This is a genomic window from Paraburkholderia sp. C35 (assembly GCF_003121405.1).
Classification (GTDB): domain Bacteria; phylum Pseudomonadota; class Gammaproteobacteria; order Burkholderiales; family Burkholderiaceae; genus Paraburkholderia.
Genome location: NZ_QBUY01000013.1, coordinates 1 through 56,504 on the forward strand (window position 1 = coordinate 1; position 56,504 = coordinate 56,504).

Below are 56,504 nucleotides of genomic sequence, written 5' to 3' on the forward strand. Positions count from 1 at the left end.
GCGAGTCGCTGCCGTTTGGGGCGCTACGGGTGATTGGAGTGGGGTAGGCGACTATTCGAAGCGATGGCAACGGGCGGTGACTGAGAGGTTGCCGTGTGAAGGATAGGAACCGTTGGGGGCCCGCAGGCAGAGCCCGAAGCGGGCGGTGTTAGCCCGCTTTCTTTTGCCTACTTTTCTTTGCGGCGGCAAAGAAAAGTAGGTGCCGCCCCGCACAGGGGCAACGCACGAAGCACCAGTAACAAGCCGCGGATGCCAGCGACCCAACCCCAGTCGCAAGACACCAAAAAAACCCTACTGCGCCTTGCGCAAATACACCACAAACGCATATTCAAAATCATTAGGCTCATTAGCCACATGCGTCTCACGCGAGACCTCTTCCCACACGCCGGAATCAGGCGCAGGAAACCAGGCATCGCCATCAAAATCGGCCTGAATCTCAGTAACGATCAGCTTGTCTGCGAGCCGCAGCCCTTCGTCATACAGTTGCGCGCCGCCGATCAGAAACACTTCAGCCGCCTCATCGCTCGCAGCGAGCGTCAACGCATCACGAAGACTGGTAACGGCGGAGCACCCATCAAACCGCCGCGCAGCATCCCTCGTCACGACGATATTTCGCCGCCCAGGCAAAGCTCGCCCAATCGATTCATGCGTCTTGCGCCCCATCACGATAGGCGCGCCCATCGTAGTGCGCTTGAAGAAAGCGAGGTCTTCGGGCAGCCGCCAGGGCAACTGGTTATCACGGCCGATCACGCCATTGCGGGCGCGAGCGACGATCAGGGTGAGCGTCGTCATACGAGTCAGTGAAGCGGGTAGAAAACGGAAGCCGATTCTACCCGAGCGCGCGCCGCGCGGAACAACCCGGCTACTCGTGCGCTTCGTGCTCGCCAAACGCAGCACCCTTACCGTCGCCTCTTTCTTCACCAGAAGGATCACGCAAGCCATGCGTGCCCATCAGCCGATACAAGGTCACGCGCGAAATCCCGAGGTCCGATGCAGCCTCGTTCAGCCGCCCGCGATGCCGCAACAGCGCCACTTCGATTGCGCGCTTCTCGGCGGCTTCGCGCGCTTGCGTGAGGCTCATCGTCTGCTGTTCGCTGAAGTGCGCGAGATCGAGATCGTCGGCGGAAATCAGCTTGTTCTCCGCCATCACGATCGCGCGCCGCACGCGGTTGATCAGCTCGCGCACGTTGCCCGGCCAGTGATAGTTGTACATCGCCTCGATCGCCGACGGCGTGAAGCCGCGAATCTTGCGCGCGTTGTCCGTCTTGAACTTGCCAAGGATGTGATGCGCCAGCAACTCGATATCCTTGCCGCGCGAACGCAGCGGCGGTTCGTCCACGCGCAGCACGCACAGGCGGTGAAACAGATCCTGCCTGAAGCGCCCGCCGCCCATCGCGCCTTCCAGATCGACGTGCGTCGCCGAAATGATGCGCACGTCCACGGGAATCGATTCGTGGCCGCCCAGCCGCTCGATCTTGCCTTCCTGCAGGAAGCGCAGCAGGCTCGCCTGGCTTTCCATCGGCAGATCGCCGATTTCGTCGAGAAACAGCGTGCCGCCATTGGCTGCCTCGACGCGCCCGATCTTGCGCTGGTTCGCGCCCGTGAACGCGCCGCGCTCGTAGCCGAACAGCTCCGACTGCAGCAGGTGATGCGGAATCGCGCCGCAGTTGATCGGTACGAACGGCGCCTTGCGGCGCGGCGAGCGCTCGTGGATCGCCAGCGCCGTCAGTTCCTTGCCCGTGCCCGACTCGCCCGAAATGAACACGCTCGCATCGGTGTTCGCGACCTTCCGGATCGTGCGGAACAACTGCTGCATCGCCTCGCAGGTGCCGACCATCTCGTCGTCGCTTGCGCCTGCCGTGTCGGGCGGCAAATCGGCGTCGCACAGATTCACCATGCCGTACGCGTGGCCGCCCAGATAGTCGATTGTCGCGTTCGCCACGGGAATCTTCACGTAGTCGAAGCAGTAATGGCGAATCAGCCGCCGCACGGCAGGGTCCGCGAGCCGCTCGGGATTCGCCAGCGCGATCCAGCCGACCTGCTGCTGCCGCAGACTCGCTTCGAGACCGGGCAGATCGCGCACGGCGAAGCTCGCCATATCGACGATGCCCGCGCACATCGATGCCGGCTTGATCAGCTTGCCGATCTCGTGTGCCGAACGCGCCACCAGCACGCGCCAGCCGCGGCTTTTCAGATGCTCGACGACGGCATCGTCGGGCGTGCGCGCGGCGTACAGCAGGACGCGCGCACCGGCCTCGGGCGCCGCGCCGCGCGAGGCATCGACGGCCACGGGGCGCGCCGCAGGTGTCTCGTTTCCGCGTGAGACGGCTAGACGCAACCCGGAGCCGGCGAGCGGGGTAACAGAGCTCAGATGAGAAGATTCGCGCACGATTCGCCTCGTATCGGTGTCACGTCAAAAGGTGTAGGGAAAGCGCACGCCGATCACGTAGTTCGGCGCGTCGGGCGTCATGCCGATCGATACCGAGCCGTTGATCGTCAGATGCTTGTTCACTACGTGATTCAGGCCAAAATTCATCACGGCTGCCGTGGTCTCGCTGCCCGGCACCTTCACGTAATCGCCGCCCGGCGCCTTGGTCTTCGACGCGGGTTGCAGCGCGAGCGTGTACGAAATGCTCGCGGAGTCCTTGTCGGAGAATGCGAGTGCGACGCCTGCGCCGATCTGCAGGATGTCGCCGAGCTTGACGGTGGCGGGCTGTGTCTGTCCTTGCACCGACGAGATATCCGCGAACGAACGCGCGATGTTGTAGGTGTAGGACATGCTGCCGAACAGCACGACGGGGTCGTAAGTCTTCAGCACCGACAGGCCCGCCGTCAGATTCCAGAAGCCCGTGCCCGTGGGCAGCTTGGACGGCGCGACGAGGTTCGTGTTGTCGGCGTCGAGCTGCACGACCTTGATGCCGAACGGCGAGGTGCCCGTCGGCGCTTTCACGCGCAGGCTGCCGACCACGTCGGGGATGCTGTTGGTCTCTTTCAGGATCTGGTAGTAGATCCCGAAGTTGACGTCGCCGATGGCGCTCGAATTGACGGACGCATCGGACAGCGTATTGGCCGCACCGCCCGCGCCACCGACGATGAACTGGCTATGCCGGTAGATGTACGGCACGTCCACGTCGACGCTGATGCGATCGGTCAGGCCATAGCGCGTATCGAGATCGGCCATCACCTGGTGCGACTTGGTCTGCCCCAGGTTGATGTTGCCGAGGAAGATCGCGTCCAGCGCGAGGAAACCCGACAACTGCAATTGTCGGCGATCGTAGTAGGTATCGCTGATACCCCAGTCGAGCGTCAGCTTGTGGTCGAAGAGCGGCGCGTGCTCGCGCTGCACGACGGCTTCTTCGGCCTGCGTGCGCACGGGTTCGGCTGCCTTCTGCGTCTGGCCGACGGCGCCTTCCGGCATGCCGGGGCCGCTCGCCTGCGCGTTCGGATTGCCTGTGCCCGTCGAACCCGTTGCCGTCGAGCTATCGGGTGCCGGCGGATTGACGGGCACGCCCGTCGCGGTGCCTGTCGCATTGCCCGGCGCGGGTGCGCCCGGCGTGACCTGCGCGAGCGGCGGCAAGGGCATCGGCAGGCCATCCGCGCCCGGCTGCTCGGCCACGTAATCGCTGCCGGCAGGCGCGCCATAGCCGGGCGCGCCGCGGCCCCGCTGCGACATTTCCAGACTTGTCACCTGCCGTTCGAGTGACTGGATCTGACGCTGCTGCTCGTCGACGACGCGCATCAGCGTGTTGAGCCGGTCTTCGAGAGACTGGTTGTTGATGGCTTGTGCGGAAACCCCCTGCGACAGCGCGAACAGCATCGCGGCAGCAGGAATAGCCGCAAGGCGAACTCGCGGCTTTCTGCCTGTTGTATCGATATTCATTGTTCTTCCCCCGGTGAATCCGGCAGCGCTCGGCTGTTGGTTCTTATGCTTCGCGCTGCCGCTTTCTGTACGACTATCTCCTCCTGGTGACGCCTGTCGACGGGTGGCGGCCCGCCTTATCTCCTTGCGTTGATCGCGTTTTGCAGGGCTTGTAGTACGCCGGCCTGGCGCAGCATCCCGGACGACATCGGTGCCGTCTGAAGCGAGAGCTGCAACTGGTTGGCGACTTGCTGGTTATTGCCCGCTATCTGCAGTAGTTGAGCAATCGCGCCGGCCTGTTGCGCGTTGCTGGGTGCGATGGTTTGTGAGGCGAGGCCGGCTGGCGTCTGCAAGGCGATCGTGACGCCGCCGTTGCCGAACGAAATGCCTGCCTTGATGTTGCCCGCGCCGTTCGATGCCGACGCGCTCTGCGCATTCGTGCCGCCTGTCAGGAGTTGCGGATTGTTGTTGAAGTCGATCGTCGCCGTGTTGAATCCGGCGTTGCGATCGCCCGCGACCTGCGTGATCTGCGACACGCCGTTGACCGAGATGCTTTGTCCGCCATTGACCTGCGCACCCGGGTTCGCACCCGTGTTGCCGCGGCCATCGGTGACGGAGGCGAGGGTGCTGACACTGGCCGTCAGCGCATTCGCCGCATTGGTGGCAACGGAGAGGGTGCCTTGCGCGAGCGCGTTAGCGCCGTTCGGCAACTGCCATTGCGAAAGAACGTTCAATACGAAACCGGAGATCATTTGTCCGCCCGCGCCTTTACCGGTCTGCTGGGCGAGCACATCATCCCCGACGCTTTGCCACTGGATCGCCACCGGCGCGACATCGCGCGGCGCGGAGGCGTCGGCGGCGTGAGCGCTGGTCGCGAGGCCGCCCGTCAGCGCGATGAGGGTCGCGGTCAACGTGAGGCGAGGCGGGTTGAGGGCGTGCTTCATGGGTGGTCAGAACAGGGCTGCCTTGATCAAGCCGTATTCGACAAAGGGAGTCGCTGCCGTGCCGTTGGCGAGCGCGCGCTCGCGCAGCTTCAAGGCCCGCGATTCGTTGTCCTGCAACAGCGGGGACTCCTCCCTGAAGGGTTTCCCGACGACTGCAAATACGAGCCCATTCCATGTCTTCGCGAAGTCTTCCTCGAGCAGGATGCGATTGCCGAGTGCGGGATCCGCGATGAAGATGCGACCGTCTTGCGCGTGCTTGACGATCACGAAATGCTCATAGCCGTCGAGGTTCATCAGAACCATGACGGGAATCTGGAGGTGATAAAGCGCGTCTGAGTTGACCCGGAAACCGCGGCCCCGCAGCCCGATCGTCTCGACGAACTTCTTCATGTCGAGCATCGAGAATCCGTTCTTCACCACGACTTCGGGCGTCGAGAAAACCATCATGCGGCGGATCAGCTCCGTCTCGGGAATCTCGATGCCGTAGCCATACTTGAGAAGGGTAGCGAGCGCCGCCGCACCGCAGCTGTAGTCGAACTGCTGGCTGACGATGTGGCGGTAACGCAGGTCCCTCATCGAGTGCACCGTCTTGGTAAGAGGAATACCTGCGAGGGTAGACGTGTCGACAGTCGCCTGTGCGTGCACTTGCCCACACAAACCGCATGTTGTGGACACAAGTACGGCAACGGCGTGTCGTAACGCCGGGAACCGGTCAAACCCGGACATGCTGGTCTCCTGCCAGGCTGCGCCGGCGGCCTTTATCGGCCGCCGGCGCATCCCGTATGGTTGCTTTTTTGTACTGCTTGCCAGGCTCGGTGACCTGGCTCAACGCCAGGCTTAGTGGCTGGTGTTCATCGAAGCGATGGCCAGGCCGTTGTGCTGCACGTTGCCAGCGCCACCGGCGATGTTCACGCCGATGTTGCCCGTTGCGCCGCTAAGCGCGTTGGCGCCCAGCATTGCCGTGCCTTCGAACGAACCGTGGAAGTCGACACCTGCCATTTGCGACGAATCATCCGTTGCCACCATCGCAGCGGCGCCATGGTTGCGCGAGACCGTCGACGTCGAAGCAGCCATGCTGTTGTTCTGCACGTTGCTGATACCCGACGCGACGTTCACGCCGACGTTGCCCGATGCGTACTGCAGCGAGCCGTCGCCAACCGAGGCGTTCACGTTGAAGTTGTTGATGTTCGCCTTGCCGCCCGACGACTGGTTGTTGAACACCTGGGCGTTGCCGAACACGTTGCCGGCATCGACGGAAGCGAGGGCCGCGTCGTTGCTTTGCGTGTTGTTGACGCCTTCGGCGATGTTCACGCCGATGTTGCCGCTCACGTGCTGTGCTGCGTTGGCGCCCGTGGTGGCCGTCAGGTTGCCCGCCTTCTGCGTGTTGATGTGCTGCGTGACCGAGCCGGTGACATCCACATCCGTCGACGCGACCGTCGAGCTGAAGCCCCATTGCGCGGAGATGCTGTCGTGCGTCTTCGACTTGTCGACTTCATAGCCGCTCGACTGCTCGCCGTAGGCCACATAGCCGGAACCCTGGCTGGCCTGGTAGCCCCACACCTTGCCCTGGCCCGAGCCTTCGACTGCGCCGAAAGCGCCGCCGATCTGCTCCTGATTGGCGTAGCTCGATTCCTTGTAGCCCGCCGACAGGCCGCCACCGATGCTGGCGCTGCCCGAAGCCGTGTTGGTCCACGGGTTGTAGTTCGACGAGACCGAATAGCCGACGCCTGCGTGGCCGCCTGCCGAGATGTGGGCGCCCGAGTTCTGGCTCTGATGGCTGAAGCTGCCGCCGATTTCGGCTGCCTGCGCGCTGTACTCATAGCCGCCACCCTGCACGGCGCTGCTCTGCTGGCCGTACTTGTAGCCGGCCGAAGCCTGATAGCCCTGTGCGCCATACGATTCCGACGAGTGCGACGTCGAGAGCGAGGCCCATGCGTTGCCGCCGCCGTTGATCGACTGGAAGCTGTTGTTGACGTGCGTCGTGATCGAGCCGGACGTGTACGACTGGGCGTTCGGGCTGAGCGACGCATTCGCCCAGGCTTTCTGCGTGTTGTTGACGACGGCGCCCGCGGTGCTGGAGACGCTCACGCAACCGAACAGCGTGACGAATCCCTCGATCCCGACGGCTTCGCCGACCAGCGTCGCGTTGAACAGGAACGGGTTCTTCAGCGGGCTCGCAAAGACGCTGGAGGAAGCGGCTGCGAGGACGGCGGCTGCAATAAGAGTGCGCTTCATGGTTTCGCTCCGATACTAGTTGTGGTCAGTTAGAAAAGAGTGCCCGCCGGGGGACGGAGCACAAAACTGTTCGCCGTGGCATTACCGGCTCCGGCAGTCTGGTTGATCTGCAGCACGCCAGTGACGTTCTTGAATGCGTCGCTGGATATGCTGGCCTCGCGGACGCCTTGTGGCGCAACCGTCCGGCCTTGACCGCCGTTGTTCGCGGCCGTCGCGGATAGCACCCCATCCGAGACGGTCTCGACCCCTGGCGCCGCAGTGCCGAGCTGCACACTGTTGCGCTGGAGATTCCCTGCGCCCGCAGACTGGTTCACCATCACCGCTCCGGACGAATTTGAAAACGCGTTGCCCTGGATCGTGGCGCGCGCGCTCGGCACGCGGGCCCGCGCGGTCGCACTCTGGGCGCTCGCGTTGTCGTTCGCGGCGGCGTCGCCGCTGGTGATCGTCAGCTGGTTGGTCTGGGCATTGTTGAGGCCCGCTGCCTGGTTCACCGTGATGGCGCCCGTCGTGTTGACGGCGGCGCCCGTGGCGATGCTCGCGTCGCCGCTCACGGTGCCCACCTGTTGCGCGTACGACGGTTGCATCGCGACGAGTGCGAGCGCTGCGAGGAGCGGGATCGAAAGCGGGATCGGGCGAAGTAGCGTGTTCATTTGCTCAGGCCTCCGAGCGCGCCGCCCAGCGCAGTCGACAGCGGCGCAAGCGCACCCGTCACGCTCGACGAGATGTTGCCGCCGATGCCGGGCGCCGGTTGTCCGATCGCACCCGCGCTGAGCGCGACGTTGTTGTTGGTGGTGTTGCCCGTCAGGATGCGCGTCACGGCCTGCAGACCGGCGCCGCCTGCGACGGCCTGATCGAGACCGGTGGAGCCGTGCGCGTTGGTCAGATCGGCGTCCGACGCGACTTGCGCCATGCTCGGGCTGAAGCTGTTGGCGGGGAAGGTCGACACACGCGAGCTGACGGGGTCCTGGTCCTTCGGCACGGGCGCATAGGCAATGCGCGGCGTGATCTGGCGTTCGACGATGATGTCGCCAGGGTTGGTGACCTGTGCGCAGGTCACGCTTGCAAAACCGGCTGCGCCCAGACCGGCGATGGCGGCAAGCCGCGTCGCGAGTCCCGCCGCGCGGATCGCGCGGCTGCACAGCATCCCCAATGAAGCGATCATTTTGTGTGTCCCCGAACCGTCCAGTTTGGAGTGCGAAACAGTTCGCACTGGTCTCTTCTGTCTGTGGTGTTCTGTTGCGGTGTTACTTTCTCTGGTAGTTCGCTACGTTACCTTGTGCTGCACGCGCGGCATCGATGGGTATCGGCAGCGGCGACGGCGGCGCGATTTCATCCCACAACGTCACGGCCGAGCCGCGCATCAATTGCGGTGTCGCGGCCACCATCACCATGCCTGCTGCGCCTCCGCGCTGACGCGACAGCACCTGATCGTCGAGTGCGAAGTCATTCATTGCTGCGCTGTCGGCGGGGACACTGAAAAACTGCCGACCGTTCGCATCCATTCCGTATGCAATATCCGAGCCAGTCGTTGCATCTGCAACGACGTCCGATGTGTCGTCGGCAGCGGGTGCGGCAATTTGCGCGGACGACAGAGTTGTCGCATCCGTGAATGCCTGCTGTGCATTCACACCTGCGGGCAATGTCGACAGCGCGAGCGCTACACACATGGCAACGCCGGCGGGCAGTCGTGAAATCTGGTTCGAGGCGATGCGGAAAACGAGTCGCATGATGTCTCTCCTTGGTGCGGGACATTTAGCGAAACGTGTGCCATCGGTCGCAATCCATTGATGCAATTGGATCAGGCGAATTGGATGAGACGCGTGTCGAGTCAAATCGGACGTAAACGTTTCAGGTCTGAAACCTCAGCCCGAAAAACACGCGGATTTCAAATCTATCCGTTAAGCACGGCGTAAGTGCAGCAGATAGTTAAAAAAGTATGGTGAATGCGCTTCCACCGTTTTAATCGCTCCCCAATGAGGCAGCTGATGTACCGCAAACCCTTGATGCAGAAGGCTCTACGATTTAATTCGCATATTTGTTTTCGGCGGCGCGCGCGTATAGTAAGCTCTCATCCACAGCACACGATTTTAAAAAGCCCAGTACTTGGGCCGTTTCAATACACGCGCCGTTTTTCGGGGATCAGCTGTCCGTACGGAATGGAATGGCCGTTCGGTTTTCGCTGTTTGCGAATCCCGTGCGAATAGGCGTGCCTGAAAAGCTAAATCCAGATCAGCACATGCCGTCATCCTTAACGTTCGTTGACGAGAGGATCTGAATAATGGAATCCGCCACGCGGCATCTGATTTACGTATCAAGAGATCCCAGCGCTGAGTTAAACACGCGTTTTCATGAGCGTGGGTGGCATGTCGAGGTCGTCGGGTCGGCCCGTGATGCACGCCGCGCTGTTCGTTCGGGGATGGCAGCGGGCGGTCTGCTCGATCTGTCGAGCTGTTTCCAGCAGCATGAAATCGCTGCGTTCGAATCGTGTCTGACCATGCCGAACGTCGGCTGGGTTGCGACCACCATGGCGGGCCAGTTGCAGGACGCCGCGTTGCGCCGTCTGGTGCGCGACTATTGTTTCGATTACGTTACCGTGCCTTACTCGGGCGACCGCATTGTCGATTCCGTCGGTCACGCCTACGGCATGGTGTCGCTCGGTGAACCGGCTTCGAACGATGCGTCGCAAGGCGGCGGCACGGAAGGCGAAATGGTCGGTTCGTGCGACGCGATGCTGGCGTTGTTCCGCTCTATCCGCAAGGTCGCGATGACGGACGCGCCCGTGTTCATCTCGGGCGAATCGGGCACGGGCAAGGAACTGACGGCCGTGGCGATTCACGAGCGCTCATCGCGCCGTAACGCGCCGTTTATTCCCATCAACTGCGGTGCAATTCCCCCGCATCTGCTGCAATCCGAACTGTTTGGCTACGAACGCGGCGCGTTCACGGGTGCTAACCAGCGCAAGATCGGGCGCGTCGAAGCGGCCAACGGCGGCACGCTGTTCCTCGATGAAATCGGCGACTTGCCGCTCGAAAGCCAGGCGAGCCTGCTGCGCTTCCTGCAGGAACGCAAGGTCGAGCGGCTCGGCGGCCACGGCTCGATCGAAGTGGACGTGCGGATCATCTCCGCCACCCACGTCGACATGAACACGGCGATGATCGAAGGGCGCGTCCGCTCTGACCTGTATCACCGTCTGTGCGTGCTGCAGATCGACGAGCCGCCGCTGCGCGCGCGCGGCAAGGATATCGAACTGCTCGCGCGGCACATGCTGGAACGTTTCAGGAAAGATGCGAGCCGTCGTCTGCGTGGCTTCGCGCCGGATGCCATTGCCGCGCTTCACAATTACAGCTGGCCGGGCAATGTGCGCGAGCTGATCAACCGCGTGCGCCGCGCGATCGTCATGTCGGAAGGGCGGGCCATCACCGCGCGTGATCTCGAACTGGCCGAGTATGTCGAGATCGTCCCCGTGTCGCTGGCGCAGGCGCGCGAAGCGGCCGAACGGCAGGCGATCGAACTGGCCTTGCTGCGCCATCGCGGGCGTCTTGGCGATGCCGCGCAGGAACTCGGCATTTCGCGTGTGACGCTTTACCGGCTGTTGTGCTCGCACGGCATGCGGCATATGGAAACCGAGCCGCTCGCGCCGCACGCGGAGATGCCGTCGACGATGCCGCATCTGTAACGCGAAAAACTGCAATGTCGAAAAGCCCGGTCGATTGGCCGGGCTTTTTGCTTTTGTGCGCCCCGATCGCCTGGTGGACGCGCTTCCGGACGATCGGATTATCGAGGCACTAACGGCCCGCCAACCTCGGGTCGTGCGGCGTGCTAGAATCGGGGTTTTCCGAAAAAAGCTCCGTCGCGCGCCAGCGCGCCCGACCGAAGGAACCCGCATGAAACAGTACCTCGACCTCGTCCGCACGATCCTCGATACCGGCACATGGCAGGAAAACCGCACCGGCATCCGCACGTTCAGCATGCCGGGGGCGATGTTGCGCTTCGATCTGCAGCAGGGATTCCCCGCCGTCACGACCAAGAAGCTCGCGTTCAAGTCGGCGATCGGCGAACTGATCGGCTTTTTGCGCGCATCGCGCAGCGCGGCCGATTTCCGCGCGCTCGGCTGCAAGGTGTGGGACGGCAACGCGAACGAAAACGCGCAGTGGCTCGCCAATCCTTACCGCCGCGGCATCGACGATCTCGGCGACGTGTACGGCGTGCAATGGCGCCAGTGGCCCGCGTACAAGGTGCTCGACGCGACGGCGAGTGCGCAGCTGGAAGACGCGGCGTCGCGCGGCTATGCGCCCGTCACCGAGTTCGAAGAGGATGGCGTTCGAAAGGTGCTGCTCTACAAGGCCATCGACCAGATCCGTCAGTGCCTCGACACGATCATGAAAAACCCGTCCGACCGGCGAATTTTGTTTCATGCGTGGAATCCGGCCGTGCTGGAGGAAATCGCGCTGCCGGCGTGCCATCTGCTGTACCAGTTCCTGCCGAACGTCGCGAAACGCGAGATATCGCTGTGCCTGTATATCCGCAGCAATGATGTCGGCCTCGGCACGCCGTTCAACCTGACGGAAGGCGCGGCGCTGCTGCATCTCGTCGGCCGCCTGACGGGCTATGCGCCGCGCTGGTTCACGTACTTCATCGGCGATGCGCACATCTACGAGAATCAGCTCGACATGTTGCAGCAGCAACTGACGCGCGATCCGTACGAGAGCCCGCAACTCGCAATTTCGGACCGCGTGCCCGACTACGCAAAGACGGGCGTGTACGCGCCGGAGTGGCTGGAGCAGATCGAGCCGGCGGATTTTTCGCTGGTCGGCTATCGACACCATGAGCCGCTGACCGCGCCGATGGCGATCTGATCCGCCGAAGGTTTTTAGGCCCGGATGTGAAAACGCCCACCGCGTCATGCGGTGGGCGTTTTCGTTTCAGGCGATGAACGGATGCTTATCCGCGATGATGCTCGTCGTGTCCGCCGCCCGTCGCGCGCTGCTGCTCCTGATGCTGTTGCGGCTGGGGTTGCGGATGCGGCTGCTGCGCCTGCGGGTGCGGATGGAACTCCTGCCGCGGCTGAGCTTGAGGCTGCGGCTGCGGATGGAATTCCTGACGCGCCTGCTGCTGCGGTTGCGGCCGGGGTTCCTGACGCACTTGCTGCGGCTGCGGCTGTGGGTGAAATTCCTGACGCGGCTGAGCGTGCGGCTGCGGCTGCGGATGGAATTCCTGACGCGCCTGTTGCTGCGGGTGCTGTTGCGGCTGCGGGCGCGCCTCGGCTCGCGGCGGCTGCTGATCCTGCGGCTGTGCGTGGGTCTCGGGGCGAGGCTGCGCCTGAGCCTGCTGCATCGGCGCGGGCGCGGGTTGACCGTGTTGCTCCGGCTCGCGTCCGGGCTGTCCTTGTGCAACACCGCCGCCGAATCCATTTGCCGGTCGCTGGGCTGGCTCGTGTTGCTGTTGCGCGATCTGGCCAGGCTGCGCCGACGGACCATGCTGCCCAGGTGCCTGTACGGCGCCCCATTGCTGCGGATTGCCGCGTTGCTGCGCCATCGGTTGATGCTGCTGGGTCCACGCAGGCTGATGTTGCTGACCTGCCGCGGCCGTTTCAGGACGTTGTGCACCGCCAGGCTGCTGCGGCATGCCATTCGATGGATGTTCGCCCGCGAACTGCGGCGGACGCGGCACGCCATTGCCCGCATTACCCGCTTGCATCGGCATGCCATGCGGCTGGCCGTTGGCTTGCGCTTGCGCGACGCCGCCAGGCCGCTGACCGTTCGGCGCACCCGCCATCTGTCCCGGCGCAAAACCATGTCCCGGCATTCCTTGTTGCGGACCATTCGGCTGCGGCGCGCCGCCGGGCCGTTGCGCACCGGGCGCGCCCGGACCGCCCGCCATCGTTGCACCCGGCGCGGCGCCGGGCATCTGCCCCGGCGTATGCGAGCGCACCACGCGCACGTTCGCGACAGGCGCATTGCCGCCGATCGTCTGCGAACCGAAATGCGCCGGCACCGACGTCCGCACGATCGGCTCGCCCGCACCCGGCACCCGTCCGCCATGGCCTTGGGCGAAGTTCTGCGCAAGCCGGTCATGGAACGCGGCGGGAACGCCCGGATTACGCGTGCCGACGACCGGCCGCGCCATCACATTCGCCGGCGGCCGATAAGTGGCGTTGCGCATGCCGGGCCCGAAGCTCTGCCTGACGGGCGCGAGACCCGGCGTGCCCGCGTTGAAGCGTGCGTTGCGCCATTGCGCCGGGTCCATCCGCTGCCCGATATGGTTAGTCGGCTGACCGTGCACGAACGCCGCCGCAGGCAGCCCCGTCACGGCACCCGGCGCGCGATAGTTGATGTACGTGTTGTGGATGTTGTTATGGATATCCACGCGGTTGTTGACGATCACCGTGTTGTTCACGCGCTCGTAGTAGCGCGGACTCCAGTCGTGACCGCCGCCCCAGTGCGGATGCCACGGGTCGCCCGGTCCGAGCGCGAACCACGCGAGCCCCGCCGCCGCCACGCCGCCGACCGCGAGATTCACACCCCAATCGCTGCCGCCACCGCCGTCGCCGACAAATGCGACGAGCGCGGGCGCATACCCGGGCGGCTCGCTGACCGCTTCCTGTCCCGGCACCCACGCCCACGAAGCGTCGACCTGAGCCCAGCGGCCATAGTGATACGGCGCGAAGCCCCAAGGCGCGTCGTCGACCCATGTCCAGCCCCACGGCGCCTGCCAGGCCCAGTGACCATCGCGATACGGCGCCCAGCCTGCCGGCTCCTGGTTCGGCACCCACACCTGGCCGTACTGCGGCGAACTGCGCCATGTACCGTTCGCGTCGAGATCCTGATAGCCGGGCATTTCGCGCGACACATAACGCGCCGATACCGAGCGGTCTTCGGCGGCGTCGCGGCCCGCTGCCCACTGATCGAAGGGATCGGGGCCGGGCGCGCCGCTGGCGGCCGCCTGCTGCAAACTCGTGCCCGTGAACGTGACCCGCTGGCCGGCACCCACGGGCACCTGCCCGTTGTCACCATAGACAGTCACGCTGCCGCTGCGCACGGTGACCGTGGTGCTGGCGCCGTCGGGAGCGACGTCGACGCGGTAGTCGCCGGGTCCGTTCACGCCGAGCGCCAGATTCGGCGTGTCGATCTCATACGACGAGCCGGGCGCGATGGCCCGCACGCGCGTCGACAGCGTGCCTTGCGCGACCTTGAGCTGCGCGCTGTTGTCGTCGAGATTGAGGATGTCGAGGCTGGTCTGCTCGCCCATGCGCACGGCAGTCGAGCCGATGTGCAGTTCCGAGCGCGCGTTTCTGTCGTTCCACAACTGGTCGCCCGTCGTGAGCGGGCGATTGACCTGCGCATACGACCAGTCGGATGCGCCGGCCGGTTCGGTGGTCACCGTGCCCGCCATGTAGTTCAGACGCGCGACACGTCCGGGCGGATCGGCGTCGGGTGCGTTCTGCGCGTAGTTCGCGTCCGCGTTCGCGGGCGGCGGTGGTGCTTCCTGTGCAGCGGCAGACTGCAGGGCTAGCGCCGTGAATGCGCCCGCGACGGCGAGCGCCACGAGCGAGGCGCGCCGCGCATCGCGTCGAAGGACAGGGGAAGCGTGTCTGGAAGAGAGATCGGATGTGGCGAGTGGTGTCATGTTGTGGCTCCGTCGGGCGCCGCGTCAGGCCGCGCCGTGTGAAGTCACTCTACCTGCCGCCCCTGTTTCAAGGCTCTCTCATTTGTAAGCCATCCAGACGGCGCTGTAACAAAAGTTGTCACCTCGCTCGCCTTGTCTGACGAATCGTTCATCAATGGGCTAAAAAAGCGTCGAAATGACGATGACCGGCGGGTGTCACACGCAGGATTCGCGGCCGCTCCGTGCGCTCGACCCAGCCGTGCGAGGACCACGAATCGAGCAGCGCCGCGCCGAGCGCGCCGCCCAGATGCGGCCGGCGCTCGCTCCAGTCGGGGCAGGTGCAGGCGAAACGGCGCCGGCGTCCGCGCTGCTGCGACACGTCGATGCCCCATTGCGCGAGTTGGGTCGCGCCTTGCGGCGTGGCGTCGAGCGCGTCGCCGTGCACGGTCAGCAGCCCGCCGTCGACGAGCCGCTCATAGACCCGCACGGCCAGCTCGCCCGCCATGTGGTCGTAGCAGGTGCGTGCGAAGCGCATGTCGACGGGCACGGTGCGCGCCGGGCGCGGCACGGGGCGCTGCGGCGCGGTGGCCTGCGCGACGTTGGCAAGTGCTTCGATGGTGGACGCAATTTCCGCCGATGCGATCCGGAAATAGCGATGCCGCCCACGCACTTCGAGCGCCAGCAGCCCGCCATCGGTGAGACGCGCGAGATGCGCGCTGGCCGCCGACGGCGACAGTCCCGCGATCAGTGTCAATTCGCCCGCAGGGCGTGCCGTGCCGTCCATCAGCGCCCACAGCATCGCGGCGCGGCCCGGATCGGATAGCAGCGCGCCGATGCGGCTCAGGCCGGGAAAATGGCTCGGTTCGGAGGGAAGGGCTGCCGTCATGGGGTCTCCCGTTCTTGATCTCACTGGCGATGCGTTCACTTTACCTGCGGCACGCATTCGATGTTTCAGGATGACGTGAAGCGTCGGATGCAGCCTGGCGGATCTTGCCGAAGTCCGCAATCTGCGCTCGACAAAGCCAGTGGGCTAGAATCGAAAGCGCTTCCTAACATTCAGCGACAACGCAGTCATGAAACTCCTGTTTGCCGTGGTCACTGCCGTCCTGTTGTGCGGCGCATGCGCCGAGGGCGGTTCGGGTCCGTCGTCCGGTTCGGGCGGCAGCATCACGATGTACGGCACCATCGACGAAGGCGTCTCGTTCCACAACTGATCGTGCCCGTCCGCGCGGCACGCATGAACGACGCGCGCACATCTGGCAGCAATTGATGCATCATTGGCCTTTCTGCCAATCCGGTCGATGTGACGATATGTGTCCCGTCACCCGTTCCGAGGCCCATGATGCCGCCATCTTCTTCTTCCGTTTCCGCTGTCGCTGGTGACGCGCCGGAGCGCAGCGATCCGCACGGACGGCGGGCCGCGCGCGTGCTGGCGGTCTGCCAGGCGCTCTATACATCGTCGGTATCGATCGATCTGACGCTCACGGGTCTGGTCGGCTACACGCTTGCCGCCGACAAATCGCTTGCCACGCTGCCGTTTTCGCTGATCACCATTGCCGCCGCGCTGACGACCGTGTTCGCGTCGTTCCTGATGGCGCGCATCGGGCGGCGCGCGGGCTTTCTGCTGGGCGCGGGTATCGGCGCGGCAGGCGGCGCGATTTCCGTGTACGCGATCTTTCACCAGAGTTTCTGGGCGTTCTGCGCGGGCACGGCCACTGTCGGGGTGTTCCAGGCATTCGCGCAGTACTACCGGCTCGCCGCCGCCGACGCCGTGCCCGCCGATGCCAAGAGCCGCGCGATTTCGACGGTGCTGACTGGCGGCGTCGTCGCGGCCGTGCTCGGGCCGGCGCTGGCGGCGTGGAGCAAGGACTGGCTCGCGCCCGTCGCGTTCGCAGGCTCCTATGCGCTCGTGACCGCGCTTGGCCTGCTATCGATGGCGTTGCTGTTCGGCCTGTATCGCGATGTCGCGCCGCACGCCGATGCCGCCGCGCACCGCGAACCGGCGCGGCCCTGGCGTGCGATCGTCCGTCAGCCGATCTTCGTCGCCGCGCTCGCCAACAACGCGCTCGGCTACGCGGTGATGATGTTCGTGATGACGGCCACGCCGATTGCCGCCGTGGCGTGCGGACATTCGATCGGCGATGGCGCGCAGATCATCCAGTGGCATCTGGTCGGCATGTTTGCGCCGTCGTTTTTCTCGGCGCGATTGATCGCGCGCTTTGGCGTGCTGCGCGTGATCGGCGCGGGTATCGTGCTGTCGGCGCTGTGCGGCGTGCTGGCGTTGCGCTCGACGGATCTCGCGCACTTCTATGCGGCGCTCGCGTGTCTGGGCGTCGGCTGGAACCTGATGTTCGTCGGCGGCACCACGCTGCTCGCGCAGTCGTACCGTCCAGGCGAGCGTGCGAAAACCCAGGCCACCAGCGAATTCACCACTTTCGCGGTCTCCGCGCTCGGCTCGCTGTGCGCCGGGCAGATGCTCGCGCATCTCGGCTGGGCGGCCATCAACGTGGCGATTTTCCCGTTCCTCGCGCTGTCCGCCGTGGCCACCGTCGCGTTCGCGTGGTCGCAACGACGCGTGCCTGCTGCGTCCGGCATGTGATGATTTTCCGATCCTGATTCAAACCACCCGCGAACAACCCGATGCCCCACGCTTCCGACGAAAGCAACGATCCACCCGCGCCGCAGGTTCGCCACATCGTCTTCGCCGTCGCGCCCGAACTCGTGCTGCTCGACGCGTCCGGCCCGCTCGAAGCGTTTCATCGCGCCGAACTGACGGTACGGGACGCGCGCCGCGTGCCGCCGACATCGACTGAACGGGTGGCGTACCGCACGACGGTCGCGTCGGTCGACGGTGGTGTGATCGACACGTTTCCCGGCTTGCCCGTGCTCACGCAGCGTCTCGACGCGCTCGATAGCGAAACGATCGATACGCTGATCGTGCCAGGCGTTCCCGTCGACGATCCGCATACGCTGCAGCCCGCGCTGATCGACTGGATCGCGCGGCGGGCGCCGCAGGTGCGGCGTGTGTGCTCGGTGTGCACGGGTGCGTTCTATCTGGCGGCGGCGGGCGTGCTCGATGGACGCCGCGCGACCACGCACTGGCGCGACGCGCGCCGGCTCGCCGAGCGCTTTCCGCGCGTACACGTCGATGCCGATCCGATCTTTATCCGCGAGGCGTTGTCCGATGACGCGCCGGAGGACGCGGCGCGCAGCGTGTGGACGTCGGCGGGCGTCACGGCGGGCATCGACCTCGCGCTCGCGCTGATCCAGGAAGACTACGGCCACCACGTCGCGATGCAGGTTGCGCGGCGGCTGGTCGTATTCGTCAAGCGGCCGGGCGGTCAGTCGCAGTTCAGCGCGGCGCTCGCAGCGCAGGCGTCGGCGGGCGGCGCGTTCGACCATCTTCATGGCTGGATGGCATCGAACCTGAGCGCCGACCTGTCCGTCGAACGGCTCGCCGAAGAAGCGCGCATGAGTCCGCGCACCTTTGCCCGCCGCTATGTCGACGAAGTGGGCCGTACGCCCGCAAAAACCGTCTCGGCGATGCGGCTGGAAGCGGCGTCGCGGGCGCTGGCCGAGTCGCGCCGTCCGTTGAAGCGGATCGCGCGCGATTGCGGCTTCGGCAGCGAGCAGAACCTGCGGCGTGCCTTTATGCGCAGCTTCGGCGTGCTGCCGCTCGACTACCGCGCGCGCTTTACGTCGGCGTTACGTTGAACGGGCGGTCGCGAGGCACAGGCCGCCTGTGCAACGGATGTCACGACATTTTCCGTAACGAGGCACTGGTCAAACCCCGATAGCGCAGCGGCGGCCTTATTGCGCTCGTATAATCGGCTCCTTTCGATTTGTTTGTCCGGAGTCAAGATGAGCACGCCAATCGCTGCGCCGCTGGATCGTTCTGAAACCACGTTCCGCTTCCTCGCCGAGCCGACTTCGGTCAACTTCGGCGGCAAGGTGCACGGCGGCGCGCTGATGAAATGGATCGACGAAACCGCGTATGCCTGTGCGGCGGTCTGGTCGAGCCGTTACTGCGTGACGGTGAGTGTCGGCAATATCCGTTTTCGTCGGCCGATTCATGTCGGCAATCTGGTCGAACTGCGCGCGCGCGTCGTGGCGACGGGGCGCACCAGCATGCACATCCACGTCTCGGTGTACGCAGGTGACCCGAAGGGCGGCGAACTGCTGCAAACCACCGATTGCCTCGTGGTGATGGTCGCCGTCAACGAGAACGGCAGCCCCGTGCCTGTGCCGGCTTTCGTGCCGCAAACCGACGAGCACAAGGCGCTCGCCAAATACGCAATGGACGTGAAGGCCGCGCTCGATGCCATCGTCGACCTGAAGCCGGACGAAGTGGCGCAAGGCAAGCTTTGATGTCTGCTGCGGCGTGATGCCTGCTGCGCGTGTGCGCAGCAGGGCAACAGCGCATCACGCGCAGCAGCCGGAAGCGTTACGACTTCGCGTTGCCGACCATGTCGTGCGGACGCACCCACTCGTCGAACTGCTGTTCCGTCACATAGCCGAGCGAGAGCGCGGACGCCTTCAGGGTCGTGCCTTCCTTGTGCGCCTTCTTGGCGATCTTCGCGGCCTTGTCATAGCCGATGTGCGGATTGAGCGCCGTCACCAGCATCAGCGATTCATTGAGCAACTGATCGATGCGATCGCGGTTCGGCTCGATGCCGACGGCGCAGTTGTCGTTGAAGCTGTGCATGCCGTCAGCCAGCAGCCGCACCGACTGCAGCACGTTATGCGCGACCATCGGACGGAACACGTTCAGTTCGAAGTTGCCGCTCGCGCCGCCCATATTCACCGCGACGTCGTTGCCGAACACCTGGCAGCACAGCATCGTCACCGCTTCGGATTGGGTCGGGTTCACCTTGCCCGGCATGATCGAGCTGCCCGGCTCGTTCTCGGGAATCGACAGTTCGCCCAGACCGCAGCGCGGGCCGCTCGCGAGCCAGCGCACGTCGTTGGCGATCTTCATCATGCTCGCCGCGACGGTTTTCAGCGCGCCGTGCGCGAACACTAGCGCGTCGGCGGCGGCCATCACCTCGAACTTGTTCGGTGCCGACACGAACGGCAGGCCCGTCAGCCGGCCAATCGCGGCTGCGACTTCATCGGCGAACTTCGGATGGGCGTTCAACCCGGTGCCGACAGCCGTGCCGCCTTGCGCGAGTTCATACAGATGCGGAAGCGCCGATTCGACATGCTTCGCGCCGTGATCGAGTTGCGCGACATAGCCGGAAAATTCCTGGCCGAGCGTGAGCGGCGTCGCATCCTGCAAATGCGTGCGGCCGATCTTCACGATATCGGCGAAGGCCTTCGATTTTTGCTCGAGCGTGCCGCGCAGCGTCTTGATGGCGGGCAGCAGATGCTTGACGATGCCGATCGCCGCGGCCACGTGCATCGCAGTCGGAAACACATCGTTCGACGATTGCCCGCGGTTGACGTCGTCATTCGGATGCACGAGGCGCGCTTCGCCGCGCTCGCCGCCCATCAGTTCGCTCGCGCGGTTGGCGATCACCTCGTTGAGGTTCATGTTGGTCTGCGTGCCGGAACCCGTCTGCCAGACCGCGAGCGGGAATTCGTCGGGATGCTTGCCGGCGATGATTTCATCGGCGGCGGCCATGATCGCCTTGGCTTTGGTCGCGTCGAGCACACCGAGGGCGAGGTTCACTTCGGCGGCGGCGCGCTTGATGATCGCGAGGGCCGTGATCAGTTCGGGTGACTGCTTTTCCGTCGAAATCTTGAAATTCTGCAGCGAACGCTGCGTTTGCGCCCCCCACAATTTCGCGTTCGGCACGGCAATTTCGCCGAACGTATCGCGTTCCATGCGTACATCGTCGGTCATGTTCTACTCCGCTTGACTGGGTGATCGGAAGGCTTGCTTAAAGGGTGGTGCAACCTGAAAGCGTGGTGCAATCTGCGCCTGCGAGTGCGCCGCTATAACTGCTCGTCGACTGGCAGCAACAAGAATAGACCCGTCAGCGCGTTACGGTAAAAGCCCGCGCCGGGATCGAGGTTGTAGCGCCGCAGCTGGCCGTTTTCCTCGTCGGTCCAGACGAGCTTCGACTGCGGTGTGGCCGAGTAGCGCAGCATGGCGAGTTCGGACGGCGTGGCGAGCGTCACGCGATAGCTGACAGCGGGCGCCGTCGCTTTGTCGAACAGCTGGGCGACCTGACCGGCGAGCGGCGGGCTATGGATCACCAGCGCGAGTTCCGTGTTCAGATGCGCGGAGCGCGGGTCCAGATTCATCGAGCCGATCACCAGTATCTTGCGGTCGATCACGTAAGTCTTCGCGTGCAGGCTGGCTTTCGAGCGGGAGCCGAACAGGCTGCCTCGCGGTGGTGCGTCGCCGGGTGTCGGCTTGAATTCGTACAGCTGCACGCCGCGCTGGAGCAGCGGTACGCGGTACGGACTGTAGCCGGCCTGCACGGCGACGGCGTCGGTGGCGGCGAGCGAGTTGGTGAGCACCTTGACGCTCACGCCGCGTTGCACGAGTTCGCCCAGCGCATCGACGCCCGCCTGGTGCGGCACGAAGTAGGGCGACGTGATGAGAAATTCCTGCTGCGCGTCGTGCATCAGTTCGATCAGGCGCTGCATCGGCGGGCTGGTGTACTCGTCGGCGGGCAGCTTCATTTTTTCAGGCGAATCGGCCTTGAACTCGGCGCTCGCCCATGTCAGGCCAAGCTCGCCGTTCGAAATCTGCGTGGCGAGCGGCGTGGCGTTCAGCGGCTTCGCGTTGTACGGCTCGGCGTTCTTGCGCCAGTGCGCGCGCAGTTCGTTACGCATGTCGTCGAGCTCGTGCTCGTCGAACTTCTGCTTGTTGAGGGCGCGTAACGGGTAGGCGTTGCTGTCGTTCCAGTACGAATCGAAGCTCGCGGAAATATCCGACGCGATCGGGCCGGCTGCGAGCACGTCGATATCGCGGAACTGCAAGGTCGGGCTGGCGCTGAAATATTCGTCGCCGAGATTGCGGCCGCCGACGATCGCAAGCTGGTTGTCCGAAATCATTGCCTTGTTGTGCATGCGCCGCGTGAACGCGCCAACCTTCGTGAAGAAATTTTCGCTGCGCTGGTAGAAGCTCGTGTCAGCGCTGCCGAACGGATTGAAGACGCGGATCTCGATGTTGTCGTGCGAGTTCAGCGCGGCCATCACGCGGTCGATGTCCTTGAAGTTCAGATCGTCGACCAGCATGCGCACGCGCACGCCGTGGTCTGCCGCGTAAAGCGCCGCGCCGAGCAGCAGCTTGCCCGTGGTGTCTTCCTCGGCGATGTAGTACTGCATGTCGAGCGTCTTTGTCGCCGAGCGCGCGAGCGCGATACGCATCTGCAGCGCTTCCGTCCCACTCGACAGCACACGAAAGCCCGACAGGCCCGGATGCGCGTGCTCGGGCGCGGCGAGCGCGGCGGCGAGCGGCGTGGCGTCGGTGGTGGGCAGCGCGTGCGTGACGGGGCGATCGAAGGCGGTGGCGGGCGGGCGCGTGGCGCAGGCCGTCATGAGCATCGTCAGAACCAGAAGCGCGAACGCCCGCATGAGCAGCGGGCGGCGTGCGTCGGGTGTCGTGCGATAACGGCGTGGCTTGCGATAAAGCAGCGTTACGGTGGCGTCGTTCGAGTTGTATGCCGACACGCTTGATCCTCCAGTTGAGCGGCGCGGATGCGGATCCTGACGTCGCCTGGCGACCGGGCCATTCTAAGGGGAATCGCAAAAGCGGGTCGGATAGCGACGCACTGCAACACTGCAACGCGCGTGCCTGCTATCTGGCTTTCAGGGAGGAAGATTTGACGCACCGCGCGTCGAGATGGATCGAGCGCGCGGCGGAACAGAAAGAATCGGGAAAAGCAGATCAGACGCGGTCGCGGGCAAGTGCCTTGTTCGCTTCCTGCTCGGCCGTCGAGCCTTTGGCCGGGCGGCCTGCCCAATAACCTGCGAGCATCGAACCGGACAGGTTGTGCCACACCGAGAACAGTGCACCGGGCAGGGCGGCGATCGGCGTGAAATAAAGTTTGCCGAGCGTCGCGGCGAGGCCGGAGTTCTGCATGCCGACTTCGATGGCGAGCGTGCGGCAGACCGCTTCGTCGAAGCCGAGCAGACGGCCGCCCCAATATCCGCCGAGCAGGCCGATGCCGTTGTGCAGCACCACGCCCAGCGCCACCACGAGTCCGACCGACGCAATGCTCTTCTGCGTACCACCCACCACAGCCGCGATGATGAGCAGGATCGACACCATCGAAATCAGCGGCAGAATCGGTTCGATCTTGCTGATGAGCTTGCCGGCGAAGTGATTGATGACGAGACCGACGACGATCGGCAGCGCGACGATCTGCAGAATGCTCATGAGCATGCCGTGCACGTCGACAGCGATCGACGCATCGACATAGAGGCGCGTGAGCAGCGGCGTTGCGAACACGCCGACAAGCGTGGACAGCGCGCTGATGGTGACGGACAGCGCGACGTCGCCGCGCGCGAGATAGATCATCACGTTCGACGCCGTGCCGCTCGCTACGCTGCCGACCAGCACCATCCCCGCCGTCAGATCGGGCGGCATGCGCAGCGCTTTCGCGATCACCCATGCTGCGAGCGGCATCACGAGGTAATGCAACACGATGCCTGCGATCACAGGCGCGGGCCGCGTGAAGACACGCCGGAAGTCGGCGATGGAAAGCGTGACGCCCATCGACAGCATGATGATCGTCAGCAGGGTCGTGACGTGAGGGGCGATGCCGGTGACCGACGAGGGCGAAAAGTAAGCGGCCAGCGAGGCCAGAACGGCCCACAGCGGGAAAAGACGGGTGACGCGGGCAAGCATGGATGGTGTCCTTGGTAGTTTTTTTGTCTGGATGCGGCGGGCATTTTACCTGTAGCGGTTGGCGACGCTTTTCGCCCTCTGCAAGGACACCCATACAGAGCCCATCACAGGCAAAAAACTACGGCTGACTTTTCTTGTGACACCGCAAGGTCATCAGCAAGGCCCCGCTGGCCAGCCCGGCCGCCAATCCCCACCACACGCCGCGCGCGCCCAGCCCGAAATGAAACGCGAGGGTATAGCCGGTCGGAAACCCGATCCCCCAATACCCGAACGCAGCAGCGATCATCGGCACCCGGGTGTCCTTCAACCCGCGCAGGCAACCCGACCCGACCGTCTGCATCCCGTCGACGACCTGAAAAATCGCCGCCACGCCAAGCAGGGAACTGGCAAGCGCAACGGTCGGCGCATTCGCGGGATCGTCGAGATGCAGATACAGCCCGACGATAAATTTCGGCGCGGTGATCAGGAACAAACCGGACAGCGTCATGAACCCCACGCCGCGCGCCAGCGCGACACAGCCAGCATGACGCGCCGCGAGCGGTTGCCCGGCACCCGCCCAGCATCCGACGCGGACATTCGCCGCCTGGCCAATCGCGAGCGGCACCATGCACGCGACCGACGCAACATTCAGCGCGATCTGATGAGCGGCCAGTTGCGATTCGCCGAGCAGGCCGACCATCAAACCCGTCGCCAGAAACATCGTCGATTCGACGCCATAGGTAATGGCCACCGGCCATCCCAAGCCAAATAGCTCGCCCATCAGCGGCACGTTGGGTCGCGTTGCCGTCACGAAATGCCGGAAGCGCGGGCGCAGATGCAACAGACCCATCAACGTGAGGGCCGTCAGCCAGACGGTAAACGTCGTCGCGCCCGCCGAACCGAGAAAGCCGAGCCGCGGCAAGCCATAGGCGCCGTGAATCAGCCCGTAATTCAGGAAGCCGTTGACGAACACCCCGCCGATCGACACCCACAGCAGCCGCCGCGCGGCGCCGATCGCGGGGAGGAACGAGCGCATCAGGCCCACGCCGATCAGGCTGCCCGGCGCGCCCCAGCGCAGCACCGCACAGTATTCGCCGACATTGTGCGCGAGCAGCGCTGGTTCGCCGAATGCCGTCAGGATGGGCGCGGCGAACGACAGCAGCACGAACGCCGGCACCGTCAGCAGCAGCGACAGCAGAAAGCCCGTCCAGTAGATGTGCGGCACGCGATCCTCGGCCTGCGCACCGCGCGCATGCGACACGCTCACGCTGACGGACGTGAGCACGCCCTGCAGCAGCGTCACGACCACGAAGAACAGATTCGCGCCAAGGCCGCCCGCCGCCAGCGCATCGGGACCGAGCGAGCCGAGCAGGACGGTATCGGTGACGCTCATCGCCATCTGCGACAGCTGCGCGATGGCAAGGGGAGCGGCCAGACGCGCGGTGTCGGCGGCGTGGCGGGAAAGAGTGGGCGGCCCGCTGATCGCGCGGGACATTCCGGTCGGATTCATGTTCGAAGCGCAGACGCGCGATTGGGGCGACGCGCGCAGCAAGGACGCCGCGCGCCAGATCTATTTCTGTCCAGACGGACAGCTTATTGCGGGAACGCGGCGCTGTCGATGAACAGGCACACTTTTGGTGCGGGTTTAAGGCGGCGCGGGCTTGCCGGTTGATGCGAGGCGCATATCGCGCCGTCTTGAGATGCGACCGGCGTGATCCGATCCCGAATCAGGCTTCGTGCACGGCAATCCGTGTGTCGCCGAGCAGCACGACCTGACCTGCGCGGATTTTGCACGTCTTGCGCATTTCGACCTGGCCATCGACGGTCACGGCGCCCGACGCAACGATCACTTTTGCCGAGCCGCCGCTATCCGCAAGGCCCGTAATCTTCAGCAGATTGTGGAGTTCGACGTAGTCGCCGGTGAGTGTGAAATCGAGGTTGGGCATGGCAGTTGCGATCGACGGATGTCGGCGATGTCGTTGAAAAGCGACTCGCATGATAAGCCATCACGCCGCGCATCACGCTTTCTGCGCAACGCATATGGCTGCGCGCCGGGCAGTTGCAAGCAGATGTTATTCAGTTGTCAGGAAATGAAACGGTGAGTAACAGTCGGCTTTTCTGAAGAACTTCACTCGCAATGGCCCGGTCTGTGGAATAGCCTGCTGCTTTCGGGCAACAGGTACGCAACAGGTAAAAACGCGGGCAGGGCGCTGCGGAGCATCCGCTCAGCACCCGATAACAGAACCGCCCGCGTTGCCGATATCGACAAACTTCAGAGAGGATTGCCATGAAACAGCTTCGTACGTTCCTGATCGGTAGCGCCCTCACTGCGATGGCGTCGACTGCCGCATTCGCCCAGACAACCGCCCAGCCTGCCGCCGACCTGTCCGCCCAGGCTCAGGTCCAGCAGGCGCCGGCTGCCGCACCCGCCGCGCAAGGTGTGCAGATGCCGACGCCCGCGCCGCAGAACCTGACGGCACCCGGCTCGACCGATCCGCTGGTCCAGAAACGTAATGCGGACGCGCAGGCTAACGCCGAGTACAGCGCGCAGAAGAAGATGTCGAAGCAACAGATGAAGGATCAGCAGAAGGCCGCCAAGGACGCCTACAAGGATCAGGTCCGCAACGCCAAGCTGAACAAGAAGGCCGACAAGGCGGCCGCATCGAACGAACTGAAGGCCGACATGCAGGGCCAGCCGACGGGCGCGGCGGCATCGGGCGAGGCGCATAACTAGGACGGCGCTCGCGAGCATCGTCCGGTTGCGTTGAAAGAGGGAGGACAAAGTGAAAAACATCAGCAGAAGCATGGCCCTGTTGTGCGCGGGTCTGATCGGAAGCAGCGTGACGGGACTTGCGGTTGCGCAAACGTCGCATGACCCCGCCACCGAGCCGATGACGCACGCCGACAGCAAGGCAGCCAAGGCACAGGCGAAGGCGGACAAGAAGGCCGACATCGCGCAGGCCAAGGCCGACAAGAAAAAGGCCGACGCACAATCCGACGCCGACAAGGCGAACGCCGATGCGAAGGTGAAGGACGCGAAATCGCAGTAGGTGCATTTCTCCGGCGGTTTTGCACGAAAGCCCGGCATGTGCCGGGCTTTTTTCTTACGCGTGCTCGTAAAGATGCGCAGAAAAATGGGGCGCTTGTCGTCGAGGGTTGTATGGATATACAGTATGCGTCGCCCTCACTTCCGTTCCGCCGATCGTGCTCTCCGTCGCCGATTCCCCTTCGTCCTTGCCTGATCCTGCGCTAACCGACGCGCCATCTGCTGCAATGGATTCGCCTGCGTCAGGGGCCGCCGCGGACTGGCTCGCGAAGCTCAACGACGCCCAGCGCGAAGCCGTCGAATACGGTGCGCACGACATCGCGCATCCCGCCGGCGCTTTGCTGGTGATCGCGGGCGCGGGTTCGGGAAAGACCAATACGCTGGCGCATCGCGTAGCCAATCTCGTCGTCAAAGGCGTCGATCCGCGCCGCATTTTGCTGCTGACGTTCTCGCGCCGCGCGGCGCTCGAGATGACCCGGCGCGTCACGCGCATCGCGAGCGCCGCCCTCGGCACGCGCGCCGCGCTCGCGCAGGGGCTGACATGGTCGGGCACGTTCCATAGCGTCGGCGCGCGCCTGTTGCGCGAGTACGCGGACCTCATCGGCCTTGCGCCGACCTTCACGATCAACGACCGCGAAGATTCCGCCGATCTGATGAATCTCGTGCGTCACGAACTCGGCCTGTCGGCGAAAGAAAAGCGCTTTCCGTCGAAGTCAGCGTGCTTTTCGATTTACTCGCGCGTGGTGAACACGGGCGCGTCGCTGGCCGACGTGCTCAATGGCGCTTTCCCGTGGTGCCGCGAATGGGAAGCCGATCTGCGCATGCTGTTCGCCGCGTATGTCGATGCGAAGCAGAAGCAGAGCGTGCTCGACTACGACGATCTGCTGCTCTACTGGTCGCACATGGCCGCGGAGCCCGCGATTGCCGTCGATCTTTCTGGCCGGTTCGATCATGTGCTGGTCGACGAGTATCAGGACACCAACCGCCTGCAGGCGTCGATCCTGCTCGCGCTAAAACCGGATGGACGCGGCTTGACGGTGGTGGGTGACGACGCCCAGTCCATCTATTCGTTTCGCGGCGCGACGGTGCGCAACATTCTCGATTTCCCGTCTCATTTCGATCCGCCGGCGAAGCAGGTCACGCTGGAGCGCAACTACCGTTCGACGCAGCCGATCCTCGAAGCGTCGAATGCCGTGATCGGCCTCGCGTCCGAGCGATACACGAAACAGTTGTGGACGGACAGGGCATCGGCGCAGCGCCCGCATCTCGTCACCGTCGCCGACGAAGCGGACCAGGCGCGCTATATCGTCGAACAGGTGCTGGCCGCGCGCGAGGCGGGCATGAAGCTGAAAGCGCAAGCGGTGCTGTTTCGCGCCGCGCATCACAGCGCCGCGCTCGAGATCGAACTGACACGGCGCAATATTCCGTTCGTGAAGTTCGGTGGCCTGAAGTTTCTCGATTCCGTGCACGTGAAGGATGTGCTCGCGGTGCTGCGCTGGGCGGAGAATCCGCGTGACCGTGTCGCGGGCTTTCGTGTCGTGCAATTGCTGCCGGGCGTCGGGCCCGCGACAGCCGCGCGTGTGCTCGACGATATTGCCTCGCGTGCCGACGCGTTGAAGTCCGACGCTACGGCGGCCGCCGCGTATGGCGTTTCAGGTTGCACAGCCAGTGCGCTCGCCGCGGTCGCGCCACCCGCTCGCGCGCTCGAAGACTGGCATCCGTTCGCGTCGATGATGGCGTCCATCTGCCACCGGCAGACGCCTTGGCCCGCCGAATTCGAGATGGTGCGCCGCTGGTACGAACCGCATCTCGAACGCAATCACGAGGACGCATCGATCCGTCAGGCCGATCTCGTGCAGATGGAAAGCATCGCGAGCACGTATGCGTCGCGCGAGCGTTTCCTGACGGAGGTGACGCTCGATCCGCCCGACGCCACCAGCGACGAATCCGGTGTTCCGCTGATCGACGAGGACTACCTGATCCTGTCGACCATCCATTCGGCGAAAGGGCAGGAGTGGCGCAACGTGTTCGTGCTCAATGGCGTCGACGGCTGCATTCCTTCCGATCTCGGCACGGGTAGCGAAGAGGAAATCGACGAGGAGCGGCGTCTGTTGTACGTCGCGATGACGCGTGCGAAGGAAGACCTGCATATCGTCATGCCGCAGCGCTTTTACGTGCACAACCAGCCGCATATGGGCGACCGGCATGTGTGGGCGTCGCGTACGCGCTTCATTCCGCCGCAGCTGCTGCCGCTATTCGATTCGCATGCGTGGCCGCCCGCGCCCATCGTGTCGGCGCCGACGCAAGCAGGACTGGCCGCAGCCGCGCAAGCCAAAATAGAAATCGCGGCGAAGCTCAGAAAGATGTGGGACTGAGCTTGCCGCGATCCTGTATCGCCGCAACCGGGCGACGTGTGTCGTGAGATACAGCCTAGCGCGACTGCCGTTGTTGCGGCTGCTGCGGACGCTGCGGCGGCATAAAGAAGTTGCGCAGCCATGCGGCGAGCCGCGTGAAAACGTCGTATGGCTCTTCAACGAAGATTTCCGGCTTCAGCAGCCGCAGATATTCCATGATCTGCTGCGCTTCCTGCTTCTGGAACGAGCCGTGCGAAATGCCCAGGCGCAACAGGCCGCGCAGTTCGCCGAGCTTTTCGCGCGCAAGGCTGCCGACGCTGGTTTCGCATGCCACCTTCGCCTCATACACCCGCTGTCGCAGCGATTCGGCCAGACGCCACGCGGGCGTCTGCATCACTTCCTCGAGTGCCTGGATGTCCTGCGCCGCCGACTTGATCTGCGCGGCAAGCGGATCGACCAGCGAAGGCGCGCCTTCCGCTTCCTTGACGATCGCGGCCGCCCATTCGCGGCTCTGCTTCGCGAGTTCTTCCGGCGTCCATTCCGAACGCGCGGCAAAGCCGAAGCCGAACTCGTTCGCCTGCTTCATCAGTATCGCGACGACATCCGGAAATTCCTTGTCGAGCGTGCGCTTGGCCCATGCGTACTGGCCGCCCTGCAGCATGCGCTGAACCGCGTTCTCGGTCAGCGGCACCATGTTGTCCAGGAGCTTCGCGCGCAGAAAATCCTCGAACGACGGCGTCGCGAACTGCGGGTCGAGCTTCAGCGAGACCCGCACGAACGCGTCGAAGTCTTTTCGCAAGGATGCGAGCGTTTCGTCCTTGATGTTAAGGGTAATCTGACCCATGTCTTATCCCGTTTCGTCGACCGCGCGAACACCGTCGAGGCAATCTGCCTGGCGCCGCTCGCCCCCGTGCGTGGCGGCGCCGATATCCGGCGCGGTTCTGTCCAGCTTGCCGGCATGCTGTCAATAGAAATCGACGCAGCCTGGTTCGCGGACCACGAGTGTTTATCGGCGGATTGAAAGGGAACTTGAGGGTGGTGCGCCGTCCGGGTGAACGGCGGCGCGCGGACGGGCGTCAGCCCGGCGTCACTTCAGCACGACGCCTTGCCAGAGGAAGAACACCGCGAGACCAACGGCGATGGTGAGCAGCGGGCGGCGCGTGAGCGCACTGACGGCCACGGCGGCCAGTGCGCCGACCAGTTGCGGATTGCGCCACGTCAACTCGGCGTCGGTGCCATGCGGTGATACAGCCATCGGCACGATGATCGCCGTCAGCACGGTGACGGGCACGAAACCGAGCGCGGTGCGCACCAGCGGCGGAAAGACGATGCGGTCGCCGAGCACGAACACGGTGGCGCGGATCAGCCACGTGATGACGGCCATGCCGAGGATCAGGAGCACGTAGTTCATCGCGATGCCTCCATCGTACGGGTGCGCTGGAAAGCCGGCATCGACAGCAGCACGCCGACCGCGACGCCCGCGAACACGGCACCCAGCAAGCCGAGCTTGTACGGCCAGCCTTGCCAGAAGAACGCCAGCGCGCCCGCCGTGGCGGCCGCCGCCAGATAGCGCACGGCCACCAGTTGCGGCACCACGATCGCGATGAAGGTCGCCACCATCGCGAAGTCGAGTCCGAGCGACTGCAGGCCGGGGAAGGCCGCGCCGAACAGCAGGCCGGCCAGCGTCCAGAGCTGCCAGTTCAGATACATCGCGAGGCCCGAGCCAAGGAAATAGTACGGGCCGACCGAGCCGGGTGGATGCAGCCGGTAATGCGCCCATGCGACGGCGAAGACTTCATCGGTGAGCAGGCCGCCGAGTGTCCAGCGCCAGCGCGACGGCAGATGCGACACATACGGCGCGAGCGTCGCGCTGTACAGCACGTGACGGGCGTTGACGACGAGCGTGGTGGCCCACACGACGGCATAGCTCGCGTGGCCCGCGATCAGGCCGAGCGCAATGAATTGCGCCGACCCGGCGAATACGATCAGCGACATCAGCTGGCCGTGCCACAGATGCAGCGGGCCGGACGCGACGAGCGTGCCGAAGATGACGCCGAACGGCGCCGCGCCGACGATCATCGGAATGGTGTCGCGCGCGCCGGACGTGAGTTCCTTGAGACGGTGAACGGGTTGTGCAGGGTGATTCAATCTTTTCTCCTCGATGGAACCGAGGATAGCGAGGCGAGGGGAGCCGCGGCTTGTACGTTCTTGCGATTGCACGCGGTTTTAGGGCGGTTCAAGGGTTGCTCAAGCGCTACTCGCGCACCGGGATTGCTGCGGCGCAACGCTCGCAAGGATGGGCAGGCCGATTGCCAGCGCCCCGGCGGCACGCCGAACATGCGGCGGAAATGGCGCGTGAAGTGGCTCTGATCCGTGAAGCCGTTCGCCGCCGCGACATCGGCCACCGTCGCGCCCGCGCGCAACGGTGCCAACGAGCGCTGCAAACGCACCTGGTTTCGCCACGCGTGCGGCGGCAAACCCGTCGCGCGGGTGAAAAGGCGTGCCGCGTGGAACTGCGACAGGCCGACGGTATCGGCGAGATCCGCAAGTTGGAGCGGCGCGAGGAGATCGCCGGCCAGCTGCTCTTTCATCGTGACGACGCGTGTGTCGTCAGCGGTGAGGTGGGGCGTATCGGGACGCGTGCGGCCGTAGCGCACGAGCAGCGTCGACAGGGCATCGAGCATCGCCGTTTCTGCGATGAGGGGCTCGCCGTTCGCCTCCAGCAACTGATGCGCGCGCGACAGCCGCAGCGCGAGATCGGGATCGCGGATCACGGCGGCGTCGAACCACGGCAGCGGCTGCGCGCAGCCCGCGATGTCCTGCGCGAGCGCGTGGATGAAGGCGACGGGTGCGTACAGCACGCGGTAGCGCCAGCCGTCATCCATCGCTCGCGAGCCGGTATGCAACTCGCCCGGATTGATGATGGGTACGCTGCCCGCCTCGGCGACATGGCGCGAACCCTGATACCGATACGTTTCCGCGCCAGCCTCGATCACGGGGATCGTGTAGGCGTCGTGCCAATGCGGGGTGAACTCGTGATCGTGATATTCGGCCGTGAGCAGATCCGCGCCGGGCAGAAGCGGCGTGCGCCAGTAACGCGCGTTGTCGCGGAAGCGGGTCGAAGTCATGAGCAAACGTCCTGGTGGACCTGACAGTCTACCGCGCCTGGACAGCGTCCGGGACGCGTGTGTTTCGCATCATCGGACGGGGATCGTGGTGCCCGCAGGCATCGGCACGGCGGTGACGCTGTTCTTCGCGCTGCCCGTGGCGACCCGGTCGCTATAGGTCAGATACACGAGCGTATTGCGCTTCGAATCGACGACACGCACCACGTGCAGCGTCTTGAAAATAAGCGACATGCGTTCGGTGAACACATCGGCTTGCTGGCGCAGCGGTTCGGGAATCTTGATGGCTGCGACCTGACGGCACGCGATCGACGCTTCCGTCGGATCTTCAGCAATGCCGAGCGTGCCCTTGATGCCGCCCGTGCGCGCTCGCGACACGTAGCAGGTGACGCCCTGCACGGCGGGATCGTCATAGGCCTCGACAACCACGCGGTCCGAGCCGGTGAGATGGAAATTCGTGTTGACGCTGGCAACTTCCTCGGCGTGCGCGAGCGGCGCGCAGGCGAACACTACGGAGGCGGCGACAATGGCGGCGCGCGCGACGCGCACATGGAGCTGGGCGAGTTTCATCGGGTAACGGAGGAATGGGCGGGGGAAGAACCGGGCGACTGCCGGTGAGATTGCCATCGTAACCTGGTTGCCGATGCTTGCCGCTGCGATGCAAGACACTCGGCGCAGTGGCTGAAGCCCTAAGCGGGAGAGGGCGAAGTCGCAAACTGTGCGTCCGCAAAACCGAACGCAGAAAAAAGAAAAGGCCCGCACGAAGCGGGCCTTTGAATTTTGGCTCCCCGACCTGGGCTCGAACCAGGGACCTACGGATTAACAGTCCGGCGCTCTACCGACTGAGCTATCGGGGAACAACAACAGCAGAGAAGCGGAATTGTAGGAGGTAGCGCAGAAGCTGTCAATACCTCTGCTTCATCTCAATTTAATTCGACTGTTTCGAGCCAGGAAGACAGGTTTTGCGACGCGCGCGAATCAGCGTGCGAGCAGCGCGAGCTTTTCCTTCACGTCCTTGAATTCGTCGGCTTCGGGCAGCGGTGCCTTCGTCTTGGTGATGCTCGGCCATGCCTTCGCCAGTTCGGCGTTCAGTTCCGTGAAGTGCTGCTGGTCGCCAGGGACGTCTTCTTCAGCGTAGATGGCGTTCACCGGGCATTCTGCAACGCACACAGCGCAGTCGATGCATTCATCCGGGGCGATCGCGAGGAAGTTGGGACCTTCGCGAAAGCAGTCCACCGGGCACACATCGACGCAGTCGGTATAGCGGCACTTGATGCAGCTTTCGGTCACAACGTGAGTCATTCAGGCAACTCCTGCAAACGATATTCTTTAGGTAATGGGGGGATGGCAATGCGCCAAAAGCGGTATTGTAACGTAACGTCAAGTAGTGCATACGCGATCGTCCCAACCCGTTTATATCGTTTGGTGATTAGTTTATGGGGGGCGGTTTGCGCGGCCGGCGCCGGCTGCCTTGACGCATTGGAACAACCGTCCGCGCGCATTCGGGTAACATGCGACAGCATCTTCGCGCGTATCCGCCTCGCGGGCGCACTTCGCGAAGCCCAAGGCGCACATGCGGGGCATGGCGCACGAGGTGAACACGAAAGGACGAGGGCGCACGAGGCCTGACGTCTTCCGATTTCATGCAGTCCCGGTTTGCAAGATCATGATCATTACTTCGCTGCTCGATACCGACCTGTACAAGTTCACGATGATGCAGGTCGTGCTGCATCACTTCCCGGCGGCCAACGTCGAATACAAGTTCCGCTGCCGTACGCAGAACGTCGATCTCGTGCCGTACATCGACGAGATTCGCAGCGAAGTGCACAAGCTCTGCAAGCTGCGCTTCAGCGAAGGTGACCTCGATTACCTGCGCCGCATGCGCTTCATCAAGAACGACTTCCTCGATTTCCTCGCGCTCTTCCATCTGAACGAGAAGTACATTTCGATCACGCCTTCGGCGAAGGGTAATGGAGAGATCGAGATCGACATCAAGGGGCCGTGGCTGCACACCATCCTCTTCGAGATCCCGGTGCTCGCGATCGTCAACGAAGTCTATTTCCGCAACACGCAGCAGCAGCCCGATTACAGCGAAGGCCGTGAGCGCCTGCGCGACAAGATCCAGCTGCTCGGCGCGCGCCCGGAATTCGCCGACTGCAAGATCGCCGACTATGGCACGCGCCGCCGTTTCTCCGGGCGCTGGCACGAAGAGGTGATCCTCACGCTCAAGGAAGGCCTGCGCGAGCAGTTCACGGGCACGAGCAACGTCTACTACGCGATGAAGCATGGCCTGACGCCGCTCGGCACGATGGCGCACGAATACCTGCAGGCCTGCCAGGCGCTCGGTCCGCGTCTGCGCGACTCGCAGATCTTCGGCTTCGAGATGTGGGCGAAGGAATATCGCGGCGACCTGGGTATCGCGTTGTCGGACGTGTATGGCATGAAGGCGTTCCTCCGTGATTTCGACATGTACTTCTGCAAGCTCTTCGACGGCGCGCGCCACGATTCCGGCGACCCGTTCGACTGGGGCGAACGTCTGCTCGCGCACTACGAGGCCAACCGCTGCGACCCGCGCACCAAAGTACTGGTGTTCTCGGACGCGCTCGATATCCCCAAGGTGCTGCAGCTGTACGAACGCTTCCGCGGCCGCTGCAAGCTCGCTTTCGGCGTCGGCACGAACCTCACCAACGACCTCGGCTACAACCCGCTGCAGATCGTGATCAAGATGGTCAAGTGCAACGGCCAGCCGGTCGCGAAGCTGTCGGATTCACCCGGCAAGAACATGTGCGAAGACAAGGCGTATCTTGCCTATCTGCGCCAGGTGTTCGGCATCGAGCAGCCTGCTGAAGAAGAAGTCAGCAAGTAAGGCTCGGTATCGTCCGCTGTTGCAGCCGTAGAGCATGTGAAGGCATTGTCGGCGCTTCGAACGGGCGCCGCCATATGCCGTTCGGCCAGGTGTTCGCGTGAAGGGCGGCCGGTATAATTCGCGGATCATCTCCCACGCTCCACACGATCACCGGCACGAGGATATTGCACATGGATACATCGACGGCCCGCCGCAACATCCTGGCGCGCATTCGCGCCGCGCAAGGGCGCGAACCCGAGCCGGCCGCGTCGGAGCGTGAAGCGGCGCAGGCTTATCTGGCAAGTCATCCTCAAGGCCCGCGTCCGCCCATGCCGGACGATCTCGTCGCGCGTTTCATCGAGCAGGCGAAGAAGATGGCGACCACCGTCGATACCGTCGAGTCGCTCGCCGAAGCGCCCGCTGCCGCGCATCGCTATCTCACCGAATTGAACCTGCCCACCCACGCCATCGCATGGCAGACGCTCGAAGCGTTGCCCTGGGGCGATTCCGGTATCGAGGTCGAGTTCCGCAAGCCGCGCGACGAAGACCGGGTCGGCATCACCGGCTGCTTCTGCGCCACGGCCGAAACGGGCACGCTTGTCCTGCTGTCCGGGCCGGAGACGTATGCGTCGGCAGGTTTGTTGCCGGAGACGCATATCGCCATCGTGCCGGCTTCGCGCATCGTCTCCGGTCATGAAGAAGCGTTCAATCTGATTCGCAGCGAACGCGGCGAACTGCCGCGCGCCGTCAACTTCGTTTCAGGCCCGTCGCGCACGGGCGATATCGAACAAACCATCGTGCTCGGCGCGCATGGTCCTTATCGCGTGCATGCGATCGTCGTACGTGGCGCGTAGGGCGGTGTGGTTGCAGGGACGGTTTTTCGCGCTGTGGCTGTCGCTGTCGTGCTGGCCGTTGGCGGCATCGGCGGCGACGCTTGACGGCGCTTCGCGTTCCGCCTGGTGGGGCGCGCCGTTCGCGGGCATTCTGCTGTCGATCGCCGTGTTTCCGCTCGCTGCGCCCAAAGTCTGGCATCACCATTTCGGCAAGATCTCGGCAGCATGGGCCGCTGTGTTCCTCGTGCCGTTTGCATTCGCGTTCGGTGCGCCGATGGCGTTCGGCACGTTGATCCATGCGCTGCTCGAAGAGTACGTGCCGTTCATCGTGCTGCTGACAGCGCTTTATACCGTTGCCGGCGGCATCTGCGTGACGGGCAATCTGCACGGTTCGCCGCGGCTGAACACCGGGTTGCTCGCGCTCGGCACCGCGCTCGCGAGCATCATGGGCACGACGGGCGCCGCCATGCTGCTGATCCGGCCGCTGCTGCGCGCCAACGACAATCGCCGGCACGTCGTCCATGTGGTGGTGTTCTTCATCTTTCTGGTGGCGAACGCGGGCGGCTCGCTGTCGCCGCTCGGCGATCCACCGCTGTTTCTCGGCTTTCTGAACGGCGTCGATTTCTTCTGGACGACGGTACATCTCGCGCTGCCGATGCTCTTCATCTGCATCGTGCTGCTCACCGTTTTCTACGCGCTCGATTCGTATTATTTCCGCCATCGCGAAGAACTGTCGCCCGCTGATCCGTCGCCCGATACGCACAGCGTGGGCGTCGTCGGCAAGATCAACTTCGTGCTGCTTGCTCTCGTGATCGCGCTGGTGCTGATGAGCGGTATCTGGAAGCCCGGCATCACGTTCGATGTGGCAGGCACGCATGTCGCGTTGCAGAATGTCGTGCGAGACGTGGCGCTGATCGCGGTGACGCTGCTGTCGCTTGCCGTAACGCCGCGCGCCGCGCGCGACGGCAATGCATTCAACTGGGCGCCGATCGAAGAAGTGGCGAAACTGTTCGCTGCCATCTTCGTGACGATTGCGCCCGTGATCATGATCTTGCGCGCGGGCGAGGCGGGCGCATTCAGCGGCATCGTGCATCTCGTCAACGACACGGCCGGTCAGCCGCGCGACGAAATGTATTTCTGGGCGACGGGCCTGTTGTCGTCGTTCCTCGATAATGCGCCTACGTATCTGGTGTTCTTCAATCTTGCCGGTGGCGACGCGCAGACCTTGACCACCACGGGCGCGTCGACGCTTGCCGCTATTTCGGCCGGTGCCGTATTCATGGGCGCCGTGAGTTACATCGGCAACGCGCCGAACTTCATGGTCAAGGCGATTGCCGAATCGCGCGGTGTGAAGATGCCGAGTTTTTTCGGCTATCTCGCCTGGTCGGGCGTCGTGCTGATACCGTTGTTTATCGCGACATCGTTGATTTTCTTTTGACGCCGCGCACGCGCCGACGAGCGCGCCGCGGCCCGTTACTCGGAGCATGGCAATGCAAAAGGTTCTGGTTGCGCGTCCCATTTTTCCGGATGTGATCGAGCGTCTCAAGCAGCATTTCGAAGTCGACTGGCATAACGGCGACGTGCTGCCCGCCGACGAACTCAAGCGCCGGCTTGCCGACAAGGACGGTGCGCTGACGGCAGGCGACGTGATCGACGCATCCGTGCTCGCGGCCGCGCCGCGTCTGCGCGTGGTGTCGAACATGGCCGTCGGCTACAACAACTTCGAGATGGCTGCGTTCAACGCGGCCAACGTGCTCGGCACGAACACGCCCGACGTGCTCAACGAATCGACAGCCGATTTCGGCTGGGCGCTGATGATGGCGGCAGCACGCCGCATTGCCGAGTCGGAGCACTGGCTGCGCGCGGGCAAATGGGAAAAGTGGTCGTATGACGGCTTTCTTGGCTCGGATCTGTACGGCTCGACGCTCGGCGTAATCGGCATGGGCCGTATTGGCCAGGCGCTCGCACGGCGCGCGCGTGGCTTCAACATGAACGTGATCTATCACAATCGCTCGCGCGTCGCGCCGGAGATCGAAGCGGAACTGAATGCGGAGTATGCATCGAAGCAGGATCTGCTGCGCCGCGCCGATCACGTCGTGCTGGTGCTGCCGTACACGGCTGAGAACCATCACACGATCGGTGCGGCTGAGCTCGCGTTGATGAAGCCGACTGCGACGCTCACGAACATCGCGCGCGGCGGCATCGTCGACGACGCGGCGCTGGCCGTTGCCTTGCGTGAGAGACGCATCGCGGCAGCAGGTCTCGATGTGTTCGAAGGCGAGCCGAAGCTCAATCCGGCCTTGCTCACGGTGCCGAATGTGGTGCTGACGCCGCATATCGCGAGCGCGACGGAAGCGACGCGCCGCGCGATGGCCAATCTCGCCGCCGACAATCTGATCGCCGGGCTGGGCGAGGGTCCGCGTGCTGGGCGTCCGCCGAACCCGATCAATGCGGATGTGATCGGAAAGGCGCGTTCATGACGATGGTGCTGATTGCGGCCATCGCCGTTCTGGCCGTTGCATTGGTGCTTGCGCTGGCCATGCTGTTGCGCGGCCAGAGCGGCACGCAACAACAGACGCAGTTCGACGAACTGCACGAGCGGTTCGAAGACGCGACGCTTGCGCAGATGCGCGAGTACGAACGGCTCGAGCGTGAGTTGCGCGGAGAGATCGCTGAAACCGCACGCGTGTCGCGCGCGGAACTGAGCGGTGGCTTCGCGCAGTTCCAGCAGACGCTCGCGTCCCAGTTCACCAGCATGACGACGGTGCAGGCGGGTAAGATCGACGGCTTTGCGCAGCAACTCGTCAAGCTCACCGATACCAACGCGCAGCAACTCGACGCCGTGCGTCAGAGCCTGCAACTGCAGGCGCAACAGGCGCGCGACGAACAGGGCATCACACTCAGGCGCTTCGGCGAAACGCTGCAACAGCAACTGGCGCAGGTGACGGAAGCCAACGACCGGCGCTTCGCCGAAGTGCGCGCGACCATCGAGCAACGCCTGAAAGACATCGAGGCGAATAACGCGACCAAGCTTGAAGAAATGCGCCGCACTGTCGACGAAAAGCTGCACGCAACGCTTGAGCAGCGGCTTGGCGAATCGTTCAAGCTCGTCTCTGATCGTCTTGAGCAGGTGCATCGTGGCCTCGGCGAAATGCAGACGCTCGCAGCAGGCGTTGGCGATCTCAAGAAGGTTCTGACGAACGTCAAGACGCGCGGGACGTGGGGTGAAGTGCAACTCGAAGCGCTGCTTGAACAGATGCTCACGTCCGACCAGTACGCAAAGAATGTGGCGACGATTCCGAAGAGCAACGAACGTGTCGAGATCGCGATCAAGCTGCCGGGGCGTCAACCCACATCCGATGAAACCGCAACGCCCGTCTGGCTACCAATCGATGCGAAATTTCCGCGCGAAGACTACGAGCGTCTGATGGAAGCGCAAGATCGCGCTGATCCTGTAGCAGTGGAAGACGCGTCTCGTGCACTCGAAGGACGAATTCGCGCGGAAGCCAGGACGATTGCAGAAAAGTACGTGTCGCCGCCGCATACCACGGACTTCGCCTTGCTCTTTCTGCCGACGGAAGGACGCTATGCTGAGATCTTGCGGCGTCCGGGGCTGACGGATCTTCTGCAGCGCGACTATCGCGTGACGATTGCCGGGCCGACCACGTTGACGGCGTTGCTCAACAGTCTGCAGATGGGGTTCCGCACGCTCGCCATCGAGAAGCGGTCGAGCGAGGTGTGGCAGGTGCTCGGCGCGGTGAAGACGGAATTCGGCAAGTTCGGCGACGTGCTCGCGAAGACCAAATCGCAACTCGAAACGGTCACGCGTTCGATCGAAGCAGCGGAAGTGCGCACGCGTCAGATGAACCGCAAGCTGCGCGACGTCGAGGCGTTGCCCGAGGAGCGGGCGGCGGGCTTGCTGGGAGACGCGCTATCGGGCGCCGATCCGGATGAAGCGTGAAGCGCGGAAGGTTGGCGAGACGATACGGCTGTCGTGATACGTCTCGCCGGTATTAAGCGCTAAAAGCGAATGGTCAGTTCGCGCTTGCGGCCAGTTGATCGAGCGCGTCGCCCGTGATGCGCACGATGCGCCAGTCCGGCAGAACGGTTGCGCCCATCTTCTGATAGAAATCGATGGCGTTCTGGTTCCAGTCCAGCACCGACCATTCGAAACGGCCACACTGCCGCTCGACGGCCAGCGCCGCCAGATAGCGCAGCATCTTCGAGCCAAGCCCGGTGCCCCGTTCGGTAGGCCGCACGTACAGGTCTTCGAGATACAGGCCGCGTCTGCCGAGGAAGGTCGAGTAGTTGTGGAAGAACAGCGCGTAGCCGATCATCGCGCCGTCGCGCTCGGCCACGATCGCTTCCGCCGACGGGCGAGCGCCGAACAGCGCGTCGCGCAAGTCGTCTTCCGTCGCGATGAACAGATGCGTGAGATGTTCGAACTCGGCAAGTTCGTACATCAGGGCGAGCATAGGGCCGACGTCTTCCGTCGTTGCCGCGCGAATCGTCGCCGTCATTACGCTTCCTCCGGCACGTCGCTCAACTGGATTTCGATGCCGCCGAAGCGCGACGCTACCCAGTTATACGCGTGGCACGCGATCCACAGCAGAATGAAGCCCAGAATCGCGTTGAGCAGCAGCGCGCTGAACACCGTCGAGAGTTCCACCGACCCGTAACGGATGAAGGCGACCAGCACGCCGAGCAGCACGATCGGCACGCTGAACGTCAGATACACGAGGATCAGTGCCTTTGCCGTTTGCCCCGGTGCAATGAACGAGATCTGTTTTTTCATGTAAGTCAAACCCGTATGTCGTATTGGAATGCGTGAAAACTGGCGGCCTGTGCGGTCAGATCAGGCCGTCGAACAACATGATGTCGACAGCGTCGCCGGGATCGAGATCGGCCTGATCGTGGCCGAGCACGATGAAGCAATTCGCTTCGCTCATCGAACTGAGCACGCCCGAACCTTGCGAGCCGGTCGGCGTGACGTGCCAAGTGCCTTGCGCGTCGCGCTGCGCGATGCCGCGCTGGAATTCCGTGCGACCCGGCCGCTTGCGGATCGACTCGGCGCAGGCGGCACGGATCAACGGCACAGGATGCGTGGTCGCGCCCGACATGCGCAACAGCACTTCGCGCACGATCTGATAGAACGCCGCCATCACCGCGACGGGGTTGCCCGGCAGGCCGAAGAAAATGGCCGGTTCGCCCGCGCCGGGCTTGCCGCCCGACCAGATGCGCCCGAACGCGAGTGGCCGGCCGGGACGCATCGCGAGACTCCAGTGCGCGACGTCGCCGAGCATGCGCAGCATCTGCTTTGTCAGATCGGCCTCGCCGACTGACACGCCGCCGGAGGTTATCACGACATCCGCACTCGACGCAGCCGTTCGCAACGCCTCTTCGAGCGCGGCGGGCTCGTCGCGGACTACGCCGAGATCGATGGGATCGAGGTCGAGACGCCTGAGCATCGCGAACAGCGTGTAGCGATTGCTATCGTAGACGCAGCCCGCGTCGAGCGGCTGGCCGATGGAGCGCAGTTCGTCGCCGGTTGAAAAGAACGCGACGCGCAGGCGCCGACGCACCGACACTTCGCCAATGCCTAGCGAAGCAAGCAGACCAAGGTCCGACGCGCGCACGATGCGGCCCGCCTTCAACGCGACCGCGCCGCGCGCGAGATCTTCGCCCGCCAGCCGCCGGTTTGCGCCCGTGCGCAATGGCGCGGCGGCAAAGCGGACGACTTCGCCGTCGCGCGTGACGGCTTCTTGCGGCACCACGGTGTCGCAGCCAGCGGGCATCGTCGCGCCCGTCATCACGCGCACGCATTGCGTCAGGTCGATGCTGCCCGCGAACGGATGGCCCGCGAACGCCTTGCCCGCCACATTCAATGCGATTTCGCCCCGCGTGTCTGCCGGGCCTTCGAGCGCAGTGCCCGCAAACGCGTAGCCGTCCATCGCCGAATTGTCGTGAGCCGGCACGTCGATGGGCGAGACAATGTCCTGCGCGAGCACACGGTTGAGCGCGTCACGCAGATGGACGTGCTCGACGGTCGTCACGGGTGTCGCCCATTCGCGCACGATCGCCTGCGCAGCCGACACCGGCATGGCTTGAGCGTCGTACTGTGCGACGCAACTCGAAGTTTCGTTCAGCGTGGTCATGAAAGGGGAGCGTCGCGACGGGATGCAGTGCGGCGGCGGCCGGGCAATCGCGGCAAATGGCGTCTGCTGATGTCACATGCCATCGAACCCGACAGCCTCGATCAACGTCGTTCGAGATCGGCGAGTTCCTGCAGTGAATTGATATTGTAAAACGTGCGCTCATCCGGAAAGGCGACTTCGACCGCCTTGTGGCGTGCGTACCACGTGCGCACCTTGCGCTCGCCCGCTTGCAGAAAGCCTTCGAGATCGTCGGCCAGCGATGTGCGCACGAGCGCGAAAACGGGGTGAATCGATGTTTCGCCGTGAGCATCGGTGGTGGTGACCGTCGCGATGCTGCCGTTCTGCGCAGCGAGTGCAGCCGTGAGGCGTTCGGCGAGATCGGCAGGCAGACCGGGCGTGTCGCACGGCGCAGACAGCACGAAGCGCGTGCGCGCTGTGCGCAGTCCCGCGAGCAACCCGGCGAGCGGGCCGGGAAAGTCGGGCAGCGTGTCGGCGATCACCATTGCGTGGAACGGTGCGCCCAGATCGACATAGCGCCCGGCATGCCGGTTCGCGCTGATGAGCAGCGGCCCGCTTTGCGGCGCGAGACGCCGCATCACGTGCAGTGCAAGCGGCTCGCCATGCAGCATCTGCAAGCCCTTGTCGACGCCGCCCATGCGCATGCCGCGTCCGCCCGCGAGCAGCAGGCCGGTGATGTCATCGCGTGAAAAACTCATGGAAAGACGGCCTCAGCCGCCGATATACGACATCTCGACGCGCCGCGTTTCGCGTTCCGCCGTCGATGCCGCATTCGCGCTGCCGCGCAGCTGCGAGTAACGGTCGCCGCGCCCGCGCCAGATGTTGGCGATCGCGGTGGCGATGCCGGCGTCGCTCGTGCCGTTACGCACGAGTGCGCGCAGATCATGTCCCGCCGACGCGAACAGGCACAGATACACCTTGCCCTCCGTCGAGAGCCGCGCGCGCGTGCAGTCGCCGCAAAATGCGCGCGTCACGCTGGAGATGACGCCGATTTCGCCGCTGCCGTCCGCATAGCCCCAGCGCTGCGCGGTTTCGGCGGCACTATGCGCTTCCAGCGGGATCAGCGGGAAATGCTCGCTGATGCGCGCGACCACGTCGGCGGACGGCAGCACTTCCGTCATGTTCCAGCCGTTCGAGGTGCCGACGTCCATGTATTCGATAAACCGCAGCACCACGCCCGAGCCCTTGAAGTGCCGCGCCATCGGCACGATTTCGCTGTCGTTGGTGCCGCGCTTCACGACCATGTTCACCTTCAAAGGCGCGAGACCGACCGCTTGCGCCGTCTCGATGCCGTCGAGCACGTCGCGCACGGCGAAATCGGCATCGTTCATGCGGCGAAATAGCGCATCGTCGAGTGCGTCGAGGCTCACTGTCACGCGGTTCAGCCCGGCGTCCTTCAGGCTGCGCGCTTTGCGTGCGAGCACCGAACCATTGGTCGTGAGGGTGAGGTCGAGCGGCTTGCCAGTCGCCGTTGTCATCCGGGCGAGCCGTTCGATCAGGAATTCGAGGTTCTTGCGTAACAGCGGTTCACCGCCCGTCAGGCGGATTTTTTCGACGCCATGCGCGACGAAAATACCCGCGAGCCGCTCGATTTCTTCGAAAGTCAGCAGCGCGCTGTGCGGCAGGAACGGATAGTCCTTGTCGAACACCGCGCGTGGCATGCAGTAGACGCACCGGAAGTTGCAGCGGTCCGTGACCGAGATACGCAGGTCGCGCAGCGGGCGCGACAGCGTATCCGTCAGCTCGCCACGCGGCGTCCGGATGGGACCGGCCACGTTCGGAACCGCGCTGACGTCGGCAACAGGGATGATGCGTCGGGACATGATCACATATTTGGGATATCAGACTTCATTCTAGCGGAAGGCTTCTCGCGTCACAGTAGGGCGAACGCGCGGTGCCGCTATGCCATAAATAGCAAAAAGCCCGCCTTTGGGGCGGGCTTTCTGGATGACCCGACGTCGCCGCCGGGTCAGGTTAGCGACCGCTTACTGCGGGTTCTTTGCCGTTTCGACCTGCTGCATCGGCGCCGCGTCGACGGGCGGGAGCGCTTTGCGCTCACGCGGCACGCGTGCCGGCTTCGCAGTTTGCGCGGCCGCTTCCTGGGCGGCGCGCAGCTTGTCCGAGTCGGTGTTGACCCAGACGAGGCCGGCGCTTTCCAGCATCGTCGTCAGCGATTGCGCGGGCTGGCTGGCCGACGCGCCGTTCGTGCGAACGGGCTGCGGCTCGGCTGCTGCCGCGACAGGCGCCGTTTCGACGGCAACCGGCTCTGCTACGGGTTGCGCCGGCGCGACTTCCACGACGGGTTCCGTTGCCGGTTGAACAACCGGTTGCGCGACGACAGGCTCCGCTGCCGGTTGAGCGACAGGCTCGGCAGCCGGTTCGACAACCGGTTGCGTCGCGACAGGCGCTTCAATCACAGGCTGCGCTGCTTCAACCGGCGCTTCCTGCGCGGGCGCTGCGGCGACCGGGTCAACGACGGGCTCAACAGCTGCGGGTGCTTCGACGACAGGCGCTGCCGCAACCGTCTCGACAGGCGCAGGCGCAGCGGCTTCAGCAGGCGCTTGCGGCTCGGCTGCAACCGGTGCAACGGCTTGCGGCTCGACAGCGGCGGGTGCCTCGACGGCTGCCGGTTGCGTCACCGCGGGCGCTTCGTCGGCGGGAACGATGGCTTCCGCCTTCGCTGCCTTCTCGACAGCCAGCGCCGGCGTTTCCGCCGATGCGTGCAGTTCGCTGACTACAGCCGCGCCCGTCGCGACGGCCGCCACGACGACTTCGACCGGCTTCACTTCCTGAGCCGGTTGTTGCTGGACGGATTCGACAGCTTCAACCGCTTGCGGCTGTGCTTCGTGACGACCCGTGTGCTCCGGCGTCCGCACGGGCGCTTCCGCCGATGCTGCCACTGCCGTTTCGCCTTCTGCTTCCGCGACATCGGCAGCCGTATTGACGTTCACGCCTTCCTCTTCGCGCTCGCGACGGCCACCACGGCGGCCGCGACGGCGACGACGACGCTCTTCGCCATCACGTGCTTCTTCGACAGGTGTCGCGCCGCCGGCAAGGTTTGCCTGCGCTTGCGCTGCGACGTCCATCTGCGCTTCGTTCAGTGCTTCCGCTGCTTCGGGCTGCTGCTTGCTGCGGCGTTCGCCACGTTCGGCGCGCTCGCCACGCTCACGGCGCTCGCCGCGCTCGGCACGTTCCTGACGCTCGCCGCGCGTTGCGTCGGCGGCTTCGGCACGTTCCGTACGTTCCTGACCGCGTTCGACACGTTCCGGACGTGCTTCGCGCGCTTCACGCGGCTCGCGGCCCTCACGTTGTTCACGGCCGCCACGCTGTTCACGTGCTTCGCGCGGTTCGCGTTCCTGACGTTCGCCACGTTGCGACGATTGACCCTGACGGCCTTGTGTTGCCGTGCCTTCGCCACGTCCGGCAGCCGCGTCACGGCCACCCGCGCCGCTGCGACGGTTGCGGTTGCGATCGCCGCCGCGTTCGCCCGTGCGCTCACCGCGCTCGGTGCGTTCGCCGCGGGCCGGCTTCGCCGTCTTCTCGACGGGAGCGGGCGCCGGTGCGGGCGTTGCCGGCTGCATGCCGAACAGACCCTTCAGCCAGCCGATGAAGCCGCCCGTAGCCGGCTTGACTTCGACGGTAGCCGGTGCGGGCGTGCGCACGGGTGCGCTCGGCGCCGGCTTCTCGGGCGTGATGCCCTTCACGGCGGCTTCCTGCTTCGGCTTCACTTCTTCGGCGCGCTTGCTGTAACCCGTTTCCGATTCCAGTTCGCGTGCTGCTTCTTCGGCCATCTTCCACGACGCGCGCGGATCGTCGAGGCGTGCATCGTCGTGACGCAGGCGTTCGAGCTTGTAGTGCGGCGTGTCGAGGTGCTTGTTCGGCACCAGCACGACGTTGACCTTGAAGCGCGACTCGATCTTGTTGATTTCCGAGCGCTTTTCGTTGAGCAGGAAAGCGGTGACCTCGACGGGCACCTGGCAGTGGATGGCTGCCGTGTTTTCCTTCATCGCTTCTTCCTGAATGATCCGCAGCACTTGCAGCGCGGACGATTCGGTATCGCGGATGTGGCCCGTGCCGTTACAGCGCGGGCAGGTCACGTGGCTGCCTTCCGACAGCGCCGGACGCAGACGCTGGCGCGACAGTTCCATCAGGCCGAAGCGCGAGATCTTGCCCATCTGGACGCGCGCGCGGTCGTGCTTGAGCGCGTCTTTCAGGCGTTGCTCGACTTCACGCTGGCTCTTGGCCGACTCCATATCGATGAAGTCGATCACGATCAGGCCGCCCAGGTCGCGCAGACGCAGCTGGCGAGCGACTTCGTCGGCGGCTTCGAGGTTGGTGCGCGTGGCTGTTTCCTCGATGTCGGCGCCCTTGGTGGCGCGTGCCGAGTTCACGTCGATGGCAACCAGCGCTTCCGTGTGGTCGATCACGATCGCGCCGCCCGCCGGCAGCGGCACCGTGCGCGAGTACGCCGTTTCGATCTGGTGTTCGATCTGGAAACGCGAGAAAAGCGGCACGTCGTCGTGGTACCGCTTCACCTTGTTGACATTGTCCGGCATCACGATATCCATGAAGGCGCGCGCCTGGTCATGGATTTCCGTGGTGTCGATGAGGATTTCGCCGATGTCCGGCTGGAAGTAGTCGCGGATCGCGCGAATCACGAGGCTCGATTCGAGATAGATCAGCATCGGCTGACCTTGCGAACCGCTTTGCGACGCGGCTTCGATTGCGCGCCACAGCTGCATCAGGTAGTTCAGGTCCCATTGCAGCTCTTCCGCGCTGCGGCCGATACCCGCGGTGCGCGCGATGATGCTCATGCCTTCGGGCAGTTGCAGCTGGGACATGGTTTCGCGCAGTTCCTGGCGGTCGTCGCCTTCGATCCGGCGCGACACACCGCCGCCGCGCGGATTGTTCGGCATCAGCACGAGGTAGCGGCCGGCGAGCGAGATGAACGTGGTGAGGGCAGCGCCCTTGTTGCCGCGTTCTTCCTTCTCGACCTGAACGATCAGTTCCTGGCCTTCCTTGAGGGCGTCCTGGATGCGCGCGGAGCGCATGTCGATGCCTTCGCGGAAATACTGGCGAGCGACTTCCTTGAACGGGAGAAAACCGTGGCGGTCTTCACCGTAGTTGACGAAGCAGGCTTCGAGCGACGGCTCGATGCGGGTGATGATGCCCTTGTAAATATTGCCTTTGCGCTGTTCGCGCCCGGCGGTTTCGATGTCGATATCGATAAGTTTTTGCCCATCGACGATGGCAACGCGCAGTTCTTCCTGCTGCGTCGCATTGAACAACATGCGTTTCATTGAACGGCTCCAGAGCGGCTCTGCCTGCCCGGGCCGACGGCACATAGGATCACCCGGCCGACGGCTTGGGCAGCGGCATGCCGCGCCTTATTGTGTTTTCACAAGCACGCTGGAGCGGGAAAGTTGGCGGGAGAATTGCCTTGAAAGGGCGCCGTCCGAAAGAAAATGGACGCGCTGCCGCAGGGCACATGCGAACACGGCTTCAAATAATGGCCCGACACGCCGCGGGTCCTGGCAGCCGACATGCATCAGCCTTCGTCCACGTGCGCTGCCGCGCCAGCTGGGCGCGCGTCCGGACGGGTTCGAAGGCCGCGGTCTTGCCGCAGCGGGAAAGCTCGCTCACAACGCGCGCCTGTCCCGCTCTGGGTGTCTCGCATCATTTTGACGTCGCCATGCCCCGCACTTTCCGCGGGACGCCTCGGGCGCACGCCGTATTTTCGCTACCGGCCGCTTCGCGCTTGAGGGACATGAAAGCTGCCCTCGCCGAAGCTCGCCAGTCAAATTCTTTTTGACCAAAATTCCGTTACCGACGATGCCGACTGTGACCGAACGTGCCTGTGGGCGCCGTCCCTGCCGTGTCGTGCACCGTGCGTGCAACTTGTTGCATCTCATTTTCAGGGCGAGCAACCAGCCCCCGGCGCAAGTAAAATGACGTTTTATCGCTTGCACCTGCGCAATCCACCCGCGATTCGGTTTAATGCGCCGATCCTATATAGTCGGCCGCCGCGGACTGCTGGGCAAATTATATTCAGAATGAAAGAGTTAGGCAAAACATCCCAGAAATCGGTTGCCAGTGCCGTCGCCAGCGATCAGGTCTCGATGATCGAAATCGACGACAGCGCGGCCGGTCAGCGGATCGACAATTTTCTGTTGCGCGTCTGTAAAGGCGTGCCGAAGAGTCATATTTACCGCATTCTCCGCAGTGGAGAAGTGCGTGTAAACAAGGGTCGGGTCGACGCGCAATACCGTTTGGCCTATGGCGATCTGGTGCGTGTGCCGCCCATTCGCGTCGCGAAATCGGACGCACCGGCCAGCGCGCCTGCGCCGTCTGCGAATTTTGACATCCTGTTCGAAGATGACCATATGCTGGTCATCGACAAACCGGCGGGCGTCGCCGTGCATGGCGGCAGCGGGGTGGCGTTCGGCGTGATCGAGCAGTTGCGGGCGGCCCGTCCGCAGGCAAAGTTTCTGGAACTGGTGCACCGGCTGGATCGCGAGACTTCGGGCGTGCTGATGCTCGCCAAGAAACGCGCCGCGCTCGTCAATCTGCACGAGCAGATCCGCGAAGACCGCATGGACAAGCGCTACTACGCGTGTGTACATGGCGAATGGGCGAGCGACTGGGGCCGTCGCCGTGCCGTCAAGGAGCCGTTGCACAAGTATCTGCTGCCGGATGGCGAGCGGCGCGTGCGCGTGCAGCCGGATGGCCTGCCATCGCACACTATTTTTAATCTCGTCGACCGTTGGCCGGACTATGCGCTGCTCGAAGCGGAACTGAAAACGGGTCGGACCCATCAGATTCGTGTCCATCTGGCGCATCTTGGGCTACCGATTGTCGGCGACGCGAAGTATGGCGATTTCGCGCTGAACAAGGCGCTGGCGCGCGCGAACGCGAATCCCGGCCTCAAGCGCATGTTTTTGCACGCATACAGACTGAAGCTCACGCACCCGGCGACGGGCGAAACGCTGCAATTCCAGGCGCCGTTGCCTGCCGAGTGCAAGCGGTTCGTCGAGCAGCTGGCGGGCACGACGGGTGCTGAGGCGCAGCACGAACAACCACAAACCGAGACGAAAACGCATGGCTCGACAGCAATTTGATCTGATCGTCTTCGATTGGGACGGCACCCTGATGGATTCGACCGCCCACATCACGCGCAGCATCCAGGCGGCGTGCCGCGATCTCGGGCTGCCCGTGCCCGCCGATGAAGCTGCCAGCTTCGTGATCGGACTCGGGTTGCGCGACGCGCTGCAGATTGCCGCGCCGACGCTCGATCCCGCCGACTATCCGCGTCTCGCCGAGCGCTATCGCTTCCACTATCTGGTGAAGGATCAGACCACCGAGCTTTTCACGGGTGTGCGCGAGATGCTCGCCGATCTGCGCGATCAGGGCTATCTGCTCGCCATCGCAACCGGCAAGAGCCGGGTCGGCCTGAACCGCGCGCTGGATCAGGTGCGCCTTACGAGCCTTTTCGACGGCACGCGCTGCGCCGATGAAACGTTCTCGAAACCTCATCCGGCTATGCTGCAGGAATTGACGCGTGAACTGGGGCAGGATCCCGTGCGCACCGTGATGGTCGGCGATACCACGCACGATCTGCAGATGGCGATCAACGCGGGCGTGTCGGGCATCGGCGTGACTTACGGTGCGCATCCGGCGAATACGCTGGCGGCGCTGGAGCCGAAATTCGTCGCCGACAGCATCGCGTCGCTGTCGGGCTGGCTGCGGGAGCATGCATGACGGACGCCGCGCAGGAGGCGGTGCGCATCTGCGCATCGGATGAACTGGTCGACGGCGGCGCGGGCGTCCGCCGCGACGCGACGTACGCCGGCGGCGATGCGGTGGTGTTTTTCGTACGCTACGACGGCGTCGCCTACGGCTATCTGAACCGCTGCGCGCATGTGCCGATGGAGTTGGACTGGAACGAGGGGCAGTTCTTCGAATCGTCCGGCTTATACTTGATGTGCGCGACACATGGCGCGATTTACGCGCCAGATACGGGCAAATGCGTGGGTGGTCCGTGCCGTGGCGGCAAACTGCGCCCCGTGCAGGTCGATGAACGTGAGACTCCCGAAGGGCGTGCCGTATTCTGGCTTCCGGATGCTGATCTGCGTCCGGCATCTGCCTGATTTCTCAAGATAATTCCTCAAAACTCGTTCTTTCCGGCGGAAATGCATGTCCGATAATCTGACTCCTGATCCGACCGAACCGGCCGCAGCGGGCCGCACGCCGCGCAAGACTCCCACCGACGAACCAAACTGGGAACGCGCCGCGCTCGAGCGGATCGCGCTGGCAGCAGTCAACGAGCAGCGCGCGGCACGGCGCTGGCGGATTTTCTTCCGCTTTCTGTTTCTTGGCGTAATCGTCGTGATTGCGTGGGCGGTGCTCGATTTCAGCGGCGAAAAGGTGGCGACTAGCAGCGGACGTCACACGGCTTTGGTAACACTTGACGGCGAGATTGCGCCGGATACGAACGCAAACGCCGAAGATGTCGACGCGGCGCTGGCGAGTGCATTCGATGATGCCGGTACGGCTGGCGTGGTTTTGCGTTGCAATAGCCCCGGTGGCAGCCCGGTGCAGGCGGGCATTATCTACCGTGAAATTCGCCGATTGCGTGCCAAATATCCGTCTATTCCGCTCTATGTTGTGGTGAGTGACATGTGTGCGTCGGGCGGTTACTACGCAGCTGCGGCCGCCGACAAGATCTACGTGGACAAAGCCAGTATCGTTGGTTCGATTGGCGTGCTGATGGATGGCTTCGGTTTCACTGGTCTGATGGATAAACTGGGCATTCAGCGCAGGCTGCGTACTTCCGGTGAGAACAAGGGTTTTTATGATCCGTTCTCACCCGATACGCCGAAAATGGATGAGCATGCGCAGAAAATGCTCGACGAAATCCATGCGCAATTCATCGATGCCGTGAAGCAGGGGCGCGGCAAGCGTCTGCAGGACTCACCCGATATTTTCTCAGGCCTGTTCTGGACGGGAGAGAAGAGCGTCGAACTAGGTCTCGCCGATGGCTTTGGCGACACGGATTACGTCGCGCGCGAGATCATCAAGGCGCCCGATGTTGTCGACTACACGGTGAAGGAGAGCATCACCGATCGCGTTGCGCGCAAATTTGGCGCGGCAGTTGGCAGCGGCGCCGTGCATGCGATGGCGACAATCGGCAAGCTGATTCTGCGATAAGCGCCGTTTGAGGTGGTCAGCTAGAGCTGGCCACCTTCGTTTGCTTGGTTCAAACGGCGAGAATCAGAAAAATCGCTGGCCGCTTGTGCAGATCTGGCGCCGGCTTTTTCTTCCAGTCGGCAATCGTCCGGCTCACGATCGTTTCGCTATCCAGTGTCAGATCGACGGCGACGCATACAAGGGTCGACGGCGCGCAGGTCGCGATCAGCGTGTCGAGCAGCGCGCGGTTCCGGTACGGCGTCTCGATAAAAATCTGCGTCTGCTTGCCTTTGCGCGATTGCTGTTCGAGCTCGCGCAGGCGTTTCGCGCGTTCGTTGGCGTCGACGGGCAGATAGCCGTGAAAGGCAAAACTCTGGCCGTTTAGCCCCGACGCCATCAGCGCCAGCAGGATCGAACTCGGCCCGACGAACGGCACCACCTTCACGCCGCGCTCATGCGCGCGCCGCACCAGCAGCGCGCCCGGATCGGCGACAGCCGGACAGCCCGCTTCCGATACGAGTCCTGCATCTGTCCCCGCGAGGATGGGTGCCAGCAGCCTGTCGATCTCGCCCGCGGGCGTATTCACGTTCAGTTCGCGAATCTCGATTTCCTGAATCGGGCGCTCGGTGCCGACTTTTTTCAGGAAGGCGCGCGTCGTCTTGGCGTTCTCGCCTATGTAATAGTGCAGTGCCGCCGCGCGGGCGCGGACGGGTGCGGGCAGGACGGCGTCGAGCGCGGTAGCGTCGCCGTCGCCCAATGTGTGCGGGATCAGGTAGAGAACGCCGCTCATTTCGCCTCCAGTAGCGGATAACCGGCGGCGAGCAGCATGCGCGTGAGGGCGATCAGCGGCAGGCCGATCAGCGCTGTCGGATCATCGGATTCGATCGCGTCGAGCAGGGCGATGCCGAGGCCTTCCGCTTTTGCGCTGCCGGCGCAGTCGTAAGGTGTTTCGGCGCGCAGGTAGGCGTCGAGTGCGGCGTCGGACAGATTCCGGAACTGCACGCGGGTGACGATATCGACGGCTTGCGCGTTCCCTGAATGGCTATCGAACAGGCAGAGCGCACTATGGAACAGCACTTCGCGGCCGCGCATGCCTTGCAGTTGCGCGAGCGCTTTTTCGTGCGTGCCGGGTTTGCCGATCTGCCGGCCGTCGTAGGTCGCGACCTGGTCGGAGCCGATCACGAGTGTGCGCTCGTCTGCCGACAGCCCGCCGGCAACGGCTCGCGCCTTTGCTTCTGCGAGCCGCAGCGCCGTCGCCTCGGGCGTTTCGCCTGCGCGCGGCGTCTCGTCGATGGCGGGTACGATGACGTCGAACGGGATGCGCAACCGTCCGAGCAATTCCCGCCGATACGGCGAACTCGACGCCAGAATCAGGCGGGGCGGGCGTGGGGAAGAATCCGGCATGCTTGGGTAGAACCTTGATCTGTAAGTAAAACTGGGTGTGAAAAGGCGGGGCGCGAACACGGTCGCGCACCTGGCCTTAAGTGTTTGACTCGAAAAGACAAAACAGATATGATTTTGGGCTTTTCATCGGTATGCTTTGCCAAATGGCGCCCCGAATCGACGCGACAGGCAGTAAAAGCGCGTGGCCTCGGCGGCAATATAGAACAACGCATAGCGGCTAACCGGCTGAAATCCTTGCCGACGCAGGAGCGCACATGACTGAACATCCTCGCAAACCTGCTGGTCTCGTCGACCCGCGCGCACTCGACCTGTTCGAATTTGCCCGCAGTGGACGCCAGGCCGCGGGTAGCGTGCGCGTCTCGCAACTGCCGCGCATGTTAAACGAAGTCCCCGAGGAAGCGCCAGACCGCGACACCGCGTTCACCTGGCAAGCCGAAGGGACGACGCAGCCGGAATTGCAGGACGACGGCACCGAGGGTCCGCAGCCGTATCTGAGGCTCGCGATTCACGGCGCCGCATGGCTCGAATGTCAGCGCTGCCTGTCTCCGTATGAGCAGGCATTCAACGTCGATGCGACTTACCGGATCGTCAATACCGAAGAGGAAGCTGAAGAGTTCCCTCTGGACGAGGATGAAGTCGATGTGATCGTTGGGTCACGCCAGTTCGATCTTGTCGACTTGATCGAAGAGGAATTGCTGCTTTCGTTGCCGCTCGTGCCGAAGCACGAAGTCTGTCCTGAAGTGCACGAAAGTCTCACTTCGGGCACTGCCGGGCTGGAAGGCGAAGAGGCTGTCGAGGGCGAAGTCGAAGAGGGTGAGGAACCCACGCGGCCGAATCCCTTTGCGGCACTCGAAGGCCTGAAGTCCGGCGGGTCCGGCGACAAGAAGCATTGAACAGTTGCATGGGAGCGCGACAGGGCGCGCCGGGCACGATGGTTTAGCCACGTGGCCTATGGCGGTTGCCGTGCCGGGCTGTGTTAGAATTCGGAAAATTTTCAGGAGTTATCATGGCAGTTCAACAAAACAAGAAGTCGCCGTCGAAGCGCGGCATGCACCGTTCGCACGACTTCCTCAACGCAGCGCCGCTGGCAGTTGAGCCGAGCACGGGTGAAGTGCATCTGCGTCACCACATCAGCCCGAACGGCTACTATCGCGGCAAGAAAGTCGTCAAGACGAAGAACGACTAATCGTCTCGCATTGCGCTCCTTTGGGTTTGGCCCATTGGCGTTACGCGTGGCGATCGGCTCGCTTGACATTTTCCCGGTTCATCAAGAAGGCGGCATTCAACTGCCGCTTTTTTGTGCCTGAAATTCGTCGCATTCCATGACTGTAAAGCTCACGATAGATTGCATGGGAGGCGACCACGGCCCGTCCGTGACCGTTCCCGCTGCCGTCAATTTCGTTCGCTCGCACCCCGATGCGCACCTGATGCTCGTCGGCATCGAAAGCGCGATCCGTGCCCAGCTGAAAAAGCTGAAAGCGGCCGACAATCCGGCACTCACCGTTGTTCCCGCATCCGAGATCGTCGCCATGGACGATCCCGTCGAAGTCGCGCTTCGCAAGAAGAAAGACTCGTCGATGCGCGTGGCGCTCAACCGCGTCAAGGACGACGCGGCGCAGGCCTGTGTCTCCGCCGGCAACACCGGCGCGCTGATGGCCGTTTCCCGTTATGTTCTTAAAACGCTCCCGGGTATCGAACGCCCGGCGATCGCGTTCGCCTTGCCCAATCCCACCGGCTACACGACCATGCTCGATCTCGGCGCGAACGTCGATTGCGAGCCGCAGCATCTGCTGCAGTGCGCAGAGATGGGGCATGCGCTGGTTTCCGCCGTCGAAGGCAAGGAGCGTCCGAGCATCGGGCTCCTGAATATCGGCGAAGAGGTGATCAAGGGCAACGAGGTGATTAAGCGTGCGGGCGAACTGCTGCGTAGCAGCACGCTCAATTTCCGCGGCAACGTGGAAGGCAACGATATCTACAAAGGCACCGTCGACGTGATCGTCTGCGATGGCTTCGTCGGTAACGTTGCGCTGAAGACGTCGGAAGGCCTCGCGCAGATGCTCTCCGACATCATCAAGGAAGAATTCGGTCGTTCCCTGCTGACCAAGGTGATGGCAGTGCTCGCGCTGCCCGTTCTGCTGCGCTTCAAGAGGCGTGTGGATCATCGGCAATACAACGGCGCGGCGCTGCTCGGCCTGCGCGGGCTGGTGATCAAGAGCCACGGCTCGGCGGACGCCTACGCGTTTGAGTGGGCAATCAAACGCGGGTATGATGCCGTCAAAAATGGCGTGCTGGAACGTCTTGCTCGCGCGATGGAGGAGAACGCGGGTTCACTCGAACAGGCGAAGCGCGAGGCCGGCGGTGCAGGTTCCGCAAGCCAGGTGGCGAGCCCGATCGCGGGTCCGGTTTCCGGACAGCCGGCCGAGCCCTTTAGCGCACAATCCTCGAAGGCATAATGGCTCAATCCACTACCTATTCCCGCGTGCTGGGCACGGGCAGCTATCTGCCGCCCAACCGCGTTTCCAATCAGGAACTGGCCGAACGTCTCGCAAAGCAGGGTGTCGAGACGAGTGACGAATGGATCGTGGCCCGTACGGGCATCCACGCACGACACTTCGCCGAACCTGATGTCACCACCAGCGACCTCGCGCTGATCGCGTCGCAACGCGCGATCGAAGCCGCTGATGTCGATCCGCAATCCATCGATCTCATCATCGTCGCCACGTCGACGCCGGACTTCGTGTTTCCGAGCACGGCGTGTCTGCTGCAGAACAAGCTGGGCATCAAAAACAACGGCGCGGCATTCGACGTGCAGGCCGTCTGCTCAGGTTTTGCCTATGCCGTTGCGACGGCTGACAGCTTCATCCGAAGCGGGCAACATCGTACTGCGCTGGTGATCGGTGCTGAAACGTTCTCGCGCATTCTCGATTTCAACGACCGCACCACCTGCGTGCTGTTCGGCGACGGCGCGGGCGCAGTCATCCTGCAGGCGTCGGATGAGCCGGGCGTGTTGTCGAGCGCGTTGCACGCGGACGGCAGCCACTCGAACATCCTGTGTACGCCGGGCAATGTGAACGGCGGCATCGTGCAAGGCAGCGCATTCCTGCATATGGACGGTCAGGCCGTGTTCAAGCTCGCTGTCAACGTGCTGGAGAAGGTGGCGATCGAGGCATTGCAGAAGGCAGATCTTCAGCCGGAGCAGATCGACTGGCTGATCCCGCACCAGGCCAATATCCGCATCATGCAGAGCACGTGCCGCAAGCTCGGCCTGCCGCAGGAACGGATGGTCGTGACGGTGCACGAACATGGCAATACGTCGGCCGCGTCGATTCCGCTCGCGCTCGCCGTCGCCGTTCGCGACGGACGCATCCAGCGCGGTCACAACGTGCTGATCGAAGGCGTCGGCGGCGGCGTTACGTGGGGCGCGTCGGTCATCCGCATGTGAGGACGGCGCGCGGCGGCGCCTGAGTGCGCCGCGCCGAATGGCGCGCGTGCCCGAGCCGCGTGCCGCCCACATCTGAACTCATCGAATTGGGGATGATATGAAATTTGCGTTCGTTTTTCCGGGGCAGGGCTCGCAGTCTGTTGGCATGCTCAACGCATTCGCCGACAACGCGATCGTGCGCGAAACCCTCCAGGAAGCGTCCGACGCGCTCGATCAGGACATCGGCAAGCTGATCGCCGAAGGCCCGGCTGAAGATCTGAATCTCACCACCAACACCCAACCCGTGATGTTGACGGCTGCTTACGCGATCTTTCGCGCATGGCAGGCGGCGGGTGGTCCTGCGCCTACAATCGTGGCCGGCCACAGCCTCGGCGAATACACAGCGCTGGTCGCTGCTGGCGCGCTGAAGTTTCGCGACGCGGTGCCGCTCGTGCGTTTCCGCGCACAGGCCATGCAGAACGCAGTGCCCGTCGGTCAGGGCGGCATGGCCGCTATCCTCGGCCTCGATGACGACACCGTGCGCGAAGTCTGCAAGGAAGCATCGGCTGCGGGTGTGGTCGAAGCGGTCAACTTCAATGCGCCTGCGCAAGTCGTGATCGCCGGCCATAAGGCTGCCGTTGAAAAAGCGTGCGAAGTGGCAAAGGCCAAGGGCGCAAAGCGCGCGCTGC

General features: G+C 63.9%; 52 protein-coding genes, 1 tRNA gene and 1 pseudogene (1 of these 54 running past the window's edge). 23 read left to right on the top strand and 31 right to left on the bottom strand.

Annotated elements, in window-relative coordinates:
- Positions 1-291 precede the first annotated feature (291 nt).
- The 9 genes from DK391_RS10935 to DK391_RS10975 form a co-directional block, all read right to left on the bottom strand.
- Complete coding sequence (locus DK391_RS10935) at positions 292-792, bottom strand: dihydrofolate reductase (RefSeq protein WP_109478028.1); 501 nt, start codon at positions 790-792, stop codon at positions 292-294.
- A 70-nt stretch (positions 793-862) separates the two neighbouring features.
- On the bottom strand, positions 863-2,389 hold the full coding sequence (locus DK391_RS10940) for a sigma-54 dependent transcriptional regulator (RefSeq protein WP_109478029.1): 1,527 nt from the start codon (positions 2,387-2,389) through the stop codon (positions 863-865).
- A gap of 24 nt (positions 2,390-2,413) precedes the next feature.
- A complete protein-coding gene (locus DK391_RS10945; protein ID WP_109478030.1) occupies positions 2,414-3,880 on the bottom strand; it encodes a hypothetical protein in 1,467 nt (488 codons plus the stop codon).
- 116 nt (positions 3,881-3,996) lie between these two features.
- Positions 3,997-4,803 (bottom strand): peptidase C39, encoded by an 807-nt coding sequence (locus DK391_RS10950; RefSeq protein ID WP_109478031.1) that lies wholly within the window; start codon positions 4,801-4,803, stop codon positions 3,997-3,999.
- Positions 4,804-4,809: 6 nt separating this feature from the next.
- Positions 4,810-5,529: a C39 family peptidase gene (locus DK391_RS10955; protein ID WP_109478032.1), complete on the bottom strand. Its 720-nt coding sequence runs from the start codon at positions 5,527-5,529 to the stop codon at positions 4,810-4,812.
- A 111-nt stretch (positions 5,530-5,640) separates the two neighbouring features.
- Positions 5,641-7,038: a hypothetical protein gene (locus tag DK391_RS10960; RefSeq protein ID WP_109478033.1), complete on the bottom strand. Its 1,398-nt coding sequence runs from the start codon at positions 7,036-7,038 to the stop codon at positions 5,641-5,643.
- A gap of 29 nt (positions 7,039-7,067) precedes the next feature.
- A complete protein-coding gene (locus DK391_RS10965) occupies positions 7,068-7,688 on the bottom strand; it encodes a hypothetical protein (protein ID WP_109478034.1) in 621 nt (206 codons plus the stop codon).
- Positions 7,685-8,200, bottom strand: a complete 516-nt coding sequence (locus DK391_RS10970; protein WP_109478035.1) for a hypothetical protein — start codon at positions 8,198-8,200, stop codon at positions 7,685-7,687. Before DK391_RS10970 ends, DK391_RS10965 begins: the two co-directional genes overlap by 4 nt.
- An 82-nt stretch (positions 8,201-8,282) precedes the next feature.
- Positions 8,283-8,765: a hypothetical protein gene (locus DK391_RS10975; protein WP_109478036.1), complete on the bottom strand. Its 483-nt coding sequence runs from the start codon at positions 8,763-8,765 to the stop codon at positions 8,283-8,285.
- Positions 8,766-9,316: 551 nt separating this feature from the next.
- On the opposite strand from DK391_RS10975, the gene DK391_RS10980 reads away from it, so the two are divergent.
- Both DK391_RS10980 and DK391_RS10985 read left to right on the top strand, forming a co-directional pair.
- Positions 9,317-10,714 carry a sigma-54 dependent transcriptional regulator gene (locus tag DK391_RS10980; RefSeq protein WP_109478037.1) on the top strand — a complete coding sequence of 466 codons (1,398 nt, stop codon included), beginning with the start codon at positions 9,317-9,319 and terminating at the stop codon, positions 10,712-10,714.
- 208 nt (positions 10,715-10,922) lie between these two features.
- Entirely contained in the window at positions 10,923-11,894 is a 972-nt protein-coding gene (locus DK391_RS10985; RefSeq protein ID WP_109478038.1) for a thymidylate synthase, read from the top strand.
- A gap of 85 nt (positions 11,895-11,979) precedes the next feature.
- On the opposite strand, the gene DK391_RS10990 is transcribed toward DK391_RS10985, so the two are convergent.
- The gene (locus tag DK391_RS10990) at positions 11,980-14,664 is read right to left on the bottom strand and encodes a DUF6600 domain-containing protein (protein WP_109478039.1); all 2,685 of its coding nucleotides are present in this window, start codon (positions 14,662-14,664) and stop codon (positions 11,980-11,982) included.
- Positions 14,665-14,815: 151 nt separating this feature from the next.
- Positions 14,816-15,529 carry a helix-turn-helix transcriptional regulator gene (locus tag DK391_RS10995; protein ID WP_109478040.1) on the bottom strand — a complete coding sequence of 238 codons (714 nt, stop codon included), beginning with the start codon at positions 15,527-15,529 and terminating at the stop codon, positions 14,816-14,818.
- 187 nt (positions 15,530-15,716) lie between these two features.
- Between DK391_RS10995 and DK391_RS44835 the strand changes: the two genes are divergently transcribed.
- From DK391_RS44835 to DK391_RS11010, 4 genes are all read left to right on the top strand, one after another.
- Positions 15,717-15,857: a hypothetical protein gene (locus tag DK391_RS44835; protein ID WP_204117334.1), complete on the top strand. Its 141-nt coding sequence runs from the start codon at positions 15,717-15,719 to the stop codon at positions 15,855-15,857.
- Between the two features lie 128 nt (positions 15,858-15,985).
- Complete coding sequence (locus DK391_RS11000) at positions 15,986-17,242, top strand: MFS transporter (protein ID WP_109478132.1); 1,257 nt, start codon at positions 15,986-15,988, stop codon at positions 17,240-17,242.
- 41 nt (positions 17,243-17,283) lie between these two features.
- Positions 17,284-18,357, top strand: a complete 1,074-nt coding sequence (locus DK391_RS11005; RefSeq protein WP_109478041.1) for a helix-turn-helix domain-containing protein — start codon at positions 17,284-17,286, stop codon at positions 18,355-18,357.
- A 147-nt stretch (positions 18,358-18,504) separates the two neighbouring features.
- Positions 18,505-19,011 carry an acyl-CoA thioesterase gene (locus tag DK391_RS11010; RefSeq protein ID WP_109478042.1) on the top strand — a complete coding sequence of 169 codons (507 nt, stop codon included), beginning with the start codon at positions 18,505-18,507 and terminating at the stop codon, positions 19,009-19,011.
- Between the two features lie 76 nt (positions 19,012-19,087).
- On the opposite strand, the gene fumC is transcribed toward DK391_RS11010, so the two are convergent.
- The 5 genes from fumC to DK391_RS11035 all read right to left on the bottom strand — a co-directional run bounded on the left by fumC (position 19,088) and on the right by DK391_RS11035 (position 25,374).
- Positions 19,088-20,488, bottom strand: coding sequence for a class II fumarate hydratase (fumC, locus tag DK391_RS11015; RefSeq protein WP_109478043.1), 1,401 nt, complete (start codon positions 20,486-20,488; stop codon positions 19,088-19,090).
- Positions 20,489-20,580: 92 nt separating this feature from the next.
- Positions 20,581-22,173, bottom strand: coding sequence for a phospholipase D family protein (locus DK391_RS11020; protein ID WP_204117339.1), 1,593 nt, complete (start codon positions 22,171-22,173; stop codon positions 20,581-20,583).
- Positions 22,174-22,486: 313 nt separating this feature from the next.
- Positions 22,487-23,449 (bottom strand): bile acid:sodium symporter family protein, encoded by a 963-nt coding sequence (locus DK391_RS11025; RefSeq protein WP_109478045.1) that lies wholly within the window; start codon positions 23,447-23,449, stop codon positions 22,487-22,489.
- A gap of 118 nt (positions 23,450-23,567) precedes the next feature.
- Positions 23,568-24,938 (bottom strand): MATE family efflux transporter, encoded by a 1,371-nt coding sequence (locus tag DK391_RS11030; protein ID WP_109478046.1) that lies wholly within the window; start codon positions 24,936-24,938, stop codon positions 23,568-23,570.
- A 217-nt stretch (positions 24,939-25,155) separates the two neighbouring features.
- Entirely contained in the window at positions 25,156-25,374 is a 219-nt protein-coding gene (locus tag DK391_RS11035; RefSeq protein ID WP_109478047.1) for an RNA-binding S4 domain-containing protein, read from the bottom strand.
- A gap of 341 nt (positions 25,375-25,715) precedes the next feature.
- Here DK391_RS11035 and DK391_RS11040 point away from each other — a divergent pair, with 341 nt between their 5' ends.
- The 3 genes from DK391_RS11040 (at position 25,716) to DK391_RS11050 (ending at position 28,849) form a co-directional block, all read left to right on the top strand.
- The gene (locus DK391_RS11040) at positions 25,716-26,162 is read left to right on the top strand and encodes a hypothetical protein (RefSeq protein WP_109478048.1); all 447 of its coding nucleotides are present in this window, start codon (positions 25,716-25,718) and stop codon (positions 26,160-26,162) included.
- Positions 26,163-26,211: 49 nt separating this feature from the next.
- Positions 26,212-26,478, top strand: a complete 267-nt coding sequence (locus tag DK391_RS11045) for a hypothetical protein (RefSeq protein WP_109478049.1) — start codon at positions 26,212-26,214, stop codon at positions 26,476-26,478.
- A gap of 223 nt (positions 26,479-26,701) precedes the next feature.
- Positions 26,702-28,849, top strand: coding sequence for an ATP-dependent helicase (locus tag DK391_RS11050; protein ID WP_109478050.1), 2,148 nt, complete (start codon positions 26,702-26,704; stop codon positions 28,847-28,849).
- A gap of 55 nt (positions 28,850-28,904) precedes the next feature.
- On the opposite strand, the gene DK391_RS11055 is transcribed toward DK391_RS11050, so the two are convergent.
- The 7 genes and pseudogenes from DK391_RS11055 to fdxA all read right to left on the bottom strand — a co-directional run bounded on the left by DK391_RS11055 (position 28,905) and on the right by fdxA (position 33,255).
- Positions 28,905-29,672: a DUF4088 family protein gene (locus DK391_RS11055; RefSeq protein ID WP_109478051.1), complete on the bottom strand. Its 768-nt coding sequence runs from the start codon at positions 29,670-29,672 to the stop codon at positions 28,905-28,907.
- A gap of 243 nt (positions 29,673-29,915) precedes the next feature.
- Complete coding sequence (locus tag DK391_RS11060) at positions 29,916-30,239, bottom strand: AzlD domain-containing protein (RefSeq protein ID WP_109478052.1); 324 nt, start codon at positions 30,237-30,239, stop codon at positions 29,916-29,918.
- Complete coding sequence (locus DK391_RS11065; protein ID WP_239482791.1) at positions 30,236-30,907, bottom strand: AzlC family ABC transporter permease; 672 nt, start codon at positions 30,905-30,907, stop codon at positions 30,236-30,238. The genes DK391_RS11060 and DK391_RS11065 overlap by 4 nt, the downstream gene beginning before the upstream one ends.
- Before the next feature lie 224 nt (positions 30,908-31,131).
- Positions 31,132-31,956: pseudogene (locus DK391_RS11070) on the bottom strand (AraC family transcriptional regulator); the annotation flags it as partial.
- Positions 31,957-32,025: 69 nt separating this feature from the next.
- Positions 32,026-32,523: a CreA family protein gene (locus DK391_RS11075; protein WP_109478054.1), complete on the bottom strand. Its 498-nt coding sequence runs from the start codon at positions 32,521-32,523 to the stop codon at positions 32,026-32,028.
- 211 nt (positions 32,524-32,734) lie between these two features.
- A tRNA-Asn gene (locus DK391_RS11080) sits at positions 32,735-32,810 on the bottom strand.
- Between the two features lie 121 nt (positions 32,811-32,931).
- On the bottom strand, positions 32,932-33,255 hold the full coding sequence (fdxA, locus tag DK391_RS11085; protein WP_109478055.1) for a ferredoxin FdxA: 324 nt from the start codon (positions 33,253-33,255) through the stop codon (positions 32,932-32,934).
- A gap of 364 nt (positions 33,256-33,619) precedes the next feature.
- On the opposite strand from fdxA, the gene pncB reads away from it, so the two are divergent.
- From pncB to rmuC, 5 genes are all read left to right on the top strand, one after another.
- On the top strand, positions 33,620-34,819 hold the full coding sequence (gene pncB, locus DK391_RS11095; RefSeq protein WP_109478133.1) for a nicotinate phosphoribosyltransferase: 1,200 nt from the start codon (positions 33,620-33,622) through the stop codon (positions 34,817-34,819).
- Positions 34,820-34,989: 170 nt separating this feature from the next.
- The gene (locus tag DK391_RS11100) at positions 34,990-35,652 is read left to right on the top strand and encodes a lactate utilization protein C (protein ID WP_109478056.1); all 663 of its coding nucleotides are present in this window, start codon (positions 34,990-34,992) and stop codon (positions 35,650-35,652) included.
- 4 nt (positions 35,653-35,656) lie between these two features.
- Entirely contained in the window at positions 35,657-37,069 is a 1,413-nt protein-coding gene (locus DK391_RS11105; RefSeq protein WP_204117335.1) for a sodium:proton antiporter, read from the top strand.
- 52 nt (positions 37,070-37,121) lie between these two features.
- On the top strand, positions 37,122-38,111 hold the full coding sequence (locus DK391_RS11110) for a D-glycerate dehydrogenase (RefSeq protein WP_109478057.1): 990 nt from the start codon (positions 37,122-37,124) through the stop codon (positions 38,109-38,111).
- A complete protein-coding gene (gene rmuC, locus DK391_RS11115; protein ID WP_109478058.1) occupies positions 38,108-39,592 on the top strand; it encodes a DNA recombination protein RmuC in 1,485 nt (494 codons plus the stop codon). Before DK391_RS11110 ends, rmuC begins: the two co-directional genes overlap by 4 nt.
- A gap of 73 nt (positions 39,593-39,665) precedes the next feature.
- Here rmuC and DK391_RS11120 read toward each other — a convergent pair whose 3' ends face one another.
- The 6 genes from DK391_RS11120 to DK391_RS11145 form a co-directional block, all read right to left on the bottom strand.
- Complete coding sequence (locus DK391_RS11120; protein ID WP_109478059.1) at positions 39,666-40,151, bottom strand: GNAT family N-acetyltransferase; 486 nt, start codon at positions 40,149-40,151, stop codon at positions 39,666-39,668.
- Positions 40,151-40,426, bottom strand: a complete 276-nt coding sequence (locus DK391_RS11125) for a hypothetical protein (RefSeq protein WP_007741774.1) — start codon at positions 40,424-40,426, stop codon at positions 40,151-40,153. Before DK391_RS11125 ends, DK391_RS11120 begins: the two co-directional genes overlap by 1 nt.
- Before the next feature lie 55 nt (positions 40,427-40,481).
- Complete coding sequence (glp, locus tag DK391_RS11130) at positions 40,482-41,786, bottom strand: gephyrin-like molybdotransferase Glp (RefSeq protein ID WP_109478060.1); 1,305 nt, start codon at positions 41,784-41,786, stop codon at positions 40,482-40,484.
- Between the two features lie 101 nt (positions 41,787-41,887).
- Positions 41,888-42,502 (bottom strand): molybdenum cofactor guanylyltransferase MobA, encoded by a 615-nt coding sequence (gene mobA, locus DK391_RS11135; protein ID WP_109478061.1) that lies wholly within the window; start codon positions 42,500-42,502, stop codon positions 41,888-41,890.
- A 12-nt stretch (positions 42,503-42,514) separates the two neighbouring features.
- On the bottom strand, positions 42,515-43,627 hold the full coding sequence (gene moaA, locus DK391_RS11140) for a GTP 3',8-cyclase MoaA (RefSeq protein WP_109478062.1): 1,113 nt from the start codon (positions 43,625-43,627) through the stop codon (positions 42,515-42,517).
- Between the two features lie 162 nt (positions 43,628-43,789).
- Complete coding sequence (locus tag DK391_RS11145; protein WP_109478063.1) at positions 43,790-47,104, bottom strand: Rne/Rng family ribonuclease; 3,315 nt, start codon at positions 47,102-47,104, stop codon at positions 43,790-43,792.
- A 753-nt stretch (positions 47,105-47,857) separates the two neighbouring features.
- Here DK391_RS11145 and DK391_RS11150 point away from each other — a divergent pair.
- The 4 genes from DK391_RS11150 to DK391_RS11165 are packed head-to-tail and all read left to right on the top strand — an operon-like array spanning position 47,858 to position 51,011.
- Complete coding sequence (locus tag DK391_RS11150; RefSeq protein ID WP_109478064.1) at positions 47,858-48,922, top strand: RluA family pseudouridine synthase; 1,065 nt, start codon at positions 47,858-47,860, stop codon at positions 48,920-48,922.
- Positions 48,903-49,562 (top strand): HAD-IA family hydrolase, encoded by a 660-nt coding sequence (locus DK391_RS11155; protein WP_109478065.1) that lies wholly within the window; start codon positions 48,903-48,905, stop codon positions 49,560-49,562. The genes DK391_RS11150 and DK391_RS11155 overlap by 20 nt, the downstream gene beginning before the upstream one ends.
- A complete protein-coding gene (locus tag DK391_RS11160) occupies positions 49,559-49,951 on the top strand; it encodes a Rieske 2Fe-2S domain-containing protein (protein ID WP_109478066.1) in 393 nt (130 codons plus the stop codon). The genes DK391_RS11155 and DK391_RS11160 overlap by 4 nt, the downstream gene beginning before the upstream one ends.
- 46 nt (positions 49,952-49,997) lie before the next feature.
- A complete protein-coding gene (locus tag DK391_RS11165; RefSeq protein ID WP_109478067.1) occupies positions 49,998-51,011 on the top strand; it encodes a S49 family peptidase in 1,014 nt (337 codons plus the stop codon).
- 49 nt (positions 51,012-51,060) lie between these two features.
- Here DK391_RS11165 and DK391_RS11170 read toward each other — a convergent pair whose 3' ends face one another.
- Positions 51,061-51,780 carry an SAM-dependent methyltransferase gene (locus tag DK391_RS11170; RefSeq protein WP_109478068.1) on the bottom strand — a complete coding sequence of 240 codons (720 nt, stop codon included), beginning with the start codon at positions 51,778-51,780 and terminating at the stop codon, positions 51,061-51,063.
- Positions 51,777-52,394 carry a Maf-like protein gene (locus DK391_RS11175; protein ID WP_109478069.1) on the bottom strand — a complete coding sequence of 206 codons (618 nt, stop codon included), beginning with the start codon at positions 52,392-52,394 and terminating at the stop codon, positions 51,777-51,779. The genes DK391_RS11170 and DK391_RS11175 overlap by 4 nt, the downstream gene beginning before the upstream one ends.
- Positions 52,395-52,648: 254 nt before the next feature.
- On the opposite strand from DK391_RS11175, the gene DK391_RS11180 reads away from it, so the two are divergent.
- The 5 genes from DK391_RS11180 to fabD all read left to right on the top strand — a co-directional run.
- On the top strand, positions 52,649-53,287 hold the full coding sequence (locus DK391_RS11180; protein WP_109478070.1) for a DUF177 domain-containing protein: 639 nt from the start codon (positions 52,649-52,651) through the stop codon (positions 53,285-53,287).
- A gap of 113 nt (positions 53,288-53,400) precedes the next feature.
- The gene (gene rpmF, locus DK391_RS11185) at positions 53,401-53,580 is read left to right on the top strand and encodes a 50S ribosomal protein L32 (RefSeq protein WP_012400235.1); all 180 of its coding nucleotides are present in this window, start codon (positions 53,401-53,403) and stop codon (positions 53,578-53,580) included.
- 136 nt (positions 53,581-53,716) lie between these two features.
- Positions 53,717-54,847 (top strand): phosphate acyltransferase PlsX, encoded by a 1,131-nt coding sequence (gene plsX / locus DK391_RS11190; protein ID WP_109478071.1) that lies wholly within the window; start codon positions 53,717-53,719, stop codon positions 54,845-54,847.
- Entirely contained in the window at positions 54,847-55,836 is a 990-nt protein-coding gene (locus DK391_RS11195) for a beta-ketoacyl-ACP synthase III (RefSeq protein WP_109478072.1), read from the top strand. The genes plsX and DK391_RS11195 overlap by 1 nt, the downstream gene beginning before the upstream one ends.
- A gap of 97 nt (positions 55,837-55,933) precedes the next feature.
- Positions 55,934-56,504, top strand: the 5' portion of a protein-coding gene (gene fabD, locus DK391_RS11200; RefSeq protein WP_109478073.1) for an ACP S-malonyltransferase. It continues 362 nt past the right edge of the window; 571 of the gene's 933 nt are visible here — the first part of the coding sequence; it begins with the start codon at positions 55,934-55,936; the stop codon falls past the right edge of the window.

What these genes read in the sequence shown, in the direction of transcription:
- DK391_RS11055 (WP_109478051.1), bottom strand. Translation starts at nt 29,672, where the DNA reads ATGGGTCAGATTACCCTTAACATCAAGGACGAAACGCTCGCATCCTTG.
- DK391_RS10945 (WP_109478030.1), bottom strand. Translation starts at nt 3,880, where the DNA reads ATGAATATCGATACAACAGGCAGAAAGCCGCGAGTTCGCCTTGCGGCT.
- DK391_RS10985 (WP_109478038.1), top strand. Translation starts at nt 10,923, where the DNA reads ATGAAACAGTACCTCGACCTCGTCCGCACGATCCTCGATACCGGCACA.
- pncB (WP_109478133.1), top strand. Translation starts at nt 33,620, where the DNA reads ATGATCATTACTTCGCTGCTCGATACCGACCTGTACAAGTTCACGATG.
- DK391_RS11060 (WP_109478052.1), bottom strand. Translation starts at nt 30,239, where the DNA reads ATGAACTACGTGCTCCTGATCCTCGGCATGGCCGTCATCACGTGGCTG.
- moaA (WP_109478062.1), bottom strand. Translation starts at nt 43,627, where the DNA reads ATGTCCCGACGCATCATCCCTGTTGCCGACGTCAGCGCGGTTCCGAAC.
- DK391_RS10990 (WP_109478039.1), bottom strand. Translation starts at nt 14,664, where the DNA reads ATGACACCACTCGCCACATCCGATCTCTCTTCCAGACACGCTTCCCCT.
- DK391_RS11005 (WP_109478041.1), top strand. Translation starts at nt 17,284, where the DNA reads ATGCCCCACGCTTCCGACGAAAGCAACGATCCACCCGCGCCGCAGGTT.
- DK391_RS11195 (WP_109478072.1), top strand. Translation starts at nt 54,847, where the DNA reads ATGGCTCAATCCACTACCTATTCCCGCGTGCTGGGCACGGGCAGCTAT.
- DK391_RS10980 (WP_109478037.1), top strand. Translation starts at nt 9,317, where the DNA reads ATGGAATCCGCCACGCGGCATCTGATTTACGTATCAAGAGATCCCAGC.
- DK391_RS11155 (WP_109478065.1), top strand. Translation starts at nt 48,903, where the DNA reads ATGGCTCGACAGCAATTTGATCTGATCGTCTTCGATTGGGACGGCACC.
- DK391_RS10955 (WP_109478032.1), bottom strand. Translation starts at nt 5,529, where the DNA reads ATGTCCGGGTTTGACCGGTTCCCGGCGTTACGACACGCCGTTGCCGTA.
- DK391_RS10965 (WP_109478034.1), bottom strand. Translation starts at nt 7,688, where the DNA reads ATGAACACGCTACTTCGCCCGATCCCGCTTTCGATCCCGCTCCTCGCA.
- DK391_RS11035 (WP_109478047.1), bottom strand. Translation starts at nt 25,374, where the DNA reads ATGCCCAACCTCGATTTCACACTCACCGGCGACTACGTCGAACTCCAC.
- DK391_RS10960 (WP_109478033.1), bottom strand. Translation starts at nt 7,038, where the DNA reads ATGAAGCGCACTCTTATTGCAGCCGCCGTCCTCGCAGCCGCTTCCTCC.
- DK391_RS10935 (WP_109478028.1), bottom strand. Translation starts at nt 792, where the DNA reads ATGACGACGCTCACCCTGATCGTCGCTCGCGCCCGCAATGGCGTGATC.
- DK391_RS11025 (WP_109478045.1), bottom strand. Translation starts at nt 23,449, where the DNA reads ATGCTTGCCCGCGTCACCCGTCTTTTCCCGCTGTGGGCCGTTCTGGCC.
- DK391_RS11165 (WP_109478067.1), top strand. Translation starts at nt 49,998, where the DNA reads ATGTCCGATAATCTGACTCCTGATCCGACCGAACCGGCCGCAGCGGGC.
- DK391_RS11050 (WP_109478050.1), top strand. Translation starts at nt 26,702, where the DNA reads ATGGATTCGCCTGCGTCAGGGGCCGCCGCGGACTGGCTCGCGAAGCTC.
- DK391_RS11110 (WP_109478057.1), top strand. Translation starts at nt 37,122, where the DNA reads ATGCAAAAGGTTCTGGTTGCGCGTCCCATTTTTCCGGATGTGATCGAG.
- DK391_RS11125 (WP_007741774.1), bottom strand. Translation starts at nt 40,426, where the DNA reads ATGAAAAAACAGATCTCGTTCATTGCACCGGGGCAAACGGCAAAGGCA.
- DK391_RS11120 (WP_109478059.1), bottom strand. Translation starts at nt 40,151, where the DNA reads ATGACGGCGACGATTCGCGCGGCAACGACGGAAGACGTCGGCCCTATG.
- glp (WP_109478060.1), bottom strand. Translation starts at nt 41,786, where the DNA reads ATGACCACGCTGAACGAAACTTCGAGTTGCGTCGCACAGTACGACGCT.
- DK391_RS11065 (WP_239482791.1), bottom strand. Translation starts at nt 30,907, where the DNA reads ATGATCGTCGGCGCGGCGCCGTTCGGCGTCATCTTCGGCACGCTCGTC.
- DK391_RS11160 (WP_109478066.1), top strand. Translation starts at nt 49,559, where the DNA reads ATGACGGACGCCGCGCAGGAGGCGGTGCGCATCTGCGCATCGGATGAA.
- DK391_RS11175 (WP_109478069.1), bottom strand. Translation starts at nt 52,394, where the DNA reads ATGCCGGATTCTTCCCCACGCCCGCCCCGCCTGATTCTGGCGTCGAGT.
- DK391_RS10970 (WP_109478035.1), bottom strand. Translation starts at nt 8,200, where the DNA reads ATGATCGCTTCATTGGGGATGCTGTGCAGCCGCGCGATCCGCGCGGCG.
- DK391_RS11030 (WP_109478046.1), bottom strand. Translation starts at nt 24,938, where the DNA reads ATGAATCCGACCGGAATGTCCCGCGCGATCAGCGGGCCGCCCACTCTT.
- fumC (WP_109478043.1), bottom strand. Translation starts at nt 20,488, where the DNA reads ATGACCGACGATGTACGCATGGAACGCGATACGTTCGGCGAAATTGCC.
- DK391_RS11040 (WP_109478048.1), top strand. Translation starts at nt 25,716, where the DNA reads ATGAAACAGCTTCGTACGTTCCTGATCGGTAGCGCCCTCACTGCGATG.
- DK391_RS10950 (WP_109478031.1), bottom strand. Translation starts at nt 4,803, where the DNA reads ATGAAGCACGCCCTCAACCCGCCTCGCCTCACGTTGACCGCGACCCTC.
- DK391_RS11150 (WP_109478064.1), top strand. Translation starts at nt 47,858, where the DNA reads ATGAAAGAGTTAGGCAAAACATCCCAGAAATCGGTTGCCAGTGCCGTC.
- rmuC (WP_109478058.1), top strand. Translation starts at nt 38,108, where the DNA reads ATGACGATGGTGCTGATTGCGGCCATCGCCGTTCTGGCCGTTGCATTG.
- plsX (WP_109478071.1), top strand. Translation starts at nt 53,717, where the DNA reads ATGACTGTAAAGCTCACGATAGATTGCATGGGAGGCGACCACGGCCCG.
- DK391_RS11145 (WP_109478063.1), bottom strand. Translation starts at nt 47,104, where the DNA reads ATGAAACGCATGTTGTTCAATGCGACGCAGCAGGAAGAACTGCGCGTT.
- DK391_RS11010 (WP_109478042.1), top strand. Translation starts at nt 18,505, where the DNA reads ATGAGCACGCCAATCGCTGCGCCGCTGGATCGTTCTGAAACCACGTTC.
- DK391_RS11075 (WP_109478054.1), bottom strand. Translation starts at nt 32,523, where the DNA reads ATGAAACTCGCCCAGCTCCATGTGCGCGTCGCGCGCGCCGCCATTGTC.
- DK391_RS11170 (WP_109478068.1), bottom strand. Translation starts at nt 51,780, where the DNA reads ATGAGCGGCGTTCTCTACCTGATCCCGCACACATTGGGCGACGGCGAC.
- DK391_RS11180 (WP_109478070.1), top strand. Translation starts at nt 52,649, where the DNA reads ATGACTGAACATCCTCGCAAACCTGCTGGTCTCGTCGACCCGCGCGCA.
- rpmF (WP_012400235.1), top strand. Translation starts at nt 53,401, where the DNA reads ATGGCAGTTCAACAAAACAAGAAGTCGCCGTCGAAGCGCGGCATGCAC.
- DK391_RS10975 (WP_109478036.1), bottom strand. Translation starts at nt 8,765, where the DNA reads ATGCGACTCGTTTTCCGCATCGCCTCGAACCAGATTTCACGACTGCCC.
- DK391_RS44835 (WP_204117334.1), top strand. Translation starts at nt 15,717, where the DNA reads ATGAAACTCCTGTTTGCCGTGGTCACTGCCGTCCTGTTGTGCGGCGCA.
- DK391_RS10995 (WP_109478040.1), bottom strand. Translation starts at nt 15,529, where the DNA reads ATGACGGCAGCCCTTCCCTCCGAACCGAGCCATTTTCCCGGCCTGAGC.
- DK391_RS11100 (WP_109478056.1), top strand. Translation starts at nt 34,990, where the DNA reads ATGGATACATCGACGGCCCGCCGCAACATCCTGGCGCGCATTCGCGCC.
- fdxA (WP_109478055.1), bottom strand. Translation starts at nt 33,255, where the DNA reads ATGACTCACGTTGTGACCGAAAGCTGCATCAAGTGCCGCTATACCGAC.
- DK391_RS11020 (WP_204117339.1), bottom strand. Translation starts at nt 22,173, where the DNA reads ATGCGGGCGTTCGCGCTTCTGGTTCTGACGATGCTCATGACGGCCTGC.
- DK391_RS11000 (WP_109478132.1), top strand. Translation starts at nt 15,986, where the DNA reads ATGCCGCCATCTTCTTCTTCCGTTTCCGCTGTCGCTGGTGACGCGCCG.
- mobA (WP_109478061.1), bottom strand. Translation starts at nt 42,502, where the DNA reads ATGAGTTTTTCACGCGATGACATCACCGGCCTGCTGCTCGCGGGCGGA.